The 55458-nt window shown below is 63.2% G+C and carries 58 protein-coding genes and 3 pseudogenes; 20 read left to right on the top strand and 41 right to left on the bottom strand.

Going from position 1 to position 55458, the window contains the following annotated elements; translation table 11 throughout:
- Positions 1–158: 158 nt before the first annotated feature.
- The 6 genes from C563_RS0113335 to bioB are packed head-to-tail and all read right to left on the bottom strand — an operon-like array spanning position 159 to position 5892.
- A complete protein-coding gene (locus tag C563_RS0113335) occupies positions 159–1379 on the bottom strand; it encodes a cytochrome P450 (RefSeq protein WP_231369889.1) in 1221 nt (406 codons plus the stop codon).
- Complete coding sequence (bioD, locus tag C563_RS0113340) at positions 1376–2053, bottom strand: dethiobiotin synthase (RefSeq protein ID WP_018762565.1); 678 nt, start codon at positions 2051–2053, stop codon at positions 1376–1378. The genes C563_RS0113335 and bioD overlap by 4 nt, the downstream gene beginning before the upstream one ends.
- Positions 2050–3222 (bottom strand): aminotransferase class I/II-fold pyridoxal phosphate-dependent enzyme, encoded by a 1173-nt coding sequence (locus C563_RS0113345; protein ID WP_018762566.1) that lies wholly within the window; start codon positions 3220–3222, stop codon positions 2050–2052. Before C563_RS0113345 ends, bioD begins: the two co-directional genes overlap by 4 nt.
- A gap of 8 nt (positions 3223–3230) precedes the next feature.
- Positions 3231–4586, bottom strand: a complete 1356-nt coding sequence (locus tag C563_RS0113350) for an adenosylmethionine--8-amino-7-oxononanoate transaminase (RefSeq protein ID WP_018762567.1) — start codon at positions 4584–4586, stop codon at positions 3231–3233.
- Complete coding sequence (bsaP, locus tag C563_RS23030) at positions 4583–4840, bottom strand: biotin synthase auxiliary protein BsaP (RefSeq protein ID WP_018762568.1); 258 nt, start codon at positions 4838–4840, stop codon at positions 4583–4585. Before bsaP ends, C563_RS0113350 begins: the two co-directional genes overlap by 4 nt.
- Complete coding sequence (gene bioB / locus C563_RS0113360) at positions 4837–5892, bottom strand: biotin synthase BioB (RefSeq protein ID WP_231369896.1); 1056 nt, start codon at positions 5890–5892, stop codon at positions 4837–4839. The genes bsaP and bioB overlap by 4 nt, the downstream gene beginning before the upstream one ends.
- 363 nt (positions 5893–6255) lie before the next feature.
- Between bioB and C563_RS22915 the strand changes: the two are divergent.
- A pseudogene (locus C563_RS22915) lies at positions 6256–6387 on the top strand (plasmid pRiA4b ORF-3 family protein); the annotation flags it as partial.
- 191 nt (positions 6388–6578) lie between these two features.
- Positions 6579–6896 (top strand): plasmid pRiA4b ORF-3 family protein, encoded by a 318-nt coding sequence (locus tag C563_RS22920; RefSeq protein WP_269208834.1) that lies wholly within the window; start codon positions 6579–6581, stop codon positions 6894–6896.
- A 148-nt stretch (positions 6897–7044) separates the two neighbouring features.
- On the opposite strand, the gene C563_RS0113370 is transcribed toward C563_RS22920, so the two are convergent.
- Positions 7045–7380: a YegP family protein gene (locus tag C563_RS0113370; RefSeq protein ID WP_018762571.1), complete on the bottom strand. Its 336-nt coding sequence runs from the start codon at positions 7378–7380 to the stop codon at positions 7045–7047.
- 379 nt (positions 7381–7759) lie between these two features.
- On the opposite strand from C563_RS0113370, the gene C563_RS0113375 reads away from it, so the two are divergent.
- The 4 genes from C563_RS0113375 to C563_RS22445 all read left to right on the top strand — a co-directional run bounded on the left by C563_RS0113375 (position 7760) and on the right by C563_RS22445 (position 12219).
- The gene (locus C563_RS0113375; RefSeq protein WP_018762572.1) at positions 7760–8353 is read left to right on the top strand and encodes a hypothetical protein; all 594 of its coding nucleotides are present in this window, start codon (positions 7760–7762) and stop codon (positions 8351–8353) included.
- 92 nt (positions 8354–8445) lie between these two features.
- Positions 8446–9012 (top strand): recombinase family protein, encoded by a 567-nt coding sequence (locus C563_RS0113380; RefSeq protein ID WP_018762573.1) that lies wholly within the window; start codon positions 8446–8448, stop codon positions 9010–9012.
- 635 nt (positions 9013–9647) lie between these two features.
- Positions 9648–10505 (top strand): FRG domain-containing protein, encoded by an 858-nt coding sequence (locus tag C563_RS0113385; RefSeq protein WP_231369897.1) that lies wholly within the window; start codon positions 9648–9650, stop codon positions 10503–10505.
- A gap of 382 nt (positions 10506–10887) precedes the next feature.
- Positions 10888–12219, top strand: coding sequence for a hypothetical protein (locus tag C563_RS22445; RefSeq protein WP_155845176.1), 1332 nt, complete (start codon positions 10888–10890; stop codon positions 12217–12219).
- Positions 12220–12630: 411 nt separating this feature from the next.
- Here the strand turns inward: C563_RS22445 and C563_RS0113390 are convergent, their stop codons facing one another.
- The 7 genes and pseudogenes from C563_RS0113390 to C563_RS0113420 all read right to left on the bottom strand — a co-directional run bounded on the left by C563_RS0113390 (position 12631) and on the right by C563_RS0113420 (position 17567).
- Positions 12631–13311 (bottom strand): substrate-binding domain-containing protein, encoded by a 681-nt coding sequence (locus C563_RS0113390; RefSeq protein WP_018762576.1) that lies wholly within the window; start codon positions 13309–13311, stop codon positions 12631–12633.
- Positions 13312–13454: 143 nt separating this feature from the next.
- Positions 13455–13607 carry a hypothetical protein gene (locus tag C563_RS22450; RefSeq protein ID WP_018762577.1) on the bottom strand — a complete coding sequence of 51 codons (153 nt, stop codon included), beginning with the start codon at positions 13605–13607 and terminating at the stop codon, positions 13455–13457.
- Positions 13604–14449, bottom strand: a complete 846-nt coding sequence (locus C563_RS0113400) for a hydroxypyruvate isomerase family protein (protein WP_018762578.1) — start codon at positions 14447–14449, stop codon at positions 13604–13606. The genes C563_RS22450 and C563_RS0113400 overlap by 4 nt, the downstream gene beginning before the upstream one ends.
- Before the next feature lie 330 nt (positions 14450–14779).
- Entirely contained in the window at positions 14780–15079 is a 300-nt protein-coding gene (locus C563_RS0113405; protein WP_018762579.1) for a putative quinol monooxygenase, read from the bottom strand.
- Positions 15076–15534 carry a cupin domain-containing protein gene (locus tag C563_RS0113410; protein ID WP_018762580.1) on the bottom strand — a complete coding sequence of 153 codons (459 nt, stop codon included), beginning with the start codon at positions 15532–15534 and terminating at the stop codon, positions 15076–15078. Before C563_RS0113410 ends, C563_RS0113405 begins: the two co-directional genes overlap by 4 nt.
- A 15-nt stretch (positions 15535–15549) precedes the next feature.
- Positions 15550–16944 (bottom strand): annotated as a pseudogene (locus tag C563_RS0113415) (NAD-dependent succinate-semialdehyde dehydrogenase); the annotation flags it as partial.
- 29 nt (positions 16945–16973) lie between these two features.
- Complete coding sequence (locus C563_RS0113420) at positions 16974–17567, bottom strand: RraA family protein (RefSeq protein WP_018762582.1); 594 nt, start codon at positions 17565–17567, stop codon at positions 16974–16976.
- Positions 17568–17951: 384 nt separating this feature from the next.
- Here C563_RS0113420 and C563_RS0113430 point away from each other — a divergent pair, with 384 nt between their 5' ends.
- The 6 genes from C563_RS0113430 to C563_RS0113455 all read left to right on the top strand — a co-directional run bounded on the left by C563_RS0113430 (position 17952) and on the right by C563_RS0113455 (position 22580).
- On the top strand, positions 17952–18851 hold the full coding sequence (locus tag C563_RS0113430) for a transporter substrate-binding domain-containing protein (RefSeq protein WP_018762583.1): 900 nt from the start codon (positions 17952–17954) through the stop codon (positions 18849–18851).
- A complete protein-coding gene (locus tag C563_RS21320) occupies positions 18851–19810 on the top strand; it encodes an amino acid ABC transporter permease (protein WP_018762584.1) in 960 nt (319 codons plus the stop codon). Before C563_RS0113430 ends, C563_RS21320 begins: the two co-directional genes overlap by 1 nt.
- Entirely contained in the window at positions 19807–20562 is a 756-nt protein-coding gene (locus C563_RS0113440) for an amino acid ABC transporter ATP-binding protein (protein WP_018762585.1), read from the top strand. Before C563_RS21320 ends, C563_RS0113440 begins: the two co-directional genes overlap by 4 nt.
- A 31-nt stretch (positions 20563–20593) precedes the next feature.
- Entirely contained in the window at positions 20594–21232 is a 639-nt protein-coding gene (locus C563_RS0113445) for an RraA family protein (protein WP_018762586.1), read from the top strand.
- A complete protein-coding gene (locus C563_RS0113450; RefSeq protein WP_018762587.1) occupies positions 21217–21990 on the top strand; it encodes an NAD(P)-dependent oxidoreductase in 774 nt (257 codons plus the stop codon). The genes C563_RS0113445 and C563_RS0113450 overlap by 16 nt, the downstream gene beginning before the upstream one ends.
- Positions 21991–22148: 158 nt before the next feature.
- Positions 22149–22580, top strand: coding sequence for an HD domain-containing protein (locus tag C563_RS0113455; RefSeq protein WP_196803351.1), 432 nt, complete (start codon positions 22149–22151; stop codon positions 22578–22580).
- A 131-nt stretch (positions 22581–22711) separates the two neighbouring features.
- On the opposite strand, the gene C563_RS0113460 is transcribed toward C563_RS0113455, so the two are convergent.
- Positions 22712–23479 (bottom strand): IclR family transcriptional regulator, encoded by a 768-nt coding sequence (locus tag C563_RS0113460; protein WP_018762589.1) that lies wholly within the window; start codon positions 23477–23479, stop codon positions 22712–22714.
- A 501-nt stretch (positions 23480–23980) separates the two neighbouring features.
- On the opposite strand from C563_RS0113460, the pseudogene C563_RS23035 reads away from it, so the two are divergent.
- Together C563_RS23035 and C563_RS21920 are read left to right on the top strand one after the other, a co-directional pair.
- A pseudogene (locus C563_RS23035) lies at positions 23981–24058 on the top strand (hypothetical protein); the annotation flags it as partial.
- Positions 24059–24067: 9 nt separating this feature from the next.
- Positions 24068–24400: a hypothetical protein gene (locus C563_RS21920; RefSeq protein WP_155845177.1), complete on the top strand. Its 333-nt coding sequence runs from the start codon at positions 24068–24070 to the stop codon at positions 24398–24400.
- Positions 24401–24421: 21 nt separating this feature from the next.
- Here the strand turns inward: C563_RS21920 and C563_RS0113470 are convergent, their stop codons facing one another.
- From C563_RS0113470 to C563_RS22595, 6 genes are all read right to left on the bottom strand, one after another.
- Positions 24422–24844 (bottom strand): universal stress protein, encoded by a 423-nt coding sequence (locus tag C563_RS0113470; RefSeq protein ID WP_018762591.1) that lies wholly within the window; start codon positions 24842–24844, stop codon positions 24422–24424.
- Positions 24845–25228: 384 nt separating this feature from the next.
- A complete protein-coding gene (locus C563_RS0113475) occupies positions 25229–26209 on the bottom strand; it encodes a cyclase family protein (protein WP_018762592.1) in 981 nt (326 codons plus the stop codon).
- Positions 26206–26463 (bottom strand): hypothetical protein, encoded by a 258-nt coding sequence (locus C563_RS0113480; protein WP_018762593.1) that lies wholly within the window; start codon positions 26461–26463, stop codon positions 26206–26208. The genes C563_RS0113475 and C563_RS0113480 overlap by 4 nt, the downstream gene beginning before the upstream one ends.
- Positions 26464–26472: 9 nt before the next feature.
- On the bottom strand, positions 26473–27810 hold the full coding sequence (locus C563_RS0113485; RefSeq protein ID WP_018762594.1) for a TRAP transporter large permease subunit: 1338 nt from the start codon (positions 27808–27810) through the stop codon (positions 26473–26475).
- A gap of 83 nt (positions 27811–27893) precedes the next feature.
- Complete coding sequence (locus C563_RS0113490) at positions 27894–28676, bottom strand: DUF1932 domain-containing protein (RefSeq protein WP_018762595.1); 783 nt, start codon at positions 28674–28676, stop codon at positions 27894–27896.
- Between the two features lie 37 nt (positions 28677–28713).
- Positions 28714–28950 carry a hypothetical protein gene (locus C563_RS22595; RefSeq protein WP_196803352.1) on the bottom strand — a complete coding sequence of 79 codons (237 nt, stop codon included), beginning with the start codon at positions 28948–28950 and terminating at the stop codon, positions 28714–28716.
- 134 nt (positions 28951–29084) lie between these two features.
- On the opposite strand from C563_RS22595, the gene C563_RS0113500 reads away from it, so the two are divergent.
- Entirely contained in the window at positions 29085–29891 is an 807-nt protein-coding gene (locus tag C563_RS0113500; protein WP_018762596.1) for an IclR family transcriptional regulator, read from the top strand.
- Positions 29892–30293: 402 nt separating this feature from the next.
- Here the strand turns inward: C563_RS0113500 and C563_RS22795 are convergent, their stop codons facing one another.
- Positions 30294–30725 (bottom strand): nuclease-related domain-containing protein, encoded by a 432-nt coding sequence (locus C563_RS22795; RefSeq protein ID WP_231369898.1) that lies wholly within the window; start codon positions 30723–30725, stop codon positions 30294–30296.
- Here C563_RS22795 and C563_RS22925 point away from each other — a divergent pair.
- Positions 30696–30827: a hypothetical protein gene (locus C563_RS22925; protein WP_269208835.1), complete on the top strand. Its 132-nt coding sequence runs from the start codon at positions 30696–30698 to the stop codon at positions 30825–30827. The two genes, C563_RS22795 and C563_RS22925, sit on opposite strands and share 30 nt — an antisense overlap.
- 596 nt (positions 30828–31423) lie before the next feature.
- On the opposite strand, the gene C563_RS0113510 is transcribed toward C563_RS22925, so the two are convergent.
- The 5 genes from C563_RS0113510 to C563_RS0113535 all read right to left on the bottom strand — a co-directional run bounded on the left by C563_RS0113510 (position 31424) and on the right by C563_RS0113535 (position 36664).
- The gene (locus tag C563_RS0113510; RefSeq protein WP_018762598.1) at positions 31424–32767 is read right to left on the bottom strand and encodes an LLM class flavin-dependent oxidoreductase; all 1344 of its coding nucleotides are present in this window, start codon (positions 32765–32767) and stop codon (positions 31424–31426) included.
- Positions 32764–33714 carry a TauD/TfdA dioxygenase family protein gene (locus tag C563_RS0113515; RefSeq protein WP_018762599.1) on the bottom strand — a complete coding sequence of 317 codons (951 nt, stop codon included), beginning with the start codon at positions 33712–33714 and terminating at the stop codon, positions 32764–32766. Before C563_RS0113515 ends, C563_RS0113510 begins: the two co-directional genes overlap by 4 nt.
- Before the next feature lie 99 nt (positions 33715–33813).
- Entirely contained in the window at positions 33814–34725 is a 912-nt protein-coding gene (locus tag C563_RS0113525; protein WP_018762600.1) for an ABC transporter permease, read from the bottom strand.
- Complete coding sequence (locus C563_RS0113530; RefSeq protein WP_018762601.1) at positions 34725–35627, bottom strand: ABC transporter ATP-binding protein; 903 nt, start codon at positions 35625–35627, stop codon at positions 34725–34727. Before C563_RS0113530 ends, C563_RS0113525 begins: the two co-directional genes overlap by 1 nt.
- Positions 35624–36664: an ABC transporter substrate-binding protein gene (locus C563_RS0113535; RefSeq protein WP_018762602.1), complete on the bottom strand. Its 1041-nt coding sequence runs from the start codon at positions 36662–36664 to the stop codon at positions 35624–35626. Before C563_RS0113535 ends, C563_RS0113530 begins: the two co-directional genes overlap by 4 nt.
- Before the next feature lie 883 nt (positions 36665–37547).
- Here C563_RS0113535 and C563_RS0113540 point away from each other — a divergent pair.
- Entirely contained in the window at positions 37548–37877 is a 330-nt protein-coding gene (locus C563_RS0113540) for a histone-like nucleoid-structuring protein Lsr2 (protein ID WP_018762603.1), read from the top strand.
- Between the two features lie 90 nt (positions 37878–37967).
- On the opposite strand, the gene C563_RS0113545 is transcribed toward C563_RS0113540, so the two are convergent.
- The 11 genes from C563_RS0113545 to C563_RS0113595 form a co-directional block, all read right to left on the bottom strand.
- Positions 37968–38408: a DUF4913 domain-containing protein gene (locus C563_RS0113545; RefSeq protein ID WP_026264810.1), complete on the bottom strand. Its 441-nt coding sequence runs from the start codon at positions 38406–38408 to the stop codon at positions 37968–37970.
- A gap of 11 nt (positions 38409–38419) precedes the next feature.
- The gene (locus C563_RS0113550) at positions 38420–40189 is read right to left on the bottom strand and encodes a type IV secretory system conjugative DNA transfer family protein (protein ID WP_018762605.1); all 1770 of its coding nucleotides are present in this window, start codon (positions 40187–40189) and stop codon (positions 38420–38422) included.
- A complete protein-coding gene (locus C563_RS0113555; protein WP_018762606.1) occupies positions 40186–41760 on the bottom strand; it encodes a helicase HerA domain-containing protein in 1575 nt (524 codons plus the stop codon). Before C563_RS0113555 ends, C563_RS0113550 begins: the two co-directional genes overlap by 4 nt.
- A complete protein-coding gene (locus tag C563_RS0113560; protein WP_018762607.1) occupies positions 41760–43268 on the bottom strand; it encodes an SCO6880 family protein in 1509 nt (502 codons plus the stop codon). The genes C563_RS0113555 and C563_RS0113560 overlap by 1 nt, the downstream gene beginning before the upstream one ends.
- Positions 43255–44163 carry a hypothetical protein gene (locus C563_RS0113565; protein ID WP_231369891.1) on the bottom strand — a complete coding sequence of 303 codons (909 nt, stop codon included), beginning with the start codon at positions 44161–44163 and terminating at the stop codon, positions 43255–43257. The genes C563_RS0113560 and C563_RS0113565 overlap by 14 nt, the downstream gene beginning before the upstream one ends.
- Positions 44164–44521: 358 nt before the next feature.
- Positions 44522–45268: a hypothetical protein gene (locus C563_RS0113570; RefSeq protein ID WP_026264813.1), complete on the bottom strand. Its 747-nt coding sequence runs from the start codon at positions 45266–45268 to the stop codon at positions 44522–44524.
- Positions 45269–45295: 27 nt separating this feature from the next.
- The gene (locus C563_RS0113575) at positions 45296–45565 is read right to left on the bottom strand and encodes an integral membrane protein (protein ID WP_018762611.1); all 270 of its coding nucleotides are present in this window, start codon (positions 45563–45565) and stop codon (positions 45296–45298) included.
- An 11-nt stretch (positions 45566–45576) separates the two neighbouring features.
- On the bottom strand, positions 45577–46173 hold the full coding sequence (locus C563_RS0113580) for a DUF6668 family protein (protein WP_018762612.1): 597 nt from the start codon (positions 46171–46173) through the stop codon (positions 45577–45579).
- A 32-nt stretch (positions 46174–46205) separates the two neighbouring features.
- Positions 46206–47666, bottom strand: a complete 1461-nt coding sequence (locus tag C563_RS0113585; protein WP_018762613.1) for an ATPase involved in chromosome partitioning — start codon at positions 47664–47666, stop codon at positions 46206–46208.
- A 43-nt stretch (positions 47667–47709) separates the two neighbouring features.
- Entirely contained in the window at positions 47710–48222 is a 513-nt protein-coding gene (locus C563_RS0113590) for a hypothetical protein (RefSeq protein ID WP_018762614.1), read from the bottom strand.
- Positions 48219–49298 carry a CHAP domain-containing protein gene (locus C563_RS0113595; protein ID WP_026264815.1) on the bottom strand — a complete coding sequence of 360 codons (1080 nt, stop codon included), beginning with the start codon at positions 49296–49298 and terminating at the stop codon, positions 48219–48221. The genes C563_RS0113590 and C563_RS0113595 overlap by 4 nt, the downstream gene beginning before the upstream one ends.
- A gap of 175 nt (positions 49299–49473) precedes the next feature.
- Between C563_RS0113595 and C563_RS0113600 the strand changes: the two genes are divergently transcribed.
- Positions 49474–50616 (top strand): alpha/beta hydrolase family protein, encoded by a 1143-nt coding sequence (locus tag C563_RS0113600; protein ID WP_018762616.1) that lies wholly within the window; start codon positions 49474–49476, stop codon positions 50614–50616.
- Positions 50617–50621: 5 nt separating this feature from the next.
- On the opposite strand, the gene C563_RS0113605 is transcribed toward C563_RS0113600, so the two are convergent.
- The 3 genes from C563_RS0113605 to C563_RS0113615 are packed head-to-tail and all read right to left on the bottom strand — an operon-like array spanning position 50622 to position 52436.
- The gene (locus C563_RS0113605; protein ID WP_018762617.1) at positions 50622–51533 is read right to left on the bottom strand and encodes a hypothetical protein; all 912 of its coding nucleotides are present in this window, start codon (positions 51531–51533) and stop codon (positions 50622–50624) included.
- 3 nt (positions 51534–51536) lie between these two features.
- Complete coding sequence (locus C563_RS0113610; RefSeq protein WP_018762618.1) at positions 51537–51983, bottom strand: hypothetical protein; 447 nt, start codon at positions 51981–51983, stop codon at positions 51537–51539.
- Positions 51984–52436 (bottom strand): hypothetical protein, encoded by a 453-nt coding sequence (locus tag C563_RS0113615; RefSeq protein WP_018762619.1) that lies wholly within the window; start codon positions 52434–52436, stop codon positions 51984–51986. It abuts the gene before it with no gap.
- Between the two features lie 604 nt (positions 52437–53040).
- Between C563_RS0113615 and C563_RS0113625 the strand changes: the two genes are divergently transcribed.
- The gene (locus C563_RS0113625) at positions 53041–53277 is read left to right on the top strand and encodes a hypothetical protein (protein WP_026264817.1); all 237 of its coding nucleotides are present in this window, start codon (positions 53041–53043) and stop codon (positions 53275–53277) included.
- A 202-nt stretch (positions 53278–53479) separates the two neighbouring features.
- On the top strand, positions 53480–55321 hold the full coding sequence (locus tag C563_RS0113630; protein ID WP_442852942.1) for a MarR family transcriptional regulator: 1842 nt from the start codon (positions 53480–53482) through the stop codon (positions 55319–55321).
- Positions 55322–55458 lie beyond the last annotated feature (137 nt).

Consider the following 55458-nt stretch of genomic DNA (forward strand, 5'->3'; position numbering starts at 1 on the left):
GCCCCGGCACCGGGTGTTGAACTGTGACTTATTTGTCCCTGTCCAACCGCCCTCTCAACTGAAGCTACCCCTGAAGAATATTCAGTGCCAGACCATGAACGGACGTCCACATTCCGCTCAGAGGTCTGGCGCAGCATCCCCGGAGATTGTCTGGGCGGTCAGCGGACTCCGTTCATTACTGGGATAGTCCGGGGGGCCTGGAAGGACAAGAGCCGGATCCACTCGGGCTCATCGCCCCGCAACTGGATTGCCGTCAGCGCAGTAGCGACTTCCTGGACAACTATGGCGGCCTCAAGTTCTGCAAGCTTAGCTCCGAGGCAGCGGTGGATGCCGGAGCCAAAAACCAAGCCGTAGCCGGTGGATTGTCCGTGCCCGGCCGCCTGGGCAGGAATAGATGAGCTTCCGGGTGCGGCCGGTGCGGTGATGTGGTTGCCGCTCAGTTCGAGGAGGATTTCGGCGCCGGCAGGGATCGGGTCGCCGGCGAGGTTCGTGTCGTAGGCTGCAACGCGTCGCCAGGTGGGGACGGACGATTCGGTGGCCAGCACGTGCCGGACCATGGTCTGGGAGCCTGATTCGGACGCCGCATTCTTCCAGCTCACCGGTGCGGACCCCTCCAGGAGACGGAACAGGGTGGTGCTGATCAGCTGGGTGGTTGTCTCCTGTCCGGCGATCAGCAGGAAGTAGCCCAGCGAACAGATTTCCGGCCTGGTCAGGCCGTGTTCCGCCAAGGACTTGAACAGGTTGCGTCCGGGCGCCGTCAGGGATTCAGCGACGAGCTTCCGCAGCCAGACATAGAAATCGGCGGCGCTCCGGGCCAATTCAAGTTGCCGGGCCTCGTCGGGCCACCCCCAGAACAACTCCATGGAGTCAAGGCCCCAGCTTTTGAGATCCGCAAGGTCCCGAACGGGCAGCCCGAGGAGTTCAAGCATCACGACCGCCGGGGTAAACGCCGCGACAGTCTGCACCAATTCGACTTGGCCGGAAGAGTGGAGCTGGTCCGCAGTGTTCTGTGCCGCTTCCCGGGCCAGTTCACGGATCCGGGGCACCATGGCGGCGACGGTGGCAGGAGTGAAGAAACCGGCCACGACCTTGCGGATCCCGGCGTGCGTGTCCGTGTCGTTGCTGGCCAGGACTGGAGGCAGCGCAAAGCGGACGCGCTGCAGCACTCGCAGGGCAGGCCCTGCCAGTGGGGTTACCGCGATCAAGGCATTTGCCGGACTGAAGTCCGTGGGCCGGTGCAGTACGTCACGGACCGCGTCAGGATCGCGCACCACGAGGTACGGGCAACGCGCTCGGTCGGCACCGGCAGTCTGACCCGTGACGTCCGTCTCTTCCTGCACCAGCGGCGCGGGACCCGCGGTCATCATCGCCGGGTTCATGCGGGCAGGCCGTTCAGCCAGGCAGCGGCTTCGGCTCGGAAATCGGCCGGGGACAGTTCCGCGGCCCCCTCGGGAAGCACCCCCAGGAAAGGCACCCGCAGCGTCTCGAGCACTTTCCGGTTGCTGTGGTGGACGAAGTCAGGGTTTCCGGGCCAGCTTCCGAGCACCACACCGAGAACCCGAAGGTCTCGCACGGCCAGCGCTTCGAGGGTCAGGGCGGTGTGGTTCAGGGTGCCGAGGGCCGGCCGGGCGACGAGCATAAATGCCGCGGTCAGGAGTGATCCGAGGTCCGCCAGGGTGCCGCCGCCGGAATCCAGTTCCACGAGCAGACCGCCCGCGCCCTCAATCAGGACGTGGTCGTGGGACGCAGCCAGCTCGCGGACCCGGCCTGCATGCGCAACAACCCGGGGAAGCGGAGTTCCGTCGACGGCAGCAGCGGCGACAGGAGCCAGCGGCTCCTGCAGGACGACTCCGGTTTCTGCTGTCACGACACCGGCGAGCCGGACAATTTCGGTCGTGTCGGAATCACCGGCGGCTGCGCCTGACTGGCACGGTTTGTACACCGCGACGCTGCGCCCCATTCCGTGGAGGACGGCGGCGAGGGCCGCCGTCGTGATGGTCTTCCCGACGCCGGTGTCGGTACCGGTGACCAGGATGATGGCGGGCAGGTTCATGGAAGTTCCTCCAAAATGCCGCGCAGCACTGCGCAGCTGTCTTCGATTTCCTCGGGTGTCAGGATGGCGCAGGCAGTGAGCCGCAGCCGCGAAATCCCGTCCGGGACGGACGGCGGGCGGAAGCAGCCGATCCGGACGCCGGCAGTGCGCGCGGTGGCGGCGGCTGCCAGGGCCGATTCGGCCGACGGCATGGCGATGGACTGGACGGCCCCCGACGCTTGCTCGACAGCGGGCCGGTGGATAGTGGCACCACGTGTCTCCAGGGCAGGGGCGAGCCCGGCGGCCAGCGCCGCAGCGTTGTCCCGGACGGACCCGGCCCGCCAGGGCTCTTCCCGGATGATCCGCACGCCGGCGAGGGCCGCTGCGGCCGAGGCGGGCGCCAGACCGGTATCGAAAATGAAGCTCCGGGCCCGGTTGACGAGGTGTTCCTGCAGCAGGGCGGATCCAAGGACTGCGCCGCCCTGGCTGCCCAGGGCTTTGGACAGCGTCGCCGTCACGATCACGTTTGGATGCCCGGCAAGGGCCGTCCCGGCCACCGAGCCGCGGCCCTGAAATTTGCCGGTGCCGGTGACTCCGAGGCTGTGGGCCTCGTCGATGAGCAGCACGGCGTCATGCTCCTCGGCCAAAGCCAGCAGCCTGGCGAGCGGGGCTTCGTCGCCCAGGACGCTGTAGATGGATTCGACTGCGATCAGCGCGCGCGGCTCCGACCGTTCAGCCAGGAGCCGGCCCGCTTCCGCCACGCCGTTGTGCGTGAACGATTCGGTGCGGGAGCGGCTGAGCCGGAATCCGTCGATCATCGAGGCGTGGCAGTGCTCATCGGCCACAATCAGGGTCCCGGGGCCGCCTAGCGCCGTGGTCACACCGATGTTGGCCAGATAGCCGGAGGAAAACACCAGCGCAGTTTCCATCCCGGCCAGCATGGCCAGTTCCCGTTCGAGGTCCAGGTGCAGCCGGGTGGTTCCGGCTACCAGGCGCGAGGACGTTGCGCCCGCGCCCCACAGCGACGCGGCCGCCGCAGCAGCCTCCATGACGCGAGGGTCCGAGGCGAGCCCGAGGTAGTCGTTGCTGGCCAGATCGATGAACTGTTCGTCCGCGGCGCGCGGGAGCGGGCGGCGGATCAGGCCGCGGCGGTCCCGGACTGCGGCTTGCCGCTCAAGCCACTGGGTCATCGAATGGCTCATGCCGGTCCTCCCGACCGCGCCGAGACGCGTTCGTGGACTTCGGTGACGGCCGCAACCATGCCAGTGGTCACCTGCTGGACGTCCGACGCGCTGCTGATGTATGGGGGCATGGTGTAGACGAGGTTCCGGAACGGCCGGACCCAGACCCCGTGGCGGATCGCAGCGGCGGTCACCGCCGTGACGTCGACGGCGTCGTGCAGCTCGATGACTCCGACGGCGCCGATGGTGCGGACATCCCGGACAGCCCTGAGCTTCAGGGCGGGGGAGAGCCCTGAAACCAGGGCGGCCCCGATCCGGGCGACGTCGGCGCGCCAGCCGCCGTCGTCCAGGATGCCGAGGCTGGCGTTGGCCACCGCACACGCCAGCGGGTTGCCCATGAAGGTGGGGCCGTGCAGCAGCGCCCCCGCCTGGCCGCCGGATACCGTCGACGCAACGTCTGCCGTGCAGAGCATGGCGGCGAGGGTAAGGTACCCGCCGGTCAGAGCCTTGCCCACGCACATGATGTCCGGCACGACGCCGGCATGATCGGCCGCGAAAAGCTCGCCGGTGCGCCCGAAACCCGTGGCGATCTCATCGAAAATAAGGAGCAGCCCGTGCCGGTCCGCCGCCTCCCGCAACGCTGTCAGGCAGGCGGCCGGGTAGGCGTGCATGCCGCCGGCGCCTTGGAGGACCGGTTCGACGATGATCGCGGCCAGCTCCCCGGAATGCGCAGCCGCGATGTCTCCGAGCTCGGATGCCCACGCCTTTACGGACTCGGGCGTGGCTGACGCGGCAGCCGGGGGACGCGGAGCGAACACGTTCGCCGCCAGCAGGCCCGGAAACGCGGAGTGCATGCCGTCCACGGGATCGCAGACCCCCATCGCCGCGAACGTGTCGCCGTGGTACCCGCCGCGGATACTCAGGAACCGCTGCCGGGACGGCCTGCCGGACGCGGTCTGGAACTGCACCGCCAGCTTCAGTGCAACCTCCACGGCCACCGAGCCGGAGTCCGCGAGGAACACCCGCTCCAGGCCCGGCCGTCCGGGCGCGGAAGGCGCCATGCCCGCCAGCCGCTCGGCCAGTTCCACCGCCGGGGCATGCGTGAGGCCGCCGAACATCACATGGCTGAAGCTTCCCAGCTGCCGACGCGCGGCGGCGTCCAGCACCGGGTTACGGTAGCCGTGGATCACCGACCACCACGAGGACATCGCATCCAGCACCTCATGGCGTGCGCCGTCCTCGCCGCGAAGCCGCAGCCGCACGCCGTCGGCCGCCTCAACCTCCCACAGCGGAAGGTTCGGGGAGGCTGGGGCGTACGGGTGCCACAACCGTGCGCGGTCCCGCTCGGTCAGGCCCATGGACGTGCCCGTCATGGTGCAAGCCCCCCGTGCCGGGAGCATTCGGCGCTCCAGCCGAGCGGTGTCACCTGGACCTTCATGCGGCGCCGGCAGGCGGCGCAGTAGCGCGGCGGTTCCAGCGTGAGTTGCTCGCCGCAGCGGAGGTGAACGCCCGACGTCGGACCGTCACCGCCGTCGGACGGCTCGCCGCAGTGGCCGCAAAACTTCGCGGTGGCTGCTTCTGCCGGGTTGCCGGCGGTTGAGCGGCCGGCGGATGAAACCCTATTCATAGTGTCTTCTGGAGTTCCTTGATGGGCATGTTCAATTCGACCAGCAGGTTGAGGTCGGCGGTGGCGGGGCGGCCCAGGGTGGTGAGGTAGTTGCCGACGATGACGGCGTTGATACCGCCCATGAGGCCTTCGCGGGTGCCGAGGTCGCCGAGGGTGAGTTCCCGGCCGCCGGCGTAGCGCAGCACGGTGCGGGGCATGGCGAGGCGGAACGCCGCGATGGCCCGCAGGGCGTCCTTGCCGTCCATGATGCCCTGGTTTTCGAGCGGGGTGCCGGGGCGGGGGTTGAGGAAGTTGAGGGGGACTTCGTGGGGTTCGAGAGCGGCGAGCTGGGCGGCGAGTTCGGCGCGCTGTTCCAGGGTTTCACCCATGCCGATCAGGGCGCCGCAGCACAGTTCCATGCCGGCGGACTTGACCATGGTGCAGGTCTCCAGGCGTTCTTCGTAACTGTGGGTGGTGACGACTTCGGGGAAGTAGCTGCGGGCTGTTTCGAGGTTGTGGTTGTAGCGGTGCACGCCCCACTCCGCGAGCTGGTCCACCTGGCGCTGAGTGAGCATGCCCAGGGAACAGGCGATGTTGATGTCCACGGCTTCGTTGATGCGGTCGATCGCGAACTTGATCTGGTTCATGAGCTTGATATCGGGGCCGCGGACGGCGGCGACGATGCAGAACTCGGTGGCTCCGGTGGCGGCGGTTTCCTTGGCGGCTTTGACGAGTTCGGGGATGTCGAGCCAGACGCCTCTTACCGGGCTGTCAAAGAGGCCGGACTGGCTGCAGAAGTGGCAGTCCTCGGGGCAGCCGCCGGTCTTGATGGAGATGATGCCTTCGACCTCGACGTCCTCGCCGCAGTGCTTCAGGCGCACCTCGTGGGCCAGTTGAAGGGCGGCGGGAAGCGCTGCGTCCGGGAGGCGGAGGACTTCCTCGAGCTGCGACTGGGTCAGGCCGATGCCGTCCTCGAGGACCTGCTCGCGGGCTATTTCCAGGATTTCATAAGTTGTGCCAGCGCTTGTCGCGGTGCTGATCTCGTCGCTGGTGGGAACGTCTGTCTGAATCATCATTGATAGGTCCTTGTTGCCGGTGATATTCCTCTTAGCAGACGCTAGTTCGCCGCAGGTGCCGCCATTTTGTCGGATTCCGACAAGATTTTGGTGCATCAGGCGGACGGATGCGTTTTCAAACCGAGTTGGAGACGAGCGTTCTACTTTGAGGCCTCAGCCAACCAATTTATTGGCCGAGTTTTATGCCATTCCCCAGCCCTTCCGCCGCAGCGATAACATAGGTTGCGTCGAGCTAGCGCTGCTTGCTTTGGGTTCGTCTGCAGCTTGCGTCGGCAGGGGAGGGCTTCACCCGGCCTTGGCATGGCGGAGGCACCGCTGGACCGACTCGCGGCTGCTTACGTAGTCACGGTCAAGTAATTCATGGGCAAATCCGAGGCTGGCATTGGGTCGGGACAGGACGCATTTCTGAAGGTCCGTGTGGAGGTCGTCGACAGCGACCCTAGGATTTGGCGCCAGCTCGAGATCCGAAGCACGATGACGCTGAATCAGGTCCATCGGGTGTTGCAGGCGGCCTTGGGTTGGGAGGACGCGCACCTGCACAGATTTACCTCGAGTGATCCGTTTGCGCCGTTGCGCCCAGTCGACGGAGAGCTTCCCGGAGCCTCGCGTGGCTTCCAAGGCAAGACTGCGAGGAACCGTCGGACAGGCCCGAGGAGGATTGTTCTCTGGAGCAGCTGTTTGCGCTGGGCTCCGGTGTGGCCTTTTACGAGTACGACTTTGGTGACAGCTGGCTTCACCGGCTCGAGCTGGTCTCCAAAAGGCCGGCCGAGAAAGGTGCGCCGCCGGCCCGGCTGGTCGACGGCGCCCGGCGCGGCCCGTTGGAGGACTCTGGCGGGTTGCCCGGGTATGAGGAGATCATGGATGCCTTGGCCGACGCGTCTCATCCTGACCATGACGAGTACTCTGCCTGGTTGGCCGATATGACCGGTTCCACTGAGCCTTTTGACCCGGCTTTTCTGGACATCGCCGACGTAAACCGGACGCTGGATAGATTGTTCTGAGGCCGGGGATTGGACCCGGAAACTCAACGAACAGCGGTCAGGAAAGATGCCCTTCTTACGGCTCTCCCCCGCCCGTTATTTAATGGCCGATATCGTACCTTATGTCAAGCTGCTGGTCAGAAGGGGGCGGAAAGGCCCTCCCTCAAGCTTACGAAAGGTTGTGTATGGCCCCGGCCCAGCGTGGGCCGGACACGGCCCGGCGGACCGCCCTGGCACGCCCGTGGAAGTCGATCTTTGGAACCCGTTGGGAGTCGGTTGGAGCAGGCGGGTCATCGTAGGCTCGATGTTCGATATCGTGCAGGGTTCTAGAGGAGTCGGTGATCAGGCCCATGCCGGCGTACTCGCGGACGGCGGCAATCCCTGCGACGGCGTCGGTCTTGGTGGTAAAGGGTTTGGATACGGCCATGACGGTGCCGTCGGGTGCTGTCAGGCGGAACCTGAAGGCTGATTCTGCGTCGATGAACAGTTCGAACATTCCGGCCATTGCGATCCTTTCGGTCTGAGGGATCCCTGGGGACGGCGTCGTTGCCGCCCATGCGCGTGGCGTCGTTGCCGGCGCTTTTCGTGGTGTCCCGCTCCAAATTTTTCATCAATTCAGCATGCGTTCGACGAGTCTTCCGTAGGTACGCCTGCTGGCGCAAGGGATTCCCCTGGCATCCAGCCGAAGTGATGCCCTGCTCTCGGTCTGCCCGGCCGCACTTCGGGCGACGTCCCCGAGGCGCCCTCAGCGCGCCGTCGGCGTTATCAACCAGGACGTTCCTCCCTGCTTGAGCCCCTATTGTTGGAATTGCCGACGCGTTGCGTGCGGCGAGACCACGGCGCCAAGCCAACGTCTCTCAGACTCGAGCCCTCGAAGGAGTTCCGTGTCGGACCTGGTCCCGGAGTACCTAACCTACGACTACCGCTGCACCTTCCGCGGGGTTCCCGGCGTCCATCACGACCCGGACGATTATCCTATGTTCTGGACCGTGAAGGTCAAGGGCCGGGTTTGGGACAACGAGGATGAGGGCGATGGCAAGGAAGTTGCCGTCGGCGAGGCCGAGCTGTACATCGTCCCGGACGCCGGCATCATCGACCTCTTCCTGACTTTGGACGCGGTAAACCAAGATGTCGCCAACGTCGGCGAGATGCTCACCGTCAACCGACCAGACCTGATCGACGAGATGAGCTTGGGCGGGGATCTGATGATCCTGTCATGGCTGAAAGTCGCACCGAAATTCCGCGGGAACAAGCTTGGCCACTCGATCCTGAAAGCCGTTCTCAGCACGATTGGCAGGTCATCGACCAAAGTCATCATTGAGGCCACTCCCCCATTGACGGACAACGGCCCGATGGAAGGCAGCCCGGAATACCTTGCCGGGAAGGCGGCGCTGCGGCGGTACTGGGAAAGCTTCGGGTTCCAGCCGGCCCACGGCGACTACCTGGTCTTCGACGACATGGCCGACGGCATCGACTGAGCCGCATCACCCCACTCCCCGCCGCCCAGACCTTGACGTTCCCCCGCCACACCCCGACACTCGATTCCACAAGTTAAGGGTTGGAGGCGGCCGTGAACAGTCAACGCGTCGGCTACGTGCGGGTCAGCACGCTCGACCAAAACGAGCGGCGTCAGCTCGAGGGCCACGTCCTGGACAGGGTATTCACCGACAAGGCCTCCGGCCGTGACACCGCAAGGCCGCAGCTGACCGAACTGCTGCGGTTCGTCCGCGACGGCGACACCGTGGTCGTCCACAGCATGGACGGGCTCGGCCGGAACCTCGATGACCTGCGTGCCCTGGTCCAAGGCCTCACCAGACGAGGGGTTCGGGTGGAGTTCCTCAAAGAACAGCTCGTCTTCACCGGTGAGGACTCCCCCATGGCCAACCTCATGCTCTCCGTCATGGGCGCCTTCGCCGAATTCGAACGCTCACTGATCAGGGAACGCCAACGCGAGGGCATCGCCCTGGCCAAACAGCGCGGCGCCTACAAAGGACGGAAGAAGACACTGACGCCGGAACGCGCTGCCGAACTCGTCCAGCGCGCCGGCAGCGGCATCCCCAAAGTTGTCCTGGCCCGCGACTACGGAACCAGCAGGGAAACCGTCTACCAGTACCTCCGCCAAGCGGCGTTGAAATAGACCTTCCCCCCACCCCTGCTCGTTCCCAGAAAACCCCAAGGTTTACCCTGCAAGGTTGATCATGGAACTTCGGCCAACCGCTATTTGGCCGGAGTTTCGCCAAGTCCAAAGGCCTTCGGTCGGCGTCGGCTGCCCAGTGTCAGTGGCGGGTAGCGTACTCTAGTGTCCGGCCCTCCCTCAGCCTCACAGAACGTCGGTTATCGGCTTATGAAAAGGACGAGTAAAAGTAGTTGAATAGCGTTCGTCCCACACTCCCTTTTGGGTGTCACCGCGAGCTAGAAACCCAAGGGCGTAATTGATGACGTGACCCCGACGGGGTACAAGGAGGCCGCCGGCTCTTTGGGAAGTTTCCGAGTGCACCGTGATTGAATCAGGTGCACATTGTGGAACACGCGCTTCGCTCTGGCCAGAGTCGTCAGCTAAAAGCGTGCAGGAGTTCCACAAAAACTCACCAGAGGCCCGCGAACCGTTGGAGACATGTAGTGAAGGACGATAGGAACCGCAACTCTGACGGTCAGGATCGGACATATGAGCCTAGTCCCTGGACCGATGACTGGGCGATCCGACCGGAATCGCTCGCAGAACTCTGGCACATAATCGGCAGGGCGACCTTCGGGTTAGGGTCCGAAACCCGCGTGATCTGGCGAGGCCTTGGCGACCACGCATTTCGAGTTGAATCGACACTGGTCCGCGCGCTCCGCAAAGAGGGAGTGGAAATTACCGAGGCCAATTTGCGGCGTCGCGAACTCCAGATCCTCCGTGTGGCTCGAAACTGGGACATCGGGCTATCCGAACACGGGAGTGTAACGGATATGCATCTGCTTGCGATGCTTCAACACCACGGCGCGCCCACCCGGCTCATCGACGTGACCTTCAACCCGTTGACGGCACTCTGGTTTGCATGTTCGGACAGCACCCTGGCGGACGCGCCTGGCGTACTTGTGGTGATGACCGTCTCGGACGCCCCTACAAGAGTCACTTCGGACATCCCTACTCTGACGTACGACACAGTCACAATGCCACGGGAAGCAACCGTTATCTCCGCCATGCGGAAGTCGCAGGCCATAGGGGGCCCGCTGCTTATCGAACCTCGCCCGAAGGATGAACGTATGAAAGCGCAGGAAGGGGCCTTCTTGGCAGGTACCTTTCCGGATGTGCCTCAGGACGGGCCTGTGGTTGGGCTCCAATGGAGCAGCATGGCCCCCATGCTGCCCTTCACACTTCGAGCTCTGGAGTCTCCCGACGCCCATATAGGGGGTACCCGCTGGCATGGGTTCTCGTATGCAGGGATAGTCATCAGTCCCGAGATAAAGAGACAGTTGCTCCCAATCCTCGATCGAACTTTCAACCGCTCCCATCGCACCATGTATCCCGACATGCCGGGCTTCGTGGCCACACTAAGACAAGGCCTCCTCAATGATGAACTCAACGCAGACGGAAACCCGCGTGATGACCTTCCTGTTCCAATGCCTGAGTACTGGCAGAACGCATAGCCATACTTGCGGACCGCATTTGAGCGGGAAAAGTAATCAATAGTCACCGTTTGACTGGGACAGAGAGAAGCTCAACCCCCCGTTCTTGTAATCAAAGCCGAATCTGGGTGTGGTGTGTGTTATGAACCTCAGACACGGCATTTCCAGGCCTACACAATGGAGACGTCACGGGGTTGTCGAATCGACACCGGCTTCGGCCGAGAAAAGAGAGATCCCCCAGGTGCCAAAGCAACGATACCGCCCCCAAAGTTTGCCTGCCGAAGTCTTCATACCTCGCTGGCTAATGGGAGGCAACCCCGAGGAGCTTCAAGGGCTCTGCCGCTGGGAGCTAGTGGATATTGAACGAGAGCGAGGGAGATGGAGCATTAGGTCGAACGAAAGCGTGCATGGCGAGAACCCCAAGCTATTTATACCCGCAAAGCTGGCCGACAAGGACAATGCGCACAAAAGCCCTTATTCCCGTCTGCATCGACTAAAGAACTATGAGCGTTTCCATGGCCAAGGGTGGAAAGTAGCGCTTGACGTACATGGCCGTCTGGCAGCAAAACACCCGGACCAGGTTTCCGCATTACTGGCCAGCATCAGTATGCTCACGACAGCGGCGCCAACGACTGCGAAGCTCATTGAGGTTGTAAATGACGCTATGGGGCAGATCCTCCCCCAGCTTGGGTCGGCTTCTGTACACCTAATTGAAGTCGACCCTGCGCTATCCCACAGATACTCCATTTTTCAGGCACTTCTTCAAGCTGAAGATTTACCCCCCGAGGCTACCGACGACGGGAGGGCTTTCGGGTCTGCCAGTGGCCTCCTCCACGAAACCGTAGTTGGCTTTGATTCATACTTTTCCTGTCTAGCTACGAGCCTTTCGCCAGATCTCTGGGCCGTTCCGGCAGGGCGGGTGGGCGGCATCATCCTCTACGTGTTTGGAGGCCTTGTCGAAGGGCAGAAATCGCATACCCTAGATCCCATCCGGCTCTTGTCCCCAGGGCACGGGGCCACGGCTGCACTTCCGCTCACTGAAATCCCTCCTGAGTCGTACGCCGCTGCCGTCCGATGGTGGACGGGCCAGCTGAATCGAGTCTTTTCGTACATTACAGAGCCGGCCAATTACCTCAAGGACGGACTATTCAGCCCTCAAATGGCATTCGAAAAGGTGTTGACACTAGAACAGCTCTTCCGCAACTGCCAATCAATTGCAACGAACACAAGAGACCAACATGCTCGACGAATAGTCATGTTCAATTCTTTGGACAGCCTTCCCGGCCTCGTGCCAAGTATGAAATGGGAGGTGGCGGCGAACGCCAGTAGATCCGAAGTCGCGCTCGCTCGTCTGGAAGAAGCAATCCCAGCAGAGATACAGCCTGTCCTTTTGCCCCGCGCACGATCAGCGATAGCGGCCCTGCGGGAGCTGGAAGGCGGTTTCTTCCAGAAAAGCAGGGTAGCTCATGCAGCGATTCAGCTGCCGCACAAAGGTGGGGGCGACACGCGGATACCACTTGGGACTGCGGCAACAGAGTGGTTGCGGGTTATTCGAAACAGCCAACACGGATTCGACAAAGAGCAGACACCGAGAGACCGGGCCCTCCTGACTGCCCATGACGGCCATATACCAGCCGCAATCGCGGACCTGGCATGGCTTCATTTGCTGAACATCGTGACATTTCCCGAAAAACTCTTCCGAGGACCGCGCCCGAAAGTGTCGACCGCTCCCTGATGGGAAGACTAAGAACGTCACGGTTACATGGCCACACAGTTTAGGGAATCTTCATTATCGGCTCTTGAGCCGGTGCTTGGCAGTTAGAGAAATGCGAGCCTGGAGGGCGCCCGAATACGCCGTGACTGCAACAAGCGGTTGGGCATCGGGCGCTGGCAGCGAATCAGTTCCCGCGGACATCTTCACGGGAACGGACCCGATCCCGGGCTGCATCCTGTTCCACCGAGGGTACCTGGACCGCCGTGATCTCGGAGCCCACCATTCGACCACCGTAGAGATGTCCCGATCAGCGGGCGCTGTGGCTCCGGTCGGGGCGACAGTGGCCTTCAGAAAGGGCCTGGACTTGGATTTGCCGGAACCGTCGGCGCCGATGAACCGGCAACCCAGCGAGGTCCCTCGCCACCGGTACAGCTATGCGTCGGGAGTCTCCAGGAGGGTCCGGGCGTAGGCTTCGTTGGCCCTTGGAGACGTCAGGAAATCGATGAAGGCGCGCGCTTCAGCGTTCTCGAGCGCGTCCAGTGCAAGCGCGGCGGAGAAGTCGGTGTAGTGCTGCACCTCGTCGGGAAGCGGGCCTGCGATTTGGGCTTCGGGGACGAACAGCAGTTCACTGAGCTGCTGGATGGCGACATCGGCGCGCCCGTCGACGAGGGCGTTGGCGATGAAGCCTTTCTCGATGATGGTTGCCTTAGCGTTGATCTCGTCGGCGATTTTTAGGCGGTTAAGGAGTTCGGCGAAGTAGATGCCGCTGGCACCGGTGACTGAGTAGGCGACGGACCGGGCGTTGAGCAGTGTCTGGACGAAAGTGTCTGTGGTGGAGATATCCGGGATAGGGGCATCGGCCGGTACGGCGAGGCCGATGCCGCTGCGTGTTACGCCACGGCGAGAGGTCAAGTCCACGAGGTGGCCGAGGCTGTCGAAGGAGTTGGTGACCCCGATCATGACGTCGAAGGTTTCGCCTGCATCGATACGGCGAAGTAGCTGGACCGTGGGGTCGTAGACGCCTTCGACGGTGATCCCGGTTTTTGCGGTGAAGGCGTCGAGGATGACGTCGTCCAGGGCTTTCTTGACGGCGATGGTGCTAAAGAGTTTCACGTTCGTGTGGTTCCTAATCTGTGCAGGTACTGGCGGAAGGTGTGCGCAGGGCAGCCGCAGCCTCAAAGGACTGGTTTGAGGCGGGCGTTAGGCCGAGGCGGGCGTACTCGTCGCGCCGGCCGTTGATGGCCGGGTAGGTCAGTTCAGGATGCCGGCGTGTTCCCGTGCCGGTGGCCGAAGAGCGGGTTCCAGATGTCAGTGTCGGCGAATTCCAACGCCTGTAGTTTGTTGCGAGACCATGTCGCGGGGGCGTCGCCGATGAGGGCGATTCGTGGTTGTATTTGTCCGGTACTCATGCGCTTGCTTCCTTGATCCAGTCCAAGCCTTCGACGGTGCCGGCAGCGGGCGCGTATTCGCAGCCGATCCACCCCTGGTAGCCGCGTCGGCGCAGGTGGTCGAAGATACGGGTGTAGGCGATTTCGCCGGTGCCGGGTTCGTGACGTGAGGGCGTGTCGGCAATCTGGAGGTGGAAGACCCGATCCCATACGTTATCCAAGGTGGTTAGCAGGTCACCTTCGTCGATCTGTGCGTGGTAGAAGTCGAAAAGCAGTCCAACATTTTCGCTACCGACGGCTTCTGCGACGGCTGCCGCCTGGGCCTGGGTGTCGAGGATGAATCCAGGGGCGTCCCTTTTGTTCATGGCCTCGAGGACCAGCCGGACGCCGGTCCCTTGGCTGCGGTCCGCGGCCCAGGCGATGTTGGTGACGTAGCGGGCAAATGCCCTGTCCCTGCTGACGCCGTCCGGACGGATCCCCCCGACGATATGGAGGAAGTCCGCGCCGAGGGCCGTGGCGTATTCCAACCCCTGGTCCACTCCGTCGCGGAATTCCTGGACCCGGTCCGGGAAGCAAGCAACACCTGAGCGGGTCGGGGTACCGGGTTCGCCCATGGGGGTGTTGACCAGGACTTGCTTGAGGCCTGCGTCAGCGAGGCGCCGTTTCAGGTCGGCTGGGTCATAGGAGTAGGGAGCGGCATATTCGACGGCGGTGAAGCCCGCCTTGGCGGCCGCGTCGAAGCGTTCCAGGAACGGGACCTCTGTGAACAGCCACTTCAGGTTCGCGTCGAAGCGCAACGGTGCAGGCTGCGCAGCGCTTACGCCGGTTTCCGGGGATGCATTGAGTCCGGTGTCAGTGCTCATGCAGCGGTGACCTCCACCATTTCCTTGGCCGGGCCCGCGCCAGCGGGCCTGTGCGGGTTGGGTTAAATCCTGTATAGCTCGACTTGGTCGCTCATCAAGTACAGTTGCCTGTCTCCAGTCCCGTTAGCCCGCAGCCAGATCAGCTTCCCTTCCGCACTTGTTGTGTCCACCCAGGCATGGGACAAGCGGCCATCACTTTGACGAACTTGAACCGCATCGCCTGGTCGAAGGTCGGCCCAGTTACGCGCGTAGTTTCCGCGGGGAAGTGACCTGTCAGGCAGCGATACAGGTGCAGGACGGGGTCTACGCCGTCCGTTTTCTTCGGACTCCCTAGAATCCGACATAAACATGTTCCAGATGCCTAACTTCCGGGGATTGAGCAAAGTGTGGGCCCACGAGTTCGCGCCATTTCGTGAAGCCCGGGGAATTGCGGAACCCGACGGTATGGTCCTCAAGCGTGGCCCAACCAACAGTAAGCGTGTACTCGGAGGGGTTTTCGACGGTTCGGTCCAGGCGGAAGCTCAGCGCACCCGGCGCCTGCTGGAAATACGGAACTGCCTGGGCGGCCGCTGCTTCGAAGGCCTTTTCGGAACCGGGCTTGATGGTCAGGGTTGCAATTTCGTGGATCATGCCGTGGCTCCTTCTGTCAGGGCGGGCTGGTTGGCCTGCTCTTCGTCGATCCGGTTGCGCTCGGTGCTGCCGGCCATCGTGCGCGTGGCGTCGATGGCGGCGTAGGTCCAGAAGATCTTCATTTCTTCGGTCGCGGAGGCGTTGCGGAACCGGTGGACGATGTTGGCCGGAACGAACGTGGTGTCGTAGGTGTTGAGGTGGTACTCGGTCCCGTCGATGTCCACCCAGGCGTTGCCTTCGATGACCACAACGGATTCGACCACGTTGTGGCTGTGGTGGCCGATCGCTGCGCCGGGTGCGAAGGTGGTGATGCCGTTCAGGAACGCGGTGGATCCGAGGTGCGAGCCGACGAGCGGCACCGTGGAGGCGCCGTTGCCGCGGTCCTTGCGCGGCAGCTCGTGAGGCCTGAGGATCACTGCGTCGACTGAGCTGATGTTGGTGCTGATGCGTGACATGGTGTGTCTTCCTCTTTAGTCGACGGCGGCGGGAGTGGGTGCCGGCCCCGTCCAGAAGGTCTTCATGTTGGTGAATTCGCGGACGCCGTAGGAGCCTAACTCCCGGCCGTAACCGGATTTCTTGATGCCGCCGAAGGGCAGGCGAGGATCGGAGGCCACCATGCCGTTGATGAAGACGGCACCGGCGTCGATCTTTGGGAGCAGGTCGCGGGCCGCAGTTTGGGTATCGGCGGTCCAGAGGGCTGCGCCCAGGCCGTATTCCGTCCGGTTGGCAAGGGCGATGGCTTCCTCGGTGGACGAAACGCGAACAATTGCGGCGACGGGACCGAAGGTTTCCTCGTCGAAGGCAGCTTGGCCGGGAACGACATGGTCGATGATGGTCGGTTCGTAGTAGTAGCCGGGCCGGTCGACAAAGTTGCCGCCGAGCAGGACCTTGCCGCCTGCTTCAATGGTGCGGGCGACCTGTTCGTGGAGTTCGGCACGGAGGTTCTCGCGGGCCATCGGGCCAATGGTGGTGGCCGGGTCGATGGGGTCGCCGACGACCAGTGACTTGGTGTTGGCCAGGAACTCGGCGACGAACTTGTCAGCCACCCTTTCGTCCACGATGAAGCGTTTCGCGTTCACGCAGGACTGGCCGGCGTTGGTGAAGCGAGCCTTCACCGCTACTTGTGCCGCTGCCTTGATGTCTGCATCGGCCAGCACAATGAACGGGTCGGAGCCACCAAGCTCGAGGACCTGCTTCTTCAAAGCGGCGCCTGCCTGGGAAGCGACGATCTGGCCTACCTGGGTGGACCCGGTCAGGGTCACGGCGGCAATGCGGTCATCGGCGATGAGCGCAGCGACCCGCCTGGACTCGATGAGCACCGTGGAGAACAGACCTTCTGGCAGGCCCGCTTTGTTCATAACGTCCTGCACGGCCAGGGCTGCCTGGGGAACGTTGTTGGCGTGCTTAAGGATGGCCCCGTTCCCTGCTGCAACGGCGGGCAGGACGAAACGGAAGAACTGCCAGAACGGGTAGTTCCAAGGCATGATCGCAAGGACGACGCCGAGGGGCTCGAAGACCACGCCGCTGTCCTCCGCGCTGGAAACGATCGTCTCGGGAGCCAGGTGCCCTGAGGCGGTTTCCGCGTAGTATTCGGCCGTCATCGCGCACTTTTCGATTTCGGCTTCTGCTTCGGTGATGGGCTTGCCCATCTCCAGGGTGATCAGGCGTGCGTACTCGTCCTTACCGTCGCGCAGGACTTTGGCGGTGTTACGGAGGACCTGGACGCGTTCTTCCACGGGTACCAGCCGCCAGGCTTTTTGCGCCTCGGTGGCGGCCGTCAGGGCGGCGTCCACCTGAGCATCCGTGTGCGCCTCGAAGACTCTGAGTTCTTCACCCGTAGCAGGGTTAATGGTCGAAATCATGGTGTTTTCCTTACTTGCTCGGACAGGAGCCGCTAGAGACCGATGTTGGCCCGGATTTCGGCCTCAGATGCGAACTTGGCCTCGGCCCGTTCCACGATCTCGTCAAGTTCCTCGATACGAAGGACTGCAATACCGTCGTCGTCACCGGCGATGATGTCACCGGGGCGAACGACGACGCGCCCGGCGGAAACCTCGCGCTGCAGGTGGCCGGGACCGTTCCGGTAGGGGCCGGCGGGCGTCTGTGCCCTTGCCCATACGGGGAAGCCAAGCTTCCCGATGTCCTCTGCGTCGCGAATGGCGCCGTCGATGACGATGCCGGCAATGCCCTTTGCCTGGGCACGCCCTGCCATCAGCTCACCAATGAGCGCGCGGGCCGTGACGCCCTGGCCGTCCACGACGATGACATCACCGGGCGAGGCTTCCGCCAGCGCCCTGTGGATGTAGTCATTGTCACCGGCAGCCGTCATCACAGTGAAGGCGGGCCCCACAACCCTGGCACCCTTCCAGACGGGACTGATCTCAGCTTCCATGAGGTACAGGCGGCTCATCGCGTCGCCGATATTGGCAACGGGAAGGGCATCCAGGCGGCTCTTGATATCCGCCGAAAGTCCGGTGGTGTTGATCATCGTTGATTCTCCTCTTCGGGTCTAACGGGAACGGCTTCCTCAAACGAATACCGATTTTCTGGCTCCGGAGGTGTTGCCCTTCCAAGCAATACTCCACTGAGCGGAAGTACCTTTCATACAGTAACACTAAATTTCGCTCAGCGTGATGTCGGTCATGGTCCCTGCCTCCACTGCCGTCCGGCCGTGGCGCCCGTTTCTGCTCCGTGGGCCCTTGGAGATTCTCGAAACCGCCCCTTGGGCCCGGTGTCTAGCCGGCGTCTAGTGGAGTATTCCTTCCCCTCTCGCCTCGAGGTTGACTTTGGCAGTGCGCTGGATCACACTAAACCCTACGAGATGATATTGCCTCTCATACAGTGATACTTTAATTATCAAGGAAAAATGTCAATGAAGAGATTGATCCGCACTACGGCCACAGCAGGCACGGCTGCCGCACTTGCCCTCTTGATGAGTGGCTGCGGAAACAGCGCCCCCGCTGCCAACAGCACCCAGGCCGGAAGCGCCACCGCCGATGCAAGCTTGAGCAAGTTGGTGCCCGACGACATCCGCGCCAAGGGCACTCTCGAAGGCGGAGCTTCCTTCGATACGCAGCCGATGAACTTTTACTCTCCGGGAAACAAACCGGACGGGGTGATTATTGATCTGGTTAATGCTGCCGCGGGCCGGCTTGGCCTATCCATCAAGTGGTCCCAGATTCCCTACGCCGGTCTTGTACCTGCGCTCCAGTCCAAGCGCGTTGAGATCGCCGGTGCGCAGATCAGCAAGACGGCAGAGAACAATGGTGTAGTGAACCTGTTGGCCTTCTATAAGGCCTCTTCCAGCTTGCTGGTCCCGGCTGGAAAGGAGTACTCGTCCGACACCGATGCCTGCGGAACGCGCTTCGGCCTGACCACGGGATCTACTGTGAACAAGAACATCGCCGACTCGATCAACAAAGAGTGCACCGACGCCGGCAAGCCCGAATTGCAGTACTTGTACTTCCCCAGCTTCAACGCAGGGCAGGATGCAGTCCGGGCAGGAAGAATCGATTCGTTCCTGAACTCCACTCCCCAGATTCAGCTCGCCGTTAAGGCCGACAAGACCTTGGGCTCAACCCTCGTAGGCAAGCTTGCCGCCCGTGAGACCGGTGTGGCGCTGCCAAAGGAATATGGCGCGCTGACCCAGGCCTTCCAAGGAGCCTTCAATGCCATGATCGCCGACGGCGAATACAAGAAGATCCTCGACAAGTGGGATCTGGCGACCATGGCGGTCGACAAGGCAGAGATCAACGACCAGATTCCGATGTGATGGAGAACGCGCTGATGCACCCCTCGGTCAATTCCGCTCAGAATCCTCTGCCTGCCGCCACATCACGTCTCGAGGTGCCGGACGTCGTCGCCGTGAAGAGGCACTACGGCCGCTGGGTCACCGTTGCAATCCTCGTCGCGATCGGCCTCGGCGCGGTCAAGTCACTCGCGGAAAACCCACAGCTTGAATGGGACGTTGTTGCCCAATACCTCTTGGATGGCCTGATTCTTGAAGGTCTGGGGCAGACCGTCATTCTGGCGCTGATATCAATGATCGCGGCGACTGCGATCGGGCTTATTTTCGGCTTTTTCCGGCTCAGTTCCAACCCGGTGCTGCGGACGGTTGGCAGCCTCTACGTCTGGGTTTTCCGCAGCGTCCCGGCGCTTATCCAGATCCTCTTTTGGGGAAACCTGGCACTTTTCGCTCCTCGGCTTGGTCTGGGGATTCCCGGGACGGGCTGGAACCTGGTTTCGGCCCCGACAAACAGTGTCCTCTCCCCTTTTGCGGCTTCAATCGTTGCGCTGGCATTGGCCAACGGGGCATACCTTGCCGAGATCATCCGCTCGGGACTGCTCTCGGTAGACGAGGGCCAGCACCTGGCCTCTTCTGCTCTGGGTCTGACATGGTGGCAGGCGCAGCGGAAGGTCATCCTGCCCCAAGCTCTTCGGGTCATGGTTCCTCCTGCCGGGAACCAGTTCATCACGCTGCTGAAGGAAACTTCACTGGTCTCTGTTATTGCCGGGGGTGACATTCTCAGCAAGGCGGAGAACATCTCCGGTTACAACCTCAGGACCATCGAACTGCTGATCGTCGCAGCCGTCTGGTATCTCCTCGTCACCAGCGCAGCCACGCTCGGTCAGACCTTCATCGAACGCCGCACGTCCCGGGGTCATACGCAGCAGCGACGCAAGACCGCCTCGGCGGAACCGACCATGAAGGAAAAGGAGGTCACGCCATGAGCAGCGTAGACGTCGTCAACGTGCACAAGAGCTTCGGTGACAATGAAGTCCTCACAGGCATCGACATGCAGGTCGGCCAAGGCGAAGTTGTATGTCTCCTTGGCCCTTCGGGCTCGGGCAAGAGCACCCTGCTGAGATGCATCAACGGTCTGGTCATGCCTGACAAAGGTCACGTTGCGGTCGGTGGCAACCTCATTGGACGCAAAGTACGTGACGGGAAACTGCACGACCTCCGTGGGCGCGAAGCGTCCGTTCAGCGTGAACGGATGGGCATGGTGTTCCAGCAGTTCAACCTGTTTCCCCACCTGGACGTGCGAGACAACCTGATGCTCGGGCCGCGTGCACACCGGCTCGCCGGCAAGGCCGAACTCGAAGAGAAGGCACGCCAGCTCCTGAACAAAGTCGGGCTCGGAAACCGCGCAGACGCCTATCCCTCCCAGCTCTCCGGCGGCCAACAGCAACGCGTAGCCATCGCCCGCGCCCTCATGATGGAACCCGAACTCATGCTCTTCGACGAGCCGACCTCGGCGCTGGATCCCGAACTGGTCGGCGAAGTACTCGATACCATGCGCTCCCTGGCCGAGGAGGGCATGACCATGATCGTCGTTACGCACGAGATGACTTTCGCCCGGGGAGTAGCAGACCGCGTCGTTTTCATGGCCGACGGCCGCATCGTGGAAGACACCCGACCAGAAATCTTCTTCGACAACCCGGAAACCGAGCGTGCAAGGTCATTCCTCCGCCTCGTCTGACCACCAAGCACGCACTACCTGAAAGACCATCATGACACTGTCAGCACAACAGCTGTGCCATCGCTTCGGCGCCCTGCCCACTCCCAACATCGGCGACGCCATGGAACGCCTTGGGATCCTGGACTCGAGCATCAAGCCAGTTTGGCCCGGAGCGCGCCTCGCCGGCCCAGCCTTCACTGTCTGGACCCGCGCAGGGGACAACGCCTACCTGCACCGCGCCCTCGCCGAAGCCGCCCCCGGAGACGTTCTAGTGGTCAACGGCCAGGGCGACGAATCCCGCGCGCTAATGGGTGACCTCATCGGTGCCCGGGCCCGCAATGCGGGGATCGCAGGATTCGTCATCGACGGCGCAGTCCGGGACGCCGCAGGCCTTGAGCGGCTGGGCATGCCCGTCTTTGCACGCTCCATCTCCCCAGCCGGCCCCTACAAGAACGGCCCCGGTATCCTCGCCGGACCGGTCGCTGTCGGTGGAGTCGCTGTCCTTCCCGGCGACATCATCCTCGGAGATGGGGACGGCGCAGTCGTCGTCCCGCGAGCCCGAGCCGAGGAAATCCTTCTGGCAGCGGAAGCCGTGTACCAAGACGAAGCCGAGCGCATGAGGAAGATTCTTTCGGAGTTCAGCGGCACCGAAACTCTCGAACAAAAGGAGGACGTATGCGTTGCACCGTAATTGGCCTCGGAGAAGCAGGACGCATTTACGCCGAGCGCCTGCAAAGTCACGGCCACGACGTCGTCGGCTTCGACGTCTCCCCGATCCCAACGCCCGGCCTTAGGCGTGCTGAAAGCATGGCTGAGGCCGTGGCCGCAACGGACGCCGTGATCGTCATGACCACTGCCCTGGCGTCCATCCCGGTCGCCCGGGACGCGGCACCATACTTGGTGCCCGGCACCCTGTATGCGGACTTCACGTCCGCCGCTCCGGACGCGAAGCTGGCTCTCGGGCAGGTACTGCCTGCGGGCGTCCGGGCGGCGGATATAGCGATCCTTGGGCCGGTCATCGCGCTGGGTGCAGCGACACCTCTGATGGCCGCCGGCCCTGGAGCCGAAGCAGCCGCCGGCCTACTGCGTCCTCTCGGCGCCCCGGTGGAGGTCGTAAACGGGGCCCTTGGAGACGCAATGGCCCACAAACTCCTCCGCAGCATCGTGATGAAAGGTCTCGCTGCCGTCATTTGCGAAGCAGTGGAGGCAGGACGACGCGCTGGCTACGAAGACTGGGTCCGCGGCCAAATCGCCGCCGAACTAGCCGGGGATGCCCACGGAACCATAGACCGTTTCATCACCGGATCAGCGAAGCATGCAGCGCGCCGCGCTGAAGAGATGAGCGCCGTCGCTGGCTATTGCCACGCTCTGGGGGCGCCGTCCCACATGAGCGCAGCAGCTAGGGACTCACTGCTGGAACTCGCTGGCGCTCCAGTGAAAAGCGCATGAGCGGGCTGTATACGATTCAACCCGGGGAGCCGGGTCAGCGACAGGAGGTGCTCCGGCTCTTTCCAGGAATGGCAAAGCTCGGAGCCCCTCTGCGGGAACAAGCCATCACAGCCTGGGTGAGTGCTTGGCTTTCCAGCACCCACAGCAGGCTGGAAGAGATGCCCTACTCTCTCCAAGCCGTGGACTACCGCCTGCTCGACCACACCAACGAAGTCGCCGACGTCGGGCTCGTCCTCGGTGAGTACGCGCGTGGGCGCTGGGGCAGCGGATTTGACGCAGATACGCTTCTGGCCGCGCTGATCCTGCACGACATCGACAAGGCCCTCCTTTACACCCGGCAGGACGGTGTGGTCGTGGCCGACCCGTCGCGGGCGTGCCTGCCGCACGGCGTCCTGGGGGCGATGCTGCTCAAGGAAGCAGGCCTCCCGGACGACGTCGTCACCCTCGTCGGTACCCACGCCACAACAAGCCCTATCAAGACGGCCGGTGCTGAGGCCTGGATTCTGCACTATGCAGACCTTTTCGCCTGCGATCACGCGTTCGGGCAGGCCCAAGGTACGCTCCCGTTCTTCCAGCGGACCAAGAACTGAAAGCTTCCGAGCTCAACCGGCAGCTGACCTGCTCAGTCTGATGGGCCAAGGCGTAACGGTCCTCCCTGGTGGCACCCGTGCCACCAGGGAGGAACCGCGGGGGTCTGAGGCTTCGAGCTGCCTCCACGAGGTCAGCGGCTGCGTGCAGCGATACTTGCTCCGGCGTTCACGACATCGCGTGTGGCTTGCGACAGCAGTTCCGGCGTTAACGTCTCCTCCGGCCCGACCACCTGGACCACGCCCAACAGGTCGCCGTCCCGTCGCACCGGTGCGCTGACCGAAACGGCCCCGGCCACCCGTTCGTTGCGTGAGACCGCGTACCCCCGCGAGGCGATCTCGTTCAGGGACGCCATGAAGTCCGGCATCGTGACAATACTGCCGCTTGCTGTTTCCATCTGAACCATGTCACCCAGCGCTGCTGCCCGGGACACGTCGTCCATGTAGGCCAGGAACACCTTGCCTCCGCCCAAATGCAATGGAAGCCGCCCCCCAAGCGGCAACTGATAGCGCAGCGGACTGCTTCCCTCGACCCGGGCAACCAGGATTCTAGATGCCCCGAGACGGACCGACAACGATGCCGTGAGGCCTAAAGCTGCCGCCAGCTCCTGGAGGACGGGGGTGGCCGTCAGTACCAAATTGTTGCCTACCAGGAAGGAATGCGCAGCAGCCAGGGCCGCGGGTCCAATGCTGTAGCCTGCAGAGTCCTGGGCGACGTAGTTCGTCCGTTCCAGGACACGAAGCATTCGCTGCGCGGTGGCAATGTGAAGGCCGGTACCACGCGCTACATCGGCCAATCTCGCCGGCTTCCCGCTATTTGATAGGAAGTCGACCACTTCAAAAGCCCGCTCCACCGAGCGCATGGTCGAACGTTCCGGGGTCCCTCCCGCTTCCGCCATCATTCCTCCTGGAATCCTTGAAGAAAACCTGCCCTAATGTCATAGCGCCCCCGCGGGCTCCCTGATGAAACCCACGTGGTAGCTAAGGGCGGCGCAGGCTCACGTCAGAATAGTCAGCGTCAGCAAACCCGACAGCAAATATCATACAGTGATATAGGCGGAGGTTCGGTACCCCACTAGCGGCCGCTGACCCGGGGGCGCGTGCACAGCCCAAGCACTCTCGCAGAACTCTCCCTCCAGCTCGGCGGGGGCGCTGTCATCAAGAACCCGTGAACGGCAGTCCACGCGTTTTTCAACTGTGCCTGCCAGGTGTACTGCCCAGGGACGTTGGTTTGGTGAATGTGATGACTCGCTGAAGTCGTTGAGCCAAAGGTGAGGACCTCCTGTTGCTTAGACAACCGCTGCAGCGACCAGGAGGTCCTCGCGTCCCACGCTCATGCCGCTTGACTCCGCGCCAACGTTTACGCGTCGCGCGTCTGGTCGTGGACCACGGCTGGCTGGCCGGTATCCCGGGCTGCCGAGCAGTTCAACTGCTCCTGGCCGACGGCGAAACGGTGGGCGGCCCGTTACGCCGCGATGGGTGACACCGGTATGGCTGATAGGCCCTCGTGCCCGCACAGGGTGGCCAACCGGACGCCGCAGCAACTGGTGCGCATGGTCGTGCACCTGCGCTGGAAGCAGCGGCTGGGGCCGGTCGCGATCGGGGCGAAGCTGGCCACGCCGGCCTCGACCGTGCACGCGGTCCTGGTCCGGTGCCGGCTGAACCGCCTTCATCACGTGGATAAACGCATCGGAGAAGTCATCCGCCGCAGCGACCACGAGACTCTCGGAGCGATGATCCCCGTCGATGTGAAGAAACTCGGGAACATCCCCGGCGGCGGCTGGCGCAACGTCGGCAAACAAACGGGCCACCGCCGGGGTTGAGGGTGAGCGGTAAGGAGGAATTCAGTCAGTCTTGGCTATGTACACCTCGCATGAGGCATTGTGTGCCACGCTGTTCGCAACGCTCCCGAGAACCCGGCCGATACCGCTCATGTGCCTGCTTCCAACGACGATCATGTGGGCATGGTGTGATTCCGCGTGCTGCACGAGGGCTTTAGCGGGCGAACCATGGACCGCGAAGTGGCCAACGCGCAACCGCTCGGAACGGACGGCCTCTGCCGCCTCACGTGCGACGCTCTCCGCGTACTTTTCATCGGAGAAGGCCGGTTGGTCCTTACCTATCCCGAGGACTTCTGCGCGTTCCTGGGTGAACGCCGTAACTACATGGAGGTCGGCGCCCAAAGCTTCGGCCAGAGCTGCTGCTGACGCCGCAGCCTTCTGCGCGGTTTCGGTGCCGTCGACGCCTACGACGATTAGCTTGGTCATTCCTGATCTTTCTTTGCTGGAGTTTCGTTTTGGACCTCTGCGGGCCCGACTAACAGTTGACGTCCTGGTATCACCCATGCCTCAAGACCCCCGCAACTGGAACATGGGGCCGCAGCCGTTGGCGCTTTCGACAATCGACCATTCACAGGCGGGAAGAATCGGGCGTTGGGACCCTCAGCGATGCCTGTTCGTATAGCCCGATTCGGGCGCACGACGACGCGCGGGTCAACCGAGGGGGTTCCGTTGGACGTTCTTGCGGAGCCTTCGGCTGGTCACGTGTCTTCTTCCGGGTCGTGGGGCGTCGTCAGGCGCTAGCGGGGGGCATCTCGCCGGGGCGCAGCGGTCAACGTGCCATTTGGTGGTCTATTAGCTGGGCCGGGGTCTTTATACGATGGCGGTGGCGTTGGCCGGGGAGCCGGTGGCCCCGGTGACGTTCAGCGGCTTGATGCTGATAAACGCGTCCCAGCTGCCGGTGGTCCTCATGTGCCGGGCCAGGGGCGCGAGTTTCCAGAGTTCGCCCAGGGGCAGGCCGAGTTTGGCCAGGAGTTGCTGATGCATCATGCCGTGGTCGTTGGGGGCCGTGGACCGGTAGGGGCTTTCGGGAACGGCCGGCAGGCATTCGAACGCAAAGTTGTCCGCGGCGGCGAGAGCGAACCGGCTGTCCCATGCCCAGGCGACGAACTCCTCAGACTGGGCCAGGCCGGAGGCTTTGCGGCTCTGGCGGATGCGTTGCTTCTCCTCCGGATCAAGGTTAAGGAACCATTCGCACCAGCCGGTGTGGAGCATGAGGATGTCGCCGGGGCGGGTGGTGAGGGACTGTGCCTTTATGGCTGCCTGGACCAGGTCCAGGGTCAGGGTCTCCCCGTCCGCGTGGTCAATGGGCTCCCCGGAGCTGTTCCGGTACCCCTCGAGATCCACCAGCACACCCCGGCCGGTGATGGGGTGTTCCGCCCATTCCTGGATGCCCAGGTCCGTGGTGCCCTCGGTGATCCGGCCGTCCGCGGTGCCGTTGTAGAAGCCCACGTCATCCGCGCGTCGGTGCCGGAGCCCGTCGATCTGGGTGGACCCCTGCAGGTAGTACCCGTCGAGGTAGTCATCCCGGTGGGCCGGGTGGGAGGAGTAGATGGTGTGCCGTGGCGCGCTGCGCTTGAGGGACATGCCGGGATCGAAGGCGTTCGCCGGATAGTCCAGGCCGAAGACGCTCCCGGTCCGGATGCTGCTCCTGGCCGCAAGAATGGCGGCCGGCGTTATGAACGACGGGGTCCCCCGCTCCGATTCAGGAAAGAGTCCCCAGGATGTCCCTGACAAGCGGCCCTCCCTTTTAAGCAGTTGGTCGAAGGAGGGAAAGGTCTGGCTCTCAGTCATCGAGTGGTGACTTTCTGTTGCTGCGGCACCGCTTTCTTGGGGTGCTTGTAGGTGAGTAGGAATCCGGCCACGGCGCAGACGGATGCGGCGATGCAAATGGGCGGTTTGATGGAGTTGTTGAAGAATTCCAGCCATCCATTTTGCCCGGCCACCAGGCCGGCCGCCTGGCCGATGACAAACAGGACGCCGCCGATGAGGAGTGCTCCGAGGGTGACGACGAAGACGGTTTCGGTGATCCTACGGGTTGTGTTCATGGTGGTTCCTTAGATCGGCAGGACGCCGAGGATGATGAGCACGCCAATGACCAGGAGGGGTAGGGCGTAGTGGGTGAGGAGGCGGGCGAAAGTCTTGAGGGGGTTCACGTCTGCAATGCCGCAGGCCACGTAGAGCGGTGCCCCGCCGGGTGGAACCGCGGCCTCGCAGGAAGAGAACACCAGGACGGCGACGGCCGCGGTGGTGGCCGGAACGCCGGCCGCGACGAGGGCTGCGACGCCGACTGTTCCGACGGCGGCCATGGTGGCCGTGGCGGAGAGCGGGGCCGCCACGGCGATGACGATCAGCCCGATCAGGATGGCGAGCAGCCACAGCGGGAGGTTCATCCCGTTCAGCAGCGCGGTCATCTGCTTGGGTAGGCCGGTGTAGGCCAGGGCATTGGCGCCGGCGAAGGCGAAAAGCACCGTAACCCCGACGATCCCGAAGCGCGGGGCTGAGCCGTGCAGCAGTTCGGCCCAGGCGCGGCCGGTGCGTGGCAGTTGCTTCCGGCCCAGCAGGGCACCGGTGATGAGCAGGACCACGGGGATCCAGACGATCACGCTGACAGATTTGCTGACGTCGCCGCCGGTCCAGTCGGAGAGCGCCGAGGTGAGGAACCCGGAGGTGATGGCCAGCGGGATGGCGACGACGACGAACAGCAGGAGCATGGCCCAGCCCTGGCCGAACGCGGCGCGGACGGACAGGCGGTGGGCGGCGTCCAGGGGTGCCATCCCGCTTTTGCGGATCAGCAGCCAGGTCACGATAAGCCGGTGGAGGAAGCACCACAGGCCGCCGAAGAGCAGCGGCAGGACCAGGGCGTTGATGTTAAGCAGGGGCCCCACCGTGGCGGAGCCGACCAGGACGAACATGGAGGCGCTGAACGGGAAGGTGATGCCCATTCCGGCGTTCCCGGCCACCAGGGTTGCGGCCGCGGGCTTGTCGAGCTTGGACTTTTCCATCCAAGGGATGGTGACCGACCCCACGGTGGCAGCGATGGCAGCCTGGTTGTGGACCACGCCGCCCAGCCCGGCCGAGGCCACCGTCGAAACCCAGGCTGGCCCGCCCTTGACCCCGCCGATCAGCGAGTTGAGCAGGTCGATCAGTCGGTCCAGGATTCCGGCCTTGTCCAGCAGGTAGCCCATGAAGACGAAGGCCATGGTGGCGTAGACGATTTCGTCGGTCGCGGCCGAGTAGAGTGCGGACCAGCCCGCCTGTGCTGCAGCGGCGCCGGTGAACGGGAGGACCACCAGGAATCCCAGGATCATGGCTTCGCCGACGCTGCGCTTGATTAGAGTGGTCCAGAGGAGGATGACGGCAAGGTATGCCCCGAGGGCCCAGATGCCGATCATATTCCTGCCCCTGACGTTGCAGCGTCGTTCTTTTCGTGGTTTGTCATAACAAGCCTCTTCATTGATTCTGTCCGACCACCGGGTCAGCGCAATACCGGGGCCACGTTGTGCTCAGCGATGCGGGCATGTGCCGCTGCAGAGGCTGTGGTCATCTCCGCGGCCACTCCGAGTTCGGAAAGGTAGCTGGCGGTTTCCTGCATTTCCCGTGACCGGCGCAGTGCATGCTTGGCGGTGCCGGTCACGAAGCGGTCGATCACGGCCTGGCCGTCTCCGGCAAGCTGGTTGGCGATCTGGCCGCGGATCCAGTCTTCCAAACCTGCGGCTTTCCCGGCGTTGACGGCTTCGACCACGACGGCGGCCAGGCCCTTCATCAGGACGCTGCGGAGCAGCTTGTGCGCCATGGCCGCCCCTGGCTCCCCCTCGGTGATTTCGACGGCGACGCCCAGCGGGCGCAGTAGGTCAGCCACGGCCTGGGATCCCGGGCCGCTGACCATCAACGGTGTCTTTTCGCCCAGTGCCGAGATGGGCCCCAGGATTGCTACGTCAGCGAAGTTGGCTTTGCTGGGCAGGTGGCCCAGCTCGCGCATGACCGTTGGGGACGAGGATGTGAAGTCCGCGTAGGTGCTGCCGGCGTCAAGGACCGGCAGGCACTCCTGGGCCACGCTCCAGGCTGCCGCGGCCCCGGTCATGACAAGGACGATGTCCGCCCCTTCACAGGCCGCTGCAGCGGTGGCGGCGCGGGTGACGCCGGCGGGTGTGGACGGGGCCACTGGGTCGAACCCGGTGACGGTGTGGCCGGCAGCGGTGAGTGCTGCGGCGTAGGTGGCGCCGGCTTCGCCGAGGCCAATGACGGTGCATGCTGTCATGGGATTGATGTCTTTCTCGCTTGGAGGGATACGTCAGCTAGGAGCGGGCGGCGACGATGGCCTGGCGGCGGTCGGTTTTGTCGGTGAAGACTGCTCCCGATGCTTGGACTACGGCGGCCGCCTGTTTTTGCGGGGTATGACCGCCATGCTGTTGTCGGGCAGATAGCTGGACTACAGGCTTATGGCCTTCATCTTCTTTTCGGCTTTGGCGTCCCCCATCGCCTTTGGATGTGCGCTTCGCGCTTCGGCTGCGCGTTTCGAGGGTTTTTGTCATCAGGTGACTCCGTTGTCAGTGGTCCTTCGTCGATCGCACCCTAGAATTCCATAAGGTGAAATAGCTTTACGTCTAAAGAAATAGTGACACCGGGCACACGCGCTGTCAAACGCAATGGGATTACATAGGATGGAATGATGACCACGCAAGCAAGCACCGGCGAGCCGACCCCCGACGAGACGGCCCCGAAAGCCTCCAATATGCGCTCGCTCAGCCGAGCCTTGGAGGTCTTCGCCGAGCTTCAGCGGGCTGAGAGGCCGCAGCGCCTGAGCGATTTGGCCAGATCCTGCGGGATGAGCCTGCCCACCACGTTGAGGATCCTCCGCGTGCTGCAGGATTTCGGCATGGTCAGCCAGACGGATAAGTCCTACCGGGTAGGCCCGGCGGTGCTTCCGGCAGCGAGGAGCTTCCTGGAAAATAACCCCTTGGTTGTGTTCTCCCGCCCCATCCTGCAGCAGCTGGCGACCCAGACGGGGCTGACCGCCTCCTTGTACACCCGCCTTGGCTACGAACGCATCCTCGTAGCACGGGTGGATGGAGAGGCTCCGCTTCGCTACGATCTTCCGCTGGGCAAGCGGCTCCCCCTCACATCGGGCGCCGGCGGCAAAATTCTTATTGCTGCAACGCCGCCCGAAGAGTTGCGGGAGGTAGTCCGGTTCGCCGTGGCCGCAGGCTATGAGCCGCAGACGTTCACCGTTGAGGAGTTACAGTCACGACTGCCGGACAGCACTGCCGACTTCGCATACTCCGCCGATGAGCGCGCTACGGGCGTGCACTCCGCGGCAGTCGCGGTCCCCGATAGGGCGGGCCGGCGCACAGAATCAATCGCCCTGACCAGCCCCGTCGAAGCTGCCACTGAAGCCACTGTCATGGCCGGGGTTCCGGAGCTCCGCCGCGCGGCAGCAAGGCTGGCAGAGCTCCTTGAGGGCTCTGTCTACTGACGCCCCCCAAAGCCGCCACTCGTAAGGGCGGCATTGCCGCTGACAACAAGTGGCCGCTTGTGCTGGAATCTCGTCAACGACGGGGTCGGCGCGGCCCTGCCCCTCCCCCGAAAAATGCTGCCAAAGCTTATTAGGACAACGTCTGTCAATCAAGGGAACACCCCAACCTGACGTCAGATGGACCACCAGAAGACCGTCGGAATAGGGTCCGGAAGCAGTTTCTGCACATGCGGATCGGGTAGGTCTTAGATTCAAAATGGACAGCTCTGGCCTTTCACCCGCTCTAACGGCGTCCCCCGGTGGGGTCGGCGAGACGTCACGCAGGCTTGAACCGCGAGGCCAGTGATTTACGGATTTCCGCCACGTCAAGATCCCCGGCTGACTGTTCCGTGAGCTCCTTTGCTAATCGTTTTGGCCAGACCACGTGAACGCCACGTCAAGATCCCCGGCTGACTGTTCCGTGAGCTCCTTTGCTAATCGTTTTGGCCAGACCACGTGAACGCCACGAGTCGAGAACGCTCCCCCGATCAGCGGCCAGTCTGCTTCTATGAAGCAGAGCGCTCCGGTGACCGGAACATCCCCGACGAGGTCGCGCACGACGTCGAGCTGCCTAAGCACGCCATCAACCAGTGCCGTGCGATCTCGGCGGCCAACGAGGAGCTTTTCGACACGTGGGCGAAGGATGCCACCTTCGATCCTCAATTCAGGCCGTCCTTTGTATCTCTTGGCATCGATCAGCCAAATGCCACTAGGAGTGATGGCAATGTGGTCGATATTGGCCTTTGAACCTGGGATGCGGCGGTCATGGAGAACAGCCAGGCCATCGGCGGCCAAGGCATCCAGCCGGGCGCCCAGGCGCTCCTCACCGATCGCGCCTCGATCCCAGGACTTGGTGTGTGGCCTCTCGCCCGCGAGGGCGACTGCAATGCCTCCTAAGCGACCCCACTTCTCGCGGAGCTTTTCCTGGTCCTTCGCCTTTCGGCGCTCATATTCGCGTCGGGCGGACGACCCCGCTACTCCGGGCTCAACGGTAAACGACTCATCACTAGGTGGTGTTAGATCGGGGTACCTGGTTGCCGAAGCGTCTGTGGCACACTTCAGGCAGAGGACGGTCTTCGTGTCGCTCTCGTAGATCGCATTTGTCCCGGGAGTAAGGGACGCGCCGCAGCTTCGACACGATCCGGCGTACCTGAGCCTCATCTGCTTCATAAGAGTGGACTTTGAGTATGCGGGAACCCAAACTGAGGATCGAGCACGGCTTCTAGTTCGCGGTGGTGCTTGCCCATGACGCAATCCTCACCCATGGCAGGAGAGTTTTCGGTGTATTCCGCGCGGGCGGCGCCCAAAGTGCCCGCGACAATCCATAGTCACTTGCCAATAAACCTAAGCATGCTTACTATAGGGGCAGTCGAAGGGGATCGGCTTTGTGGGGAATGGGAAAACGGAAAGGCGCGCTCCGCGACCGGAGCGCGCCTTTCCCCTGTCATAACCTGGCGGCGGCAGTACAGACGTCCGCAGATTGCCCCGCGGCGCTATGCGGGCACAGGCTCCAGGCTGCGGGTATTGGCGGGTTTGGACAGGCCGAAATGCTCCCTGAGCGTTTGTCCTGAGTACTCGCGGCGAAATAGTCCGCGGGCCTGGAGGATGGGTACGACGTGGTCCACGAAGGTGTCCAGCCCGGAGGGCAATACGGGTGGCATGATGTTGAACCCGTCCGCGGCTCCGGCTTCGAACCACTCCTGGATCGCGTCGGCCACTTGGTTGGGGGTGCCGGCGAATGTCCGGTGCCCGCGGCCGCCGCCGAGCCGCCCGATGAGCTGCCGCACGGTGAGGTGTTCCCGGCGGGCGAGGTTCACAATCAGGGTGTACCTGCTCTTGGCGCCCTCAATAGCGTCTTCCGAGGGCAGATCGTCAGGCAGTTGGGCGTCCAGCTTCAGGGACGCCGCCGGAACACGCAAGACCCCGGCGAGCTGGTTGCGGGCGTATTCGGGCAGGATCAGGTCATCGAGTTCCTGCTCGAGCCGGCGCGCTTCCTCCTGGGTTGAAGCGATGACCGGAACGATACCGGGCAGGATCTTGATCGCTTCCGGATCCCGGCCGGCTGCCGCTGTGCGCTGCTTGAGGTCTGCGTAGAAGCCCTGGGCGTCCCCGAGGGTCTGGTGTGCGGTGAAGACCGCTTCGGCGTAGCGGGCGGCGAAGTCCTTGCCGTTCTCCGAGGAGCCGGCCTGCACGATCACGGGGTGTCCTTGCGGGGATCTTGGGACGTCCAGGGCGCCCTCGACTTGGAAGTGCCGGCCGTGGTGGTTGGCCGGGTGTACCCGGGTGTTGTCCGCCCAGATGCCGGCTGCCTTGTCGGCCACGATGGCGTCGTCGTCCCAGCTGTTCCAGAGCTTCGTGGCGACGTCGAGGAACTCTGCGGCACGTTCGTATCGTTCGCTGTGGGCAGGCTGGCCGGCCAGGGAGAAGTTCTTCGCTGCCGCGTCCCCCGCGGTGGTCACGACGTTCCATCCGGCCCTGCCGCCGCTGATCTGGTCGACCGAGGCGAAACGGCGGGCGAGGTTGTACGGTTCGTTGTACGTGGTGGAAGCGGTTGCAATGAGTCCGATCCGTTCCGTGACGGCGGCTATCGCGGCGAGCAGGACGGTGGGTTCCAGGCTCCCGTAGGGCCGCTGGGTGACGTCGCCGTGCAACACCGGGGAGTCAGCGAAGAAGATGGAATCCAGTTTCCCGCGTTCGGCGGTCTGCGCCAGCCGCTGGAAGTGGGCCACGTCGATCCCTGCATGGCTGTCGCTTTCGGGCAGCCGCCATGATGCCTCGTGGTGGCCGGTGCTCATCAGGAACGCGTTGAGGTGGAGCTGCCTCTGCCCGGCGGTCATCGCTGTGCCCCGGCGAACGCGGCCCCGTCAAGGACGACGGTTTCGGAGTAGGATGACGAGTCTCCCTTGATGGATGTGCTGTGGCGGCCGTCCACCCCGACCGGGATGTCCCCTGCGATGGTGACCCGGTTCAACGTGCGCGGCTGTCCGTCGTAGTTGTCCGGGGCGTAGTGCTGGGTGATGCGGTTATCAAAGAGGACCAGCTGGTTCGGTTCCCAGTTCACCCGGACCACGTTTTCCGGGCGGGTGATGTAGGCCTGCAGGAGCCGGAGGATGTCTTTGGATTCGGTGTTGGACAGCCCCACGATCCGAAGCCGCTGGGCGAACCCGCCGATGAACAGGCCCCTCTCCCCCGTCAGCGGGTGGACCCGGACCACCGGGTGGGCAGTTTCGAAGTGGATGCGGGTGAACTCTTTGCGGCGTTCCTCGGCGTTGGCATGTTCGAGGTTCTTGGGGACAGAGTAGTCGTAGTCGTTGGTGTGGATGGCCCAGAGAGTGTCCGCGAAGTTCCGCAGCTCTTCGGGGAGGTCCTGATAGGCGCCGGCAGAGGACGCGATGAGGGTCTCCCCACCGTAGGCCGGCAGGGTAATGCTGCGCAGCGTGGATGCCTGGGGCGGGTTCACGACGAAGGTGACGTCGGTGTGCCAGTTGTTGGCGCTGCCGTTTTCGCTGTCCACCGGAAGCACGGCCGGTTTGCCGTCCACGGACGCAACCGTGGGGTGGGCGTTGGTCAGCGGGCCGAAGCGGCTGGCGAAGCGGACCTGCGCGTCGTCGTCGAGCACGTTGGCTTCCCGGAAGACGAGGGCCTTGTGTTCGTTCAACGCTGCGCGGATCTGGGCGATGGTGGTTTCGCTCAGATCCGCGCTGAGGTCCAGTCCGCGGATTTCCGCGCCGATGCGGGAGCCCAGCTTGGTGAACTCGAGCTTGGTTTCAGTGATGACGGACATGATGGTTTCCTTTGCAGTTCAGTACGTTTCAGGTCAATACGTTGGCGGTGCGGTGCGGTGCGGTGTGTTTGTGGTTCAAGGTGGTGTGTGCCGGGATGGTTAGCCGTTCCCGACGCCGACGGCGGTCCGCCAGCCGGAAAAGTGGCGTTCGACCCCGACGAGCAGGTAGTTCACTGCCAGGCCGAGCAGCGAAACGGTCAGGATGCCGGCGTACATCTCGGGGATGAGGAAGCTGCTTTGTGAGTTGACGATGAGGTAGCCGAGTCCTGCCTTGGCCCCGACCATCTCGGCGGCGATGAGGACAAGAATTGATGAGGTGCCGGCCATCCGGATGCCGGTGAAAATGGTGGGGACCGCTGAGGGAAGGATGACTTTCTGGAAAAGGGTGAAGTTAGACAGTCCCAAGGAGCGTGCCGCACGGATCAACAAGGGGTCTACGGTCCTGACCCCGGCGATGGTGTTCAGGAGCACCGGAAAAAAGGCGGCGTAGGCGACGATGCTGATCTTGGAGGTTTCGCCGATCCCCAGTAGCAGCGTGAATACCGGGAGCAGGGCCAACGCTGCGGTGTTCCGGAAGACTTCAAGCAGGGGGTTCAGGAACCGGTCAAGGGCTCCGTACCAGGCAACCAGCAGGCCCAGGACGACGGCCGACACTACGGCGATGCCGAATCCGCTCGCGGAGCGGGTGAGGCTGGCGGCCAGGTGGTTCTGCAGTTGGCCCCTGGCGATCAATGAGCCCAGCGAGGCTAGGACATCATGCAGGGGCGGCAGGAACACCCGGGTCGAGGAAGGGGCGAGATAGAGCGGACCGAGTTCCCACAGAAGCAGGAACAACAGGATCGCACCGGCCCGCCAGAGGGCCCGGCCGCCGTTTAGGGCTCCGCGTTGGATCCGGGAAAGAGCCGTGACTGTTGCAGGATTTTTGTGCCGTGTCCGGTCACCGGCCGTGGGCGGGGTTGCCGAGGCTTGGGTGGTGGTGTGTGTGTCTGTGGTCAGGGTGGGGGCGCTCATCAGGCTGCCTTTCCGCTGATAGGTTGCGGGGCTTCATCGGGTGCGGTGCCATCGGGGAGGATCTTGGCGTGACCTGCCTGCTGGGCTTTGAGGACTTCGTCGTGAAGGAGCGCCCAGACCTTATGTCGGTGCTCCACGAACGCTGCCTCGGATCGGACGTCACGGTCACCGGTCCGGTCTCCGAGGTTGATCGGGACGAGTTCCTTGAGCCTGCCCGGGCGTGAGCTGAGCACGGCGACGCGCTGGCCCAGGTAGACCGCTTCATCGATGCCGTGGGTGATGAAGATGATGGTTTTCCCGGTGGTCCGCCAGATCCGCAGCAGTTCTTCCTGCAGCTGTTCGCGCGTCTGGGCGTCCAGGGCGGCGAACGGCTCGTCCATCAGCAGGACGTCCGGCTCGTAGGCGAGGCTTCTGGCGATGGCCACGCGCTGCTTCATTCCGCCGGAGAGTTCGTGCGGGTAACGGTCTTCAAAACCGGCCAGGCCCACGAGGTCAAGGTACGCGCGGGCCTTCTCGGCGCGTTCCTTGCGGCTGAGCCGTTTGCCGTCCTTTCCTGGGCCTTCCAGACCGAAGGAGACGTTGGCCGCGGCCGTGCGCCAGGGAAACAGTGCGTATTGCTGGAAGACGACGGCCCGGTCCTTGCCTGGCCCCGTAACCTCTTTGCCGTCCAGCAGGACCTTTCCGGTGTCTGGCCGGGTCAGCCCGGCCAGGAGGTCCAGGAGCGTGGTTTTCCCGGACCCGCTGGGACCAACCAGGGTGAGGAATTCCCCGGCGGCCACATCGAGGGTGATCCCGTCCAGGGCTGTCAGGGTCGAACCGAACGGAGCGTCCTTGGTCGGCCTGACCGTGAAGGTTTTCCCGACGTTTTGCAGGCTGATTTTGGGTGCGGAACTCTGCGTCATGAGGAGGCCTTCAGCAATCCGTTGTATTCGTTGGTGTAGTACTTGGAGGGTGTGATGTCGCCGGTGACGATGCCGGTGTCCTTGAGCCAGTCGGACCAGCGGCTGAAGTCCTGGTCGGTGATCGCTCCCTTGTCCGGTACGCCGACGCTCTTCCAGTACTTCAACGTTGCGGTGCTTTCGTTACGCTGGCGCTTCTCGATGATGCTGGTGAAGCGGGCAATGACCTCATCGCGGGGGGTGGTGCGTTCCCATTCGATGGCCTTGGCGACGCCGGTGGTGAAGATCTTGGTGGTTTCCGGGTTCTGCTGGATGAAGTCTTTCCGCAGGACGTATTGGCCTCCGGCGAACGTTCCGAACAGCTCGAAGTCGCTGAAGAGAGACCGGAGGCCACCCTTGGCGACGGCATTGTCCTGCAGTACCCCACCCAGGACTCCAACGTCGACCTGGCCGCGGCGGATGGCTTCCTCGGTGTCGTTGGGGGGAACCACGACCAGCTGGACCTGCTTGATCTCGTCTTGGCTCAGACCGTTCTTCTTTAGGTAGCTGTTTAGGACCGCGTCGGAGTGGGCGCCCAGGGTATTGACCGCCACCTTCTTGCCGATCAGGTCCCGTGGCGTGCGGATCGGGCTGTCGTCCTTGACGTAGAAACCGTTGAAGGTCTTCTCGTCCTCCCCGTAGTAGTTGATGACGGCAGTGACCGGGGCGCCCGCCTCGATGAGCTTGACGACGGCGCCGGAGAAAGCACCGCCGAAATCGGTGGCACCGGTGGCCGCCGATTGGATGCTGGCCGGCCCGCTGATGGTGTTACCCACCCAGTTCAGCTTCACGTTCCCCAGGTAACCGAGATCCTCAGCAAGCTCGGGAAGGCTGACACTGTTTGCTGACCCTTCATAACGCAGCTCCGTCACCTCAGGCGCTCCGGAACCGGCCTGGGCGGTCGCCGGGCCCCCACAGCCGGACACCCCCAAGGAGACGGACATGGCCGCGGCCACACCGAGGACGGAGAAGGTTCTTCGGGAGATATGCGGGTTTTTCATGAGGGACTTTCTGGGCTTCGATGTGGATTCTGAGTGGCCGGCGCTACGTCCGGCCCGGCTGTGTCCACCATGAGAGCAGAGAAGAAACCAGTGCAGAAGGGCGGCGTTCATGCTGGGAAACCGCGAGTAACGGCCAGCTCATGCGGCGTCGCAGGGAGCAAAACAGACGCACAACGACATGCTGCGGAAAGTAGCGAAATTCAAGGCAAGGCAGGGCCATGCAACGACACCTACCCGCCGGTACACCGTCTCGGGGCGTCATCCTTCGCCCTCAAACAACGCGCGTGCCTTTCAAAGTTGGCGGCTTCTCGAGGAGTTCGTGAAGCCGCGGCCGGTCAAGTTTCGATCGGCGAGCATTTCGGCCGGTGGCTGTGACCACTCGCAGGGAAAAAGATTTCTTCATAAGTCGGGCTTTGTTACCCGGTCACTCCACGCGCAACCTGCTCCGGCAGAAGCACTCTCAAGGAATGACTCCGGACGGGTGCCCGTGTCAGCGGAGCGACACAAGCACCAGAACCACGGGAACAAAGCTGATGCACACCGCGCATCCGGCAGTCCGGTCCCGCAAATCGGTTGCACACCCGGCTGACGTTTATGCGGTGGGGTGTGGATCAGTTCCGCTGCCCACAGCCGGGGACAATTCTGAGGGGTTACCCACCGCTACTGCTGCAAAAGGGAGCTACCCCACCGGCTCCTAAATCCAGCCGTGGATAACCCGGATTGACCCCAACCATGGACTGCTCAGACCTACGTATGTCCCTTTATGCTGCCTAGCCCAATTTGGGGTCCAAAAGCTTCATAAAGCGGCCAAGAGTCCTTGACGGCTTCCCGGCAACTCCTAACCCGAAAATCCGAATAGCTGATGGACTGCTAGCCTTAATTCATGGCAAAAAAGACAGTCGTGCTGCTGGAAGATGATATCGACGGCTCCGAAGCGACCGAAACCTTATCTTTCGCCCTCGACGGCAGTGAATACGAAATTGACCTCAATGGGGGCCACGCCAACGAACTGCGTGACGCCTTGGCCCGCTTTACCAAGGCCGGACGCAAAGTATCCGGCGGACGCGGCCGCGCCGCAGCCCGTACTAAGTCTTCGCAGGGGGGACCGGACGCCAAAGCGGTACGGATGTGGGCCGCTGAAAATGGCATCAACGTCAACACGCGTGGTCGCATCCAAGCGGAAGTCATGGAGAAGTACGAAGCCGCTCACTAGAACCGCAATATTCAAGAATCAGGGCTGGGACATTAAGGTGTTCCAGCCCTGATTTTTATTTGCATCCATGTCATCCTGCCGGTATCCCGGTCAACCAGGAATAGTCCGTACATCCGGGAACCATCCGGCCGGGGCCTTTTTGGGCTCCAAGTGTTCGGGGTCGCGGTGTTTTTGCATGTCGCATTTGTAAAACGGGCCGCGCGGGTCGAGGAGAACGCTCATGTGGTGGTCAGCGTGGTCCTTGAACCAGACGCTGATGCCGGTGGCACCATCGAGTCTGAGGTGTTCCCAGGCACGCCACAGTGCTTCCACCCGGGAGACAGCTTCCGGGTGGAAATACCATTCGATGCACCACTTCGCTGCCCGACCGTCGACATCGCGGACGTAGGTGGGCAACAGCTGCTCGTGCAGGAACTCTTCGGCAGAGCCGTAGACCAGCTCCGGCGGCTTCTGCTGTTCACTCCCATCAGCACAAGCCTCCCGTGCGTCCGGGCCGGGAGTTTCGCCGAAGCGCCCGATGTCTATCGTCATGCCGTACTCCCCTACCCGGTCACCCATGGATTTGCGCCCGGCGCCCCTGCCACCGGAACTGGTTCGTCCTCCGGCTGCGGGCTGTACTTTTTGATGGATGCTTCCACCGCGTCCTTGTGGGGACCTGTGTACCAAGGCATCGTTCGGACCAGCGTGGCGGGTGCGCCGGAGGCGAGGACGACGGCGCGGCCGCGGTCGAGTTCGGCGAGGTTGGAGACGTCGAAGATGCGCTCCTTGGACTCCTGGCGGGAGCGGCTGGAGCCGGTTTTACCTGATGAGACGGAGACGTTGATGTAGCTGTAGTCCCCGATCAGGTCCGAGAGGGCGCGGAGGAAGCCTTCTTCGGCGACACCGCCGCCGTAGACCTTGACGTTAGCGGCGGACCAGATTTTCCGCATATTGGCCTCGCCCCAGAGTTCGACGCCCTGGGACCAGGACTGCAGGATGCCCAGGACGATCAGGCCCTTGGAGCCGTAGTGGCTGAACTGATCGGGTAGGCCGGCCCAGCGGACGACGTTGGCCAGCTCGTCCAGGGCGAACAGGGCCGGCTTGGGAAGGCGGCCGCCGCTGCGCTCGGCCCGTTCTTCCATGGCTTCGGCGATCGCCACGGTCAGTGCCGTGGTGAGCGGGGCGGCTGAGCCTGCCCCTTCCTTCGAGAGGATGTAGATGGTCTCCTGGGACGCGGCGAAGGCGTGCGGGTTGAACTGCCGACGCCCATCGCTGGCCACGCTCGCGCCGCCGGCTGGGGCTACCCAGCGGAGCGTGTTGCGGCTCTTGAGGCACTGGATCATCTTCTCGGCGGTGCCGAAGATACCGTCACGCTGCTTGTCGGCCAGCTTCAGCGTGGACTCCAGGCCCTTGTACTGCAGCACGTAGTCATGGTCCCGGAGGATTTCGATGGGTTCCTGGCTGACCTGCTCCGTCACCCACAGGTAGACCTGTGTGATCGGCAGGCCACCGAGCGCGGCAGCGAGGAAGTACGAGGAGAGGATGTCTTCGGCTTTGGGGTCGAAGTAGGCATCCGGCTTGGACCCCGGAACCCGTGAACCGACAGCGAAGTGCTGGGTGAGCTTGTACGCCTTCTCTTCATCGGTGACGTAGGACAGGGGGTTCCACCACCAGTCCGGTTCTTCCTGGGCGATCTTCTGCGGATCGAACACCCACACCGGGGCCACGTTCTCGCGGACGCCGCGGGTGCCGTCCACCACGTCACGCTTGTTCGACGTCGAGACCACCGCGCCGGGAGCGTCCAGGATTGCGGGCATCACCCGGGACGTGGATTTACCCGTTCGGGGGCCCCAGATGTCGAGGCTGAGGTCTTCCCAGGACTGGACGAATTTCTGGCCGGTGGAAACCACCTTGCCGACGACGATGCCAGGGTTGTCCTTGATCCCCAACCGTTCGGCCTTGGCCTGCGCTCCCTTCTCGGAGAACGCCGCGAGGGACTTGCCCCGGCCCAGGTAGCGGGCAGCCTTGTCCACCCGGGCACGCTTGGACGCACCCTGCCGCCACGCCACCAGCACGACAACCGCCAGTGCCAGGACCAGGCCCGCCATGACGCAGACGACGACTGTGGACTGGGCCGGCCAAGGCACCTTTCCCTTGATGAGCCCGGCGATCAGGTCAATGGGGTGCGCCGGCGGGGCGTCGATTCCTGCCATCCACGAGCCGATGTGTGCGGCGGCGTACGTGCCGCCACCGAAGACGACGATAAAGCCGATGGCCAACCAGACGAGGATGGCGTCCCCGAGGCCCATGCCTTTGCGGTTCGGTGCGCTCACAGCGGGCCTCCTTCAATCGGCAGGATAGGTGCGGCAGGGTCAAGGAGCGGTTCCGCGGATCCGTGCCATTTCCCGTCGGTGTCGTTGACCCCGTCGGGTCCGTGCTCCACAGAGGTCAAACCCACCTGGACCGGGATCCCGGGACGGCCGCCGACCTTAATGAGGAACTTCCCACGCCCTGGCGGTTCGACGTCCACACCGCGGGAGTCCCACGCGGGCGGGTCCTGCCAGGAAATGAGCTTCTGCTGTTCCTGCCGGGACAGCGGTATCGCCGAGGTCAGCAGCGGCATCTCAGAGGCGGGAAGGCCACCACAGATGACCATGCCGGAACGTTCGACGAAGCCGCGGGCCTTCATCCGGTCCTCTTCTGCAGGCAGTGCCAGCAGGTCGGACATGGTGTGCGAGATCATGATCTGCCCCACGCCCACGGACCGGTTGAGGCGGGTGAGGGCGTCCACGCGGTCGACCATGCCCTTGCCGGCGCGCAGGGCCCGCCACAGCTCATCCAGGACGACGAAGTAGTTCCTGCGCGGCTCCAGGCCTGCGTCGGCGAGGGCGTTGGCGACGTTCACGGTGCCGAAGCCGTAGGACCAGCAGGCCAGCAGCACGGCGGCCTGCAGGTCGGTTTCGGTCTCATCGATGCTGGAGACATCGAAGACCACGGCGCGGTCCCGTTTGATCGGGTTGGTGGTCTGGCGGGAGAAGATTTCGCCGAGCTTCCCGCCCCCGGTCAGGCCCAGCAATGTGGCTTCCAGCGCCCGGGTTTCCTGCAGGTAGATGTTCATGTCGCCGCGGTCCAGCGCGACCTGGCGCAGCTCATCCGGCGCGGAGACGATCACGTCCAGCAAGTCTCTCAGGACAGGGACGCCCTCGAATCGTTCATCCAGGACCCGCAGGGCACGGTCCAGGATGGTCTGCTCCTGGTCGGTGGGCGGGTTGTTCCGGCTGATGGTGATGAGGGAGACGACAATGGTCAGGCGCCGGCCGTGGGCGTCGGCGCGCACCCGTGCGGCGTCTTCGTGGTGCCCGCTGTCTTCCAGCAGCTGGGCTGCCTCGACGGCCTGCCCGGGATCGAGAATGTTCATGTAGCCGACGCCGCGGCCGAGCTTGATGACCTGCCCGCCGAGGGCTTTCACGGCTTTGACGTGCTCGCCTTTGAGGTCGCCAAGGATCAGCGGGTGAACGCCCTGCGCGGAAAGGCCGATGAACATCCGGCGCACCACCGTGGACTTGCCAAGGCCGGGTTTGCCGAGGACGAACGCGGACGGGTTGGAAATCAGCCGTGCGCGCTGGAACCAACTGATCGGGTCACAGCACACCGTTGCCTGGGTTTCCTCATGCCGGCCGAGCGGGACACCGATCATGGGCGACGAGGCACCGGAGGAGAACGGCCACAGCCCGCAGACCTGGACGGTCGTTCCCCGGTACTCGCGGACGGACGGGAGCAGCTGGGCCATGCCGCCGCCCCGCCCGGTCCAACCCCGCGAGCCCGGCCCTACTTCCTTTGCCGGGGCTTTTGCTGTCTTTACTGTCTTTGCCTTCCTTGCTGCCAAAAGCTTCATCCGGGCCATTAGAGGGCGTCCCTTACCTCGGTGGGCACCATGCTGTGCTTGGGCAACACCAGCCCCAACGGTAGGGAGGCTGCGAACGCGGTGTCCTGGGAGCCGTAGGCGCGGCGCAGCAGCACCCGGGCGGTACCGGAGGTCTGCTCGATGGCGGCAACGGCGTCCGGAAGGCGTTCCTTGTCGGTCACCGTGGCAGTGACGACCATCCCGAAGTTCACCAGGCCTGCACCTTGGGCTTCTTCCTGGGCAGTCTGCGCAGCAGAGCGGGCATCCACCAGTGCCCGGGCCGAAGGGCGGTTGCCGGAGGTGATGCGGACGTTGGCGTTGTTCTGGTCCCGCTCAACCACGGCGGCGGCGCGGGCGGAGTCCATCGGGCGGTACAGCAGGGAGACGCGCTTGCGGTCAATGTCACCGTGCGGGGCGAGCAGGCGGGACAGGACGGAGGAGTTCACCGAACCGCGGGGCGCCCCGGTCATGGTCCAGGAGGCCGAGAACGCCGAATCGTGGCGGTAGTCGTCCCAGCTTGCCTGCGTCGCGGTCGGGCCGACCTCGGCCCAGGTCAGGGACACCGGGGTGCCGGCCGCGTGGGCTTCGTCGATGATCAACGCTGCGGGCGGGTCGTAGGCGATCCGTACGACCTCGCAGAGTTCCTGCGCTGACATGGGCCGGGCGATCCCTGCCCCGGTGGACTGCAGGCGTGCCGACAACCCGGGGATCCGGGAGGCCAAGTCGCGGGCGACGTCCTCCGGTGCGCGCTTTTTCGACCCTGCCCGCAGGGAGGCATTGAAGGTCAGGGACACCCAGGCGCGGACCGTAGCCGAGCCTTCCGGGTAGGTCTCGACGACCTCATGCAGCATGTCCCTGGCGAACTGCGGAGCCTTCGGGTCGATGTTCATCATGACCTCATTCCGCAGCCGGTACCCGGAGTCCGGGGCGGTCTCAACGGTCACGGCAGCGGCATCCAGGCCGGCCTCGTCGGCGAGCCCGGCGAGCCAGCCGCCCCAGTTGGCGACCCAGGCATCGACCTGCTCGGGGTCCACCAAGGAAGCGCCATCGGGTTCGGTGGAGAAGATCACGGTGAAGTGGCTGGTGGCCGGGACGTGCAGCATGGCAAAGGGGCGCTTGTAGGAGTCGGTGAACTCGTACAGCGTGGACTTCGCCGCCAGCCCCGGCAGCTGGTACATGCCCCATTCGGTCACACCAAGAGGGCCCGAACGGTACAGGTTGGTACCGGAGGACTTCGCGACCTTGAACGCCATGCGGACCCCCACACGATCCACTACGGACTGGCCGTGCTTGTCCTTCACGGTCAGCAGAAGCGCGCAGGCGCCGGCGACGGCAAGGACGCCCAGGCCAACGAACAAGCCCCAGATGGCGAAGCTGACAATGCCCAGCAGGAGTCCGACCATGACAATGCCGGTGCCGATAGCGCCGAGGTTGCCCAGCCCGGCTGAGCGCGGAACGCGCCAGTTGCCGTAGGACGGTTCCTTGTATTCGGTGTTAATTGCTGCCACTGGGGCCCTCCCCGGTTGAATCCTGCGCGGTCGTCTTGATTGCCTCTGATGTCCTGGACGCCACCTGTACGCCTGCGGCTACGGCCATGCCGGCCGGGCCTGCGGCCGTGGCTCCCGTCGCAGCCCCGGCCCCTCCGGCCGGTGCGGCCGCTCCCGCCTTGCCTGCAATGCCAGCGGCGCCGCCGGGACCCGAAGAGCCAGGCGTTGGCTGCCCTCCCCCACCGCGGGGGCTTGAAGATCCAGAACTACCCTTGGGCGAATTGCCTGTGTTCGTGCCCGTTGTGCTGCTGGAGCTGGCTGGGGTGGGCGCTGCGTTGCCCCGGCCACTGCCAACCCGGCCCATGGACACAGCCCCCGTGGCAAGGGCCCCCACGGCGGCTCCTGCCGCTGCCCCACTGCCGGCGGCAACGGCTCCTACCATCGGCGTGACGAACCGCATCAGGGCGGGAAGTGCGAACAGGGCAACGATCATCAACGTGAACCCTGTGATGGAGCCGATCAGGGCATCCTTCCCGCTGGTCTTGCTCATCAACAGGAATGCGACCGAGTACACGATTGCGGCAGCGGGCTTGTAGAGGATGAAGGCGATGGTCCAGCCCACTGCCTTCTGGAACCACTGCCTGCCCATCTCGGTATTCGTGAATGCGGCGGTGGTGGGCAGGATGCCGGCCAGGATCACCAGCATGCCGCTGCGGACGACCATGAGAACGATCTGGACCAGGGAAGCAATCAATCCGATCAAGCCAAGGACGATGAGGATGAAGACCGCGCCGCCTGTGTTAATAACGGCGATTTTCTGGAACGCGTCGGCAAACCCTTTGCCGTCCGTGGATCTTTTGATGATGGCGGCGGCGAAGGCATCAGCGGCAATCACCAAAATTGAAATGACTCCCAAGCCGAGACCCGATACCAGAGTCAGTGTGACCAGTGATCGTAGGAGGTCTTTCAGCGGCGCCCCCCGTTGTTCCCAAACCATTCTGATACCGCCGAGAATGACAGCGAGAACTGCAAGGGTCAGGGTCCAAGGCATCAATTCGCTATTCACAGCGGATACCACCGGACTGGCCTTTGCCCCATCCTCGCTGGTGAGGTTCACAGTAGGCATGGACACCCAGAAGGTAGACAGAGTCGTCACCATCTGGCTCATGCCCTCCATGATGGACTTCGCTAAGTTCCCGATTGCATCGTTGGCTATGTCTTCGAGTGCGTTGCCAAAGCCGCACTTGAGGTCTCCCCAGCTGCATTCAGCCATGTCAGACTCCCGACCAGAGGATGAAGCCGCTCAGGTCCCTGACCTGGGAGATATGGCCGAAGGGGGCTCCGTCGTCCGAGGGTTTGACCTTCCAATCTCCGTCCAGCCAGCGCATGGAGAACGTTGTGCGGCCCAACGCTCCCGTTTCCGTGGCGAAGGCGAGATCGATGGAAGCTTCCGACGGTGTGTAGGACTTAAGCAGGAAGCCCTTCACCTGAATCGTTGTGCTGCTGCCACTGGATGAGGTGCCGCTGGCCGTCTCGTTCATCGCAGCGTCTCTACCGGCTCCCGGGACGAGAAGCCTATCGGCGACCTGCTTGAGAATGTCGGGTTCCCCCGAGGATCCAAGAGCAGCGACGTTCATAGCCGCGTAAAGGGACCCCGTGGGTGAATGTGCGAAGCATGAGCGGAAGCCGTTCGTATCGGTTTTGCCCGGCCCAACTTCAGGATCCGTGGGGGTCGCCATCTTGCCTACCAACTCCCACTTTGAGGTGGGCGCTGCCCCAAGTGATGTCTCCGAGGAAGACGGCAGCCCACAAATGCTCTTTACTCCGTCACTCGAAGCGCTGCGGCTGGCGGTGGCTGTGCTACTTGAAACCGGTGCGGGCTCCGCATTGCTCTGCCCTTTGGGGAGCAGGAAGATGACGATCCCCGCCGCAACCAGCGTGACCACCAGCGCGGCCGCGATGATGAAGCCGGCTTTGGTGAACGGATTGCTTTCGGTGGTGCTCTCTGTCGACTGGCTCATACGGAACCTCCCGTTGATGGTGCTGGCTTAAACGAAGGCGCGGACGATGCCTGCGGCTCCGGTGATGATGATGCAGCCCATGAGGACCCAGCCGAGCTTGCCGATCGCCTGTGCGCCTTCACCGCGCTGGAGCTGGATGACCATGCCGATGCCGACGATGATGACGCCCAGGACGCCCAGGACCAGGCCGATGCCGGAGGCCCAGTTCAGGATGGTCAGCAGACCGCCGGCCTGCGCCGGGACGACGGGAGTGGGGTTGGGAATAACGCTGGTTGAGAGTGCAGTGAACATGTTCATGGCGAGACCTTTCAGTGGCTGGTTGTCGTGGCCAGGGCCACGTCGGTAATGAAGCGCTGGTATTCGCGAACGGCTGGCAGTGCTGTGGTGTCCATGTGCCGCCAAGCGTCCACCCAGGGCAGAGCCCAGAATCGTGGCGCTCCGCCGCCTACGAGGGCGGTGAAGTCCCGGAGTGCTTTGGGTGTCTTTCCCGGGGCGTCGGCAAGGACGGCGAGGCCGAGCAGTTCGACCTGCGGGGCCGCGCCTGACACCCACTGGGTGAGCGCGTTCCTGGCAGTTGTCAGGCCCCGCATGTCCGCGCGGCAGACCAGCAGCACCTGCGGCCTGCCGCCGCTGGGGAGAACGGGCCAGCAATGATCCGTAGAACGGGCGGATTCGATGAGGTCAGCGATCCGGCTTTCACCCGCTCCCCCGTGCGTGCCGACAACCCAGAGACGGGCTGTGCCGGCCATGCTGCGGGACGCCAGCCGGTCAGCCGCGTCAGGCTCGACCACGCCCCGAAGCGGTGTGCTGATCACAGCCGCCGCCGGGGCAGCCACAGCCCGTGTTTCCTCAGCCGGTTCATCAGCCGTGGTCCGCGTAACCCAGGGGTTCAGGGTCTGCTGCATGGGTCCTCCTCTCAGGTTCCGCAGGAATGGTTCTAGAAGCCTTTGGCGACGGCGGCCGCCGCCGCGAGCCAGGCCCGCTGGGTCGCGGGCTGGAGCGCTTCGTAGCGGATCGGCCCATTGACCAGGGCGGGGTCGTACGGGATGCGGACGACAGCCCGCACGAACGGCTCGAAGCCGTCAGCAATCCGCTGCGCCTCGGCTTTCGCCCGTTTCAGGGCATCGCCGGTCATGCTGCGCTTGGCGTCGGTGGACTCGGAGACGATCACGACAGCGTTGCGTGCCAGCCCGGCGTCGTGGCCACCACGGGATTCGAGGGTCTGGAGTGTCAGCCGGGCTGCTTCTGCGCGGTCCTCGATGGCGGTGACAGGGACGACGAGCTGGTTGGTGTGGTCGATCATCCGCCGCCAGTTAGCGGCCCGGGCGGTGTTGCCGGAGTCCATGATGACCAGCCGGTAGTACCGGGTGAGGACCTGGTGGGCGATGTCCACTTCCTCGGCGGTGACTTCGTGGTCGCCTTCGTCGTTTTCATCCGAGCGCAGCACGTCGAACTTGTCGGCGGTCTGGTGGTGGACGAACTTGGCGATCTCGGCCGCATTCGTGGACGGGGACAGCAGCTCGGCGGAGGAATCGATCAGTTCCAGGACGCTGCGGTCGTGGGCACCCTTCTCGGTCCGCCAGCCCAGGGTGCCCTGGGATTCGTTGTTGTCCCACGCCACCGTCGCTGCGCCGCTGTAGCGGGCGAGGATCGCCGAGAGCATCACGACCGTGGGCGTCTTGTTGGCCCCGCCCTTGCGGTTGACGACAGCGATGGTCCGCGGGCCGGGCCAGTGCTGGCTGACGGTCCGGATGTCTTCACGCTCGGACAGTTCCTCCGCTGAGGGGTCCATTCGGAAGCCCAGGCGGGTTAGCGCACCCCGCCAGCCCTGCGTAGCCGGCTCCAGCACCGGGGTGCTGACCAGGAAGGAGGTCTCCTTCAAACTGCGTCGCGTCACCGGCGCATCGGCTGCGACAGCCTGCTGCGGTGCCTCATCGGCGGCCGGAGCCACGTCCGCGGCCAACGCCGTCTCGGTTGGAAGGGGAGGCCAGGGCTGGCGGTCCACCCTGGGCTGGGCAGCTTCAGGCTTCACCACGGGCGTTGGCGCTGGAGCGGCGTCGATAACTTCGGGGGTGGACGCAGCGTGCGTGCTGGCGGGTGCGGCGGTGCGGCGGCGGGCCGGGCGGGTTTCGTAGGAGACGGATTCGACGTTGCCGTCCGGGTGAACAATCAGTTCGCCGTGGCCTTCGGGATCCTCGATGCGGACCCGGACGGGGCGCTGCAGCGTCTTGGCTTCGGCCACGACAAGGGCCAGTGCGTTGTCGCGCAGGTCCTGCAGGGTCTCCCCTGCCGGGACGACGCGGGAGTTACCTGCGACGACGACCTCGGCGGTGCCGTTGTCACTGATGATGGCCTTGATGTTCGGGAAGGCCAGGACCTCTGTGGTTGTGGGGCTCATGAACCTGATTCCTTACGTTGACGGGGTGGTGAAGTGCGGGCGCTTACGAGGTGGGCGGGGTGAGCCGGTTAACCTTCCACGGGGCCTGTGGGCCGGTTCGGAGCAGCTGCAGAGTGTAGGTCCCGGCATCGGTGGGCACGGCTGCTATAACGCCGTAGCCGTTGGCCTCATCCACCGCCAGCGTCGCAGGGCCGGTCACCCGAGTGGCGAGGACATTGGCCGGATCCACGGCGGAGTAATCGGCGGTGGCCTGCGGCGTGAGCCAACGAGCGAGGTCGTTGGCCCACTGCTTGTCATCCACGCCCGGGCGGGCGAAATCCGTCATGGCCTTGAGGGCGGTGTCTACGGCGGCGTCCTTGCCGGCCTGATCCCAGCTGATGCCGATGGTGGCTGGCACCGTGCCATCGGGGGCCTGCGGGCCGCTGCCCGCGCTCAGGGAGACCGGCGCCGAGGCCGCGGCGGCCGTGCGGGTCGCCGGTACCGGCGTGGTGCTCGCTGCCGGTGCGCAGGCCGTGCACAGCAGGACCACCGCGGTCAGTGCCAGGGATTTCTTCACTTCTTCTCCTCTTGAGTGGGCAGGTACAGGAAGGCTGACGGGACCGTGTTGCTGACCGTCCGGGTGTAGTAGTTGTGGTCATCCGGCGGCGGGTTGCCGTTGTAGCCCTCTTCGACGAAGGTCCCGTTGTCCTTGACTTCCTTGACCACGGCGACGTGGCCAAAGGTCGGGTCCGCTCCCCCAACACCGGGCGCGTACCAAACAACGGCACCAACACGGGGTGTTTTGCCCGTGGCCCAGCCCTTGGCGTCCCAGCCGGCCTTCCACGTCAGTGCAGAACCCAACTTCTGCCCGTCCGGGCGGAACGTGCCATTGAGGAACTTGAACGGCGCGCTGGTAGACCCCATCTGCTGGTTCACGCGCCACAGGGCAAAGTCGACGCATTCGCGATAAAACATGCCCAGCGGCGATGCCACCGCTGGGCCCGTCCCGGCCTGCACCCAAGTCGGTGAGTTCTTCCACGGGTAGTCATCCCCGGCCCCGGACTGCCCGGGAATGGCGCAGCCGCTGCCTTCCAGCGAGAATTTGCCGTCCGAGAGTGCCTGGACGATTTTCACGGCCTCGGGCCAATACTTCTGGTAGTGGTACGGGTCGGCATTGCGCTGGACCTTGTTGCCGGCAATGGTAGGTTCCAGCAGCTCCCAGCCAGCCACCTTCTGCAGGGCCTTGATGAAGTTCGTGGCGCTGATGGTCGGGTCCATCCGATCCGTGTACGATCCCCACGCATCGTTCCCCCGCTGCTGGAACAACCCCCGGGAATCCGGCCCGGCAACGTCGCCGCGGTCGAGAACACGGAGCCCGGACTCCCCAAGTGCGACCATGACGCTGATCATCTGGCCCTTCACAGGCAGAATCAGCGCCTTGCCGGCACCCATGATCGCCGCGGCATTCTTCAACTGCTCCTGAGAGTAACCAGCGACCTTTGTATCGCCGTTGATCGACACCGAGACTGTCGGGCCGCAGTCGGCAGCAGCGGGCTTCGCAGGGGCAAGAAGCAGGAGTATGGAAAAGACCAACCCGAACATTAGGCCGGGGACTACGATCAGCGCCACGAGGCCAAGTGACTTTCGCTGCATGTGAATCCCCCCTGAGCCGCAGGCGTCAATAAGCTCCCCCAAAACATACAGGCCTGTAGTGAACATGTGCAATGCTTGTAGTGGGCATGCATTCTACATATACAAGCTTAGGGGGAACGTTACGATGAGTTGGCTTCGTAACACTTCTTGAATCGGCGCTGGAGGGTGGGACCTGATGCTGACGACACGGCGCGGTCTAGCCTGCCTGGCGTTCCTTGCACCCGTGGCTGCACTGTCTGGATTCGCCGTTCTGATGGCGCGCAAGATCGTTGGACGGGGACCGAAGGACTATCGTCGCGCCGAGCTGAAAGATGATGGCCGCAGGCTCCGAATCGACTTGGATGACTACACCAAAGCCCAAGGCGACTTTGGCGTGTTTGACCCTGCAACAGAACGCTACACAAGAGTCGGTGAGGTCATGCTGATCGACGAGGATCAAAAGTTCGTTGAGCGGCTAATCCATACGCAGGACTCCCGGCCGACGTCCCTGGGGCCGGTGGTCGATTGGACCCCTGATGTGTTCTTCGAACCTTCTGCGGTGGCCGGGCGGTTTGAAGAGGTGCACATCCCCACCGCATACGGTGCGGCACCGGCTTGGTTATTCGAAGGTAAGAACGCGGGCACATGGGTGATCCATATTCATGGCAGCTGGACCGACCGCTCGATCATGTTCCGTGACGTCCACGCTTTCAGTCACCTGGGCTTCACGTCTCTGGTTCCTTCATTCCGCGGTGACTTGGAGGTCAGCCCGCCACAGGCCGAATCGAGCCACCTTGGGCAAACGGAATGGCGTGACGTGGAAAGCGCTGTTGCCTATGCCGTGGCTCATGGAGCGAGGCGAATCATCCTCTCGGGCTGGTCAATGGGTGGCACGATTGCCCTGCTGACGGCAGAACGCAGCGCCTACCGTGACCGGATCGTTGGGATAGTCCTGGTTGGGCCAGTCACGAGCTGGCGTAAGACCATCACAGCGGGGGCGGCACGGGCAGGAGTGCCGCCGGTAGGGGCCAACCTTGTGATGTCCCTGCTGCAGGCCCCCCTCTTCGCGAGGATGCTCGGGCTGGAGGAAACGATTAACTTCGATGACCTTGAATGGGTCGATGTACCCCACCGGGTGGCAGTCCCGACGTTGGTCCTGCATTCGCACGCGGATCAGGAGGTTCCCTGGGAAATCTCGGTGGCGTTCCAACGCGCGAATCCGGGCACCGTCACCCTGATTCCTCTACCGGAGGCGCACCACACTCAGGAGTGGAATGCCTCTCCCAGTGCTTTCACGAACGAACTGACGAGTTGGATTAGCAGGACGATTCTGACCTAGCACGCCTAGACCTGGGCGTCGAGCTTCGCCTCAATCTGGTTGATCCTGCCCTGAACAGACTCCGGGAACGCTGTCAGGTTCCCTCGCTGGTAGTTGTGCAGGACGATGAGGCTTTTGTAGACCCCATTCTCCAGCGTTTCATTGAAGAGGTCCCATGCCGGGCTAACTCGAGAGTGGTCTGCGTGCACCCGGATCCTCAGCCCAGTCAGCCAGAGCGCGTCAATCATCCAAAGCCGCAACTTCGGGATTTGCTTCGACAGGAAGAGAATCAGCCACCCGGCTGCCGTCACCGAGAGGCCGGCGTAGAACAGACGGTCAAACCATGATCCGATCGCCTCTGCGAAGGTATGCCAAGGCGAGAAATGGAAGAGCAACACGTACGTGAGGTGGCACGAGACGGCCGCCGCAACTACGAGCAGGCCTGCTGAAAATGTTGCGTACAGGCCCCTGGCCTTGTGCCGGAGCATGTAGATAATCCTCAGCACGGTGAACAGCAGCGCGAGCATGTAAGAGCCGCTGTATACAGCGATTGCGAGCTGGTCCATACGGTAATCGATGAAGTCCGCCGACGTTGGAGCTTTGTCCTTAACCAGGGCGAAACTGGCAATCATGATGGGAATGCTCAGCAACGGAGCATAGTAAGTCCACCGGACCGCCACATTCGCTAGCCTCCGCACGCTGTCGTTGAAGAAGAAAATGGCCAGCAGCGCGAAGATGGCTTGAAGTAGATTCGCCACGTTGATACCACCGAGGTAGCTGTCGATGGTCGCTAGCGGTGTAACCGTTCCCAGGACGTAGAGCGCCGCGAGGCCGAACACTGATGCCACCCAGGAGGCCCGGGCTTCCGCCACCTTGACCACTGAAGGGATCCGAAGGAGGCATAGGGCAGTCAGCAGCGCCACGAGCAGCAGTTTCATGGTTTAGAGGAAAGGCTCAGGCTCGAATGAGCTCCGTGCGCGGGTCTTTTTCGACATTTCGAAAGCGAACTCCTCTACCCAGCGTTCGACGGGATGGTTCGGGACAGACCGGCAGGTGATGCTGATTGCATCCGCAGTTTCCCGCAGCATCTCTTCCGAGAGGTTCGGCAGAGCCAAAGAAGTCCGAAGGCTCTCCAAGTAGATATGGCCAAGCTCGTGATAGATGCAATGAAGTTTGTACTGCTGCGACTTCTGCGGAGGGAAATAGACGTTAATGCGGTCTTCAAATTCGGCTTTGAATGCCGTCAGCGCGCCCCAGGACTCTTTGTACTCGACCAGGTTGATCGGTTTCTCGCAGATTATGGTCAAGCGGTCGACGACTTCCTCCATCGACGTCGCACCGTCTCCACATAGCTCCTGGACCTTTTCGGCGACAGGCGGGAGGCTCATTTATTCTTCCTCTTCGCCGTTCATCGATCCATCTATAATCCTGGTGATCGTCTTCAGCATCTCGGGCGAGGTGGCGCCCAAGTTTCTCGCCGCAAAGTTCTTCACCTTGAGCTTGCGCATCTGTACAAGGAATTCCATACGCGCTTCTACTTCAGGAGGAGTCTCGCTGTTGAGGTCACAGAGATAACTGGCGGGTACGGCAAAAACGTACTCTGCTATGCCCTTCAGCAGTTCCTGATCGGTCACCAGGCTGCCGGTGCCGTTAATCAAGTAGGACCACCGTGTCCGTGACAGCTGGATACCGTGGGCGGAGAGTGCCTCCTCCACGTGAGGGTACGTGAGCGCGCTGTTGTGATCGGACTCCCAGATGTCCACCAGAATGCCCATGCGATCCGCAAGCCGCTCTTTCTTCTGCTGTTGCGTGAGAAACACGCTGCGGCCCCCATTTGCCATCAATAAAGCTCCTTAGCCAAGCTCAGCCTCTTGTGTAGACCGCCACACAGAGCAGGCGGGCAGCTAACAAAATGCTACCCGACGCCTACCAGAGCGTACAGGCAGTGAGTTGTGCATGTGCGGAACATGTATGTAGTCTGACGCTTGCAGGGTCTTTTGAAGGAGCACCGAATGCCGCCACGGCAGAACCTGTACGTCTACAGGTTCTCTTGAACCGAAGTGAGGGTGAGTGACATGGAGGAATACCGTCCACCCAAGCTGCTCGGTAAGAAGGCGCCGTTGAGCTGCCTTGTGCAACCGGATCAGTATTTCGCTGCCTGGAAAGCGAGACAGCGGTACAACATGTCTTTCGGTGAGTATGTAGGCGCTCTGGTAGACCGCGCGGAAGGCCGGCCCAACAAGCTTGATGGGATGTAACAGGGGACACTGACTGGTCACAAAGACGACACGGTCCCGTTTTCTGAAAACAAATCCCATGAGGGTTGCTAGGCCGGTGATAGTTTCGGAGCAGTCGCGAAGGATCGTCCTGTGATTCTGCGGGGCGGGCACCACAACGATGAAGCTGTAGCGGCTTAGGCGGCTACAAAATCAAAGGACACAGCAAATGACGGCAGTAGCAGTAAATCGAGGCGGCGGGCGTCCTAGCAAAGGGCTGCGCAAGTTCATTGGTTTCCGCTCACCTGAACCAACCGCTGACGGTATCGCCAAAGTGGCAGCGCACAAGGGCCTGACCGTTACGGAATATCTTCTGTCCGTTGTCGAGCCACAACTCAAGGAAGACCTGGCCGCACTCGACCGGGATGACTATCAGCAGGAGTTGCCCATCCGCATGGCCTCATAACCAAAAGAAGGCCCGCACTAGGCGGGCCTTCGAAGCTTGAGACTTACTCTCTGGATTGCTTGCCGGCGGATCAGATTGTAAGTCGTGGAAGGCCTGAAACGGCCATCCTTTGTGTTGCTATGAAACCGATCTGGCAGGATCGGCCCTTTTTCGTACCTCAATCCCCGAAAGGATTACTGACATCGTACATCAGCACGTCTCCGTGCTGCCATTACACCCCACTTCTGGCGTGTCAGGACAGCAGGATGACCCAGCCACCCTTTGGACAGCACTAACACCACTACTGGCCGGTCAGCCGCGCGTACGGTTGTCGCGGGATGGGGGCAAGACCTACCCGCAGCGACACGAACGGAACCTAACCGAAACGCTCCCCTCTTTGCCCGCGGCCGTGAGAATTTTTGGCAAAGACGGCACCTGCGCGGCGATCTTCCTCGACTTTGACTCCTCGGTAGCAGGTACAGACTGGGTTCAAGCCGACGTCCGCGCGGTCCAGACCTGGCTGCATTCGGTGGGGGCCCGGTGGATTGAGGATTACTCCCCCAACGGCGGCCGCCACGTCTACGTCCCGCTGGCGCAGCGGGTCACCTTCTCCGAAGCGCGTGATCTTGTCGAGGCGCTGGGCACCCGGTACCGGACCCTGGACAAGACCCCGCACCAGAACCTGCTCCACGGCTGCATGCGAACCCCCGGCTCACCGCACAAGCGAGGCGGCCACCAGGAACTGGCGATGAGCCTGCCCATGGCCTACGACATCGCCCGTCGGCCCAACAGCGCAGCGATCTGGACCGCTATGACCAAGGATCTTTCCGCCGAGATCAAAGCCGTCAGGGCACTCCGCCAGGAAGAGACCTTCACCCCGGCAACCTCCTCTGCGCCCGTCGTGGACCACCCCGTGGGCCGCATGTCCCGGGCCATGCAGGTACTCGCCCAGACCGGCATGTACGACACCAGCCGGTACGCCTCAGACTCTGACGCGCGCCAGGCAGTCATCGTCGGCGCCGCGGCCGCTGGCCTCCAGCTCGTTGACGTGGAGCGCCGCATGCTCCAGGGAACCTGGCCTGGGCTGGCCTCCTTCTACGCCCGGTACGCAGCCCGTCACCGGCTCCCGGCCCTGCGCCGGGACTGGATGAACGCCCTCAATTACTTGAAAAAAAAGCCCGCAAAAACCGGCCCAAATGACAATGTCCGTAGATCCCCCACAAGCCAGCCATCTACACAGGCGGCAGAGGTAAGGGGGATTCCCCCAATTTCTAATCCCGATGCGGAGCATCGGTTCATCCGAAGCTGGCGAAGTGCCCTGCGCATCAGGGAGGTGAACTACCAGGACTCCAGGACAGGAATGGCACGACGGATGGTGCTTAGGGCGTTGGGAGAGGCAGCACACATGACAGCTTCCCGGTTTATCGAATTCGGCGTCCGGTCCATCGCGGTCGCCACAGGCCTCGATCACACTACAGTCGGCCTGCACCTGCGGGAACTACGTGGCGAAAAGGATCCCCTGATTACCCTCGTTGAAGAAGCCCGGGGAACCAAGGGCGATCTATACATGCTGACCGTTCCCGAAGGGCTGAAGACCGCAGCCGAAGACGCCTCCTGGCAGAAAGGGAAAATCCACGCCCTCCGCCCGGTGTTCCGGGAACTGGGGCTGCCCGCCGCGTTCGTCTACGAAGCCCTGGAACACTCCCCCGTCATGGTGACAGCCGACATCGTGCGCGTCACCCGGTTGTCTCGGTCCGCCGTGCATGAAGCCCTGGAGGTTCTTGCCGCCTGGAACTTGGTCTCCCGAGGTGCAGGCCGGGCCTGGTCGATCGTCACTGGCACCTCGCTAAGGCTGCTCGCCGAACAGTTTGGGGTGTTCGAAGCTGTGGCCCTCCAGTTGCAGCGGTATCGCAACGACCGGATTATCTGGCGGGAATGGCTCGCAAAGAACGTCGACTGCGTTCCGCAGCTGCTCTCCCCCGATGATGACTATCCCTGGGAACTCTTTGAGGGGCCCCCTGATGAATGGTCGCTGTCCGACATGGCTTTCAACAGAGCGGGGTAAAGGCCCGAGTCAAAGTCGGTCAGTGGCAAGCCCTTGTGGCCGCATGCAGTCCTTTACGGCTTGCAGCTGAAGTAGCTGTCTTACGTGTACCTCGGGACGAACTTTGGGTTATTCACGTCATGCCATAAGGCATGCCA

Origin of the sequence: Arthrobacter sp. 135MFCol5.1 (assembly GCF_000374865.1) — a bacterium.
Lineage (GTDB): Bacteria > Actinomycetota > Actinomycetes > Actinomycetales > Micrococcaceae > Arthrobacter.

Bases quoted from the DNA above. Each gene is read 5' to 3' on its own strand.
- C563_RS0113430 (WP_018762583.1), top strand. From the start codon at position 17,952: ATGAAGAGATTGATCCGCACTACGGCCACAGCAGGCACGGCTGCCGCA.
- C563_RS0113350 (WP_018762567.1), bottom strand. From the start codon at position 4,586: ATGACGGGCACGTCCATGGGCCTGACCGAGCGGGACCGCGCACGGTTG.
- C563_RS22450 (WP_018762577.1), bottom strand. From the start codon at position 13,607: ATGAGTACCGGACAAATACAACCACGAATCGCCCTCATCGGCGACGCC.
- C563_RS0113440 (WP_018762585.1), top strand. From the start codon at position 19,807: ATGAGCAGCGTAGACGTCGTCAACGTGCACAAGAGCTTCGGTGACAAT.
- bioB (WP_231369896.1), bottom strand. From the start codon at position 5,892: ATGATTCAGACAGACGTTCCCACCAGCGACGAGATCAGCACCGCGACA.
- C563_RS0113475 (WP_018762592.1), bottom strand. From the start codon at position 26,209: ATGACTGAGAGCCAGACCTTTCCCTCCTTCGACCAACTGCTTAAAAGG.
- C563_RS0113485 (WP_018762594.1), bottom strand. From the start codon at position 27,810: ATGATCGGCATCTGGGCCCTCGGGGCATACCTTGCCGTCATCCTCCTC.
- C563_RS0113510 (WP_018762598.1), bottom strand. From the start codon at position 32,767: ATGACCGCCGGGCAGAGGCAGCTCCACCTCAACGCGTTCCTGATGAGC.
- C563_RS0113370 (WP_018762571.1), bottom strand. From the start codon at position 7,380: ATGGCCGGAATGTTCGAACTGTTCATCGACGCAGAATCAGCCTTCAGG.
- C563_RS0113595 (WP_026264815.1), bottom strand. From the start codon at position 49,298: ATGCAGCGAAAGTCACTTGGCCTCGTGGCGCTGATCGTAGTCCCCGGC.
- C563_RS22595 (WP_196803352.1), bottom strand. From the start codon at position 28,950: ATGACAAAAACCCTCGAAACGCGCAGCCGAAGCGCGAAGCGCACATCC.
- C563_RS0113445 (WP_018762586.1), top strand. From the start codon at position 20,594: ATGACACTGTCAGCACAACAGCTGTGCCATCGCTTCGGCGCCCTGCCC.
- C563_RS0113610 (WP_018762618.1), bottom strand. From the start codon at position 51,983: ATGAGCCTCCCGCCTGTCGCCGAAAAGGTCCAGGAGCTATGTGGAGAC.
- C563_RS0113525 (WP_018762600.1), bottom strand. From the start codon at position 34,725: ATGAGCGCCCCCACCCTGACCACAGACACACACACCACCACCCAAGCC.
- C563_RS0113570 (WP_026264813.1), bottom strand. From the start codon at position 45,268: ATGAGCCAGTCGACAGAGAGCACCACCGAAAGCAATCCGTTCACCAAA.
- C563_RS0113585 (WP_018762613.1), bottom strand. From the start codon at position 47,666: ATGAGCCCCACAACCACAGAGGTCCTGGCCTTCCCGAACATCAAGGCC.
- C563_RS0113450 (WP_018762587.1), top strand. From the start codon at position 21,217: ATGCGTTGCACCGTAATTGGCCTCGGAGAAGCAGGACGCATTTACGCC.
- C563_RS0113405 (WP_018762579.1), bottom strand. From the start codon at position 15,079: ATGATCCACGAAATTGCAACCCTGACCATCAAGCCCGGTTCCGAAAAG.
- C563_RS21920 (WP_155845177.1), top strand. From the start codon at position 24,068: ATGGCTGATAGGCCCTCGTGCCCGCACAGGGTGGCCAACCGGACGCCG.
- C563_RS0113460 (WP_018762589.1), bottom strand. From the start codon at position 23,479: ATGATGGCGGAAGCGGGAGGGACCCCGGAACGTTCGACCATGCGCTCG.
- C563_RS0113580 (WP_018762612.1), bottom strand. From the start codon at position 46,173: ATGCAGCAGACCCTGAACCCCTGGGTTACGCGGACCACGGCTGATGAA.
- C563_RS0113345 (WP_018762566.1), bottom strand. From the start codon at position 3,222: ATGACCCAGTGGCTTGAGCGGCAAGCCGCAGTCCGGGACCGCCGCGGC.
- C563_RS22925 (WP_269208835.1), top strand. From the start codon at position 30,696: ATGGAGAACAGCCAGGCCATCGGCGGCCAAGGCATCCAGCCGGGCGCC.
- C563_RS0113420 (WP_018762582.1), bottom strand. From the start codon at position 17,567: ATGATCAACACCACCGGACTTTCGGCGGATATCAAGAGCCGCCTGGAT.
- C563_RS0113500 (WP_018762596.1), top strand. From the start codon at position 29,085: ATGATGACCACGCAAGCAAGCACCGGCGAGCCGACCCCCGACGAGACG.
- C563_RS0113605 (WP_018762617.1), bottom strand. From the start codon at position 51,533: ATGAAACTGCTGCTCGTGGCGCTGCTGACTGCCCTATGCCTCCTTCGG.
- bioD (WP_018762565.1), bottom strand. From the start codon at position 2,053: ATGAACCTGCCCGCCATCATCCTGGTCACCGGTACCGACACCGGCGTC.
- C563_RS0113335 (WP_231369889.1), bottom strand. From the start codon at position 1,379: ATGAACCCGGCGATGATGACCGCGGGTCCCGCGCCGCTGGTGCAGGAA.
- C563_RS0113555 (WP_018762606.1), bottom strand. From the start codon at position 41,760: ATGGCCCGGATGAAGCTTTTGGCAGCAAGGAAGGCAAAGACAGTAAAG.
- bsaP (WP_018762568.1), bottom strand. From the start codon at position 4,840: ATGAATAGGGTTTCATCCGCCGGCCGCTCAACCGCCGGCAACCCGGCA.
- C563_RS0113455 (WP_196803351.1), top strand. From the start codon at position 22,149: ATGCCCTACTCTCTCCAAGCCGTGGACTACCGCCTGCTCGACCACACC.
- C563_RS0113600 (WP_018762616.1), top strand. From the start codon at position 49,474: ATGCTGACGACACGGCGCGGTCTAGCCTGCCTGGCGTTCCTTGCACCC.
- C563_RS0113480 (WP_018762593.1), bottom strand. From the start codon at position 26,463: ATGAACACAACCCGTAGGATCACCGAAACCGTCTTCGTCGTCACCCTC.
- C563_RS0113490 (WP_018762595.1), bottom strand. From the start codon at position 28,676: ATGACAGCATGCACCGTCATTGGCCTCGGCGAAGCCGGCGCCACCTAC.
- C563_RS0113400 (WP_018762578.1), bottom strand. From the start codon at position 14,449: ATGAGCACTGACACCGGACTCAATGCATCCCCGGAAACCGGCGTAAGC.
- C563_RS0113545 (WP_026264810.1), bottom strand. From the start codon at position 38,408: ATGACGATAGACATCGGGCGCTTCGGCGAAACTCCCGGCCCGGACGCA.
- C563_RS0113540 (WP_018762603.1), top strand. From the start codon at position 37,548: ATGGCAAAAAAGACAGTCGTGCTGCTGGAAGATGATATCGACGGCTCC.
- C563_RS0113535 (WP_018762602.1), bottom strand. From the start codon at position 36,664: ATGAAAAACCCGCATATCTCCCGAAGAACCTTCTCCGTCCTCGGTGTG.
- C563_RS0113615 (WP_018762619.1), bottom strand. From the start codon at position 52,436: ATGGCAAATGGGGGCCGCAGCGTGTTTCTCACGCAACAGCAGAAGAAA.
- C563_RS0113530 (WP_018762601.1), bottom strand. From the start codon at position 35,627: ATGACGCAGAGTTCCGCACCCAAAATCAGCCTGCAAAACGTCGGGAAA.
- C563_RS0113410 (WP_018762580.1), bottom strand. From the start codon at position 15,534: ATGTCACGCATCAGCACCAACATCAGCTCAGTCGACGCAGTGATCCTC.
- C563_RS0113470 (WP_018762591.1), bottom strand. From the start codon at position 24,844: ATGACCAAGCTAATCGTCGTAGGCGTCGACGGCACCGAAACCGCGCAG.
- C563_RS21320 (WP_018762584.1), top strand. From the start codon at position 18,851: ATGGAGAACGCGCTGATGCACCCCTCGGTCAATTCCGCTCAGAATCCT.
- C563_RS0113575 (WP_018762611.1), bottom strand. From the start codon at position 45,565: ATGAACATGTTCACTGCACTCTCAACCAGCGTTATTCCCAACCCCACT.
- C563_RS0113515 (WP_018762599.1), bottom strand. From the start codon at position 33,714: ATGTCCGTCATCACTGAAACCAAGCTCGAGTTCACCAAGCTGGGCTCC.
- C563_RS0113625 (WP_026264817.1), top strand. From the start codon at position 53,041: ATGACGGCAGTAGCAGTAAATCGAGGCGGCGGGCGTCCTAGCAAAGGG.